Origin of the sequence: Providencia sp. CIM-Carb-044 (genome assembly GCF_033901115.1) — a bacterium.
Lineage (GTDB): Bacteria > Pseudomonadota > Gammaproteobacteria > Enterobacterales > Enterobacteriaceae > Providencia > Providencia hangzhouensis.
In genome coordinates this window covers 264626-322296 of record NZ_JAXADV010000004.1, presented here as the reverse complement: position 1 = coordinate 322296, position 57671 = coordinate 264626, and the positions used below count along the sequence as shown (strand labels likewise).

49 protein-coding genes and 1 other annotated feature (1 of these 50 cut by a window edge) are annotated in these 57671 nt (G+C 39.9%); of the genes, 32 read left to right on the top strand and 17 right to left on the bottom strand.

Annotated elements, in window-relative coordinates; translation table 11 throughout:
* Positions 1-1419, top strand: the 3' portion of a protein-coding gene (gene sltY, locus SJ312_RS10950; RefSeq protein WP_187710554.1) for a murein transglycosylase. It extends 495 nt beyond the left edge of the window; 1419 of the gene's 1914 nt are visible here — the last part of the coding sequence; the start codon falls outside the window, past its left edge; its stop codon occupies positions 1417-1419.
* Between the two features lie 375 nt (positions 1420-1794).
* Positions 1795-2112 carry a trp operon repressor gene (trpR, locus tag SJ312_RS10945; protein WP_094961916.1) on the top strand — a complete coding sequence of 106 codons (318 nt, stop codon included), beginning with the start codon at positions 1795-1797 and terminating at the stop codon, positions 2110-2112.
* Positions 2113-2475: 363 nt separating this feature from the next.
* Here the strand turns inward: trpR and yjjX are convergent, their stop codons facing one another.
* Entirely contained in the window at positions 2476-3012 is a 537-nt protein-coding gene (gene yjjX / locus SJ312_RS10940; RefSeq protein WP_004914743.1) for an inosine/xanthosine triphosphatase, read from the bottom strand.
* 52 nt (positions 3013-3064) lie between these two features.
* On the opposite strand from yjjX, the gene gpmB reads away from it, so the two are divergent.
* Positions 3065-3712 (top strand): 2,3-diphosphoglycerate-dependent phosphoglycerate mutase GpmB, encoded by a 648-nt coding sequence (gene gpmB / locus SJ312_RS10935; protein ID WP_004905690.1) that lies wholly within the window; start codon positions 3065-3067, stop codon positions 3710-3712.
* Positions 3713-3755: 43 nt separating this feature from the next.
* Here the strand turns inward: gpmB and robA are convergent, their stop codons facing one another.
* Positions 3756-4670 carry an MDR efflux pump AcrAB transcriptional activator RobA gene (robA, locus tag SJ312_RS10930; protein WP_004905689.1) on the bottom strand — a complete coding sequence of 305 codons (915 nt, stop codon included), beginning with the start codon at positions 4668-4670 and terminating at the stop codon, positions 3756-3758.
* Between the two features lie 185 nt (positions 4671-4855).
* On the opposite strand from robA, the gene creA reads away from it, so the two are divergent.
* Positions 4856-5332, top strand: coding sequence for a protein CreA (gene creA / locus SJ312_RS10925; RefSeq protein WP_004905686.1), 477 nt, complete (start codon positions 4856-4858; stop codon positions 5330-5332).
* A 62-nt stretch (positions 5333-5394) separates the two neighbouring features.
* On the opposite strand, the gene arcA is transcribed toward creA, so the two are convergent.
* Positions 5395-6111, bottom strand: a complete 717-nt coding sequence (gene arcA, locus SJ312_RS10920) for a two-component system response regulator ArcA (protein ID WP_004905684.1) — start codon at positions 6109-6111, stop codon at positions 5395-5397.
* Between the two features lie 1089 nt (positions 6112-7200).
* Between arcA and thrL the strand changes: the two genes are divergently transcribed.
* The 4 genes from thrL (at position 7201) to thrC (ending at position 12045) form a co-directional block, all read left to right on the top strand.
* Positions 7201-7269, top strand: a complete 69-nt coding sequence (thrL, locus tag SJ312_RS23500; RefSeq protein ID WP_071548816.1) for a thr operon leader peptide — start codon at positions 7201-7203, stop codon at positions 7267-7269.
* Positions 7208-7329, top strand: a sequence feature (Thr leader region). (Overlaps the previous gene by 62 nt.)
* A 24-nt stretch (positions 7330-7353) precedes the next feature.
* The gene (thrA, locus tag SJ312_RS10915; RefSeq protein ID WP_110592622.1) at positions 7354-9813 is read left to right on the top strand and encodes a bifunctional aspartate kinase/homoserine dehydrogenase I; all 2460 of its coding nucleotides are present in this window, start codon (positions 7354-7356) and stop codon (positions 9811-9813) included.
* A gap of 3 nt (positions 9814-9816) precedes the next feature.
* Positions 9817-10746, top strand: a complete 930-nt coding sequence (gene thrB / locus SJ312_RS10910; RefSeq protein ID WP_004905678.1) for a homoserine kinase — start codon at positions 9817-9819, stop codon at positions 10744-10746.
* A 3-nt stretch (positions 10747-10749) separates the two neighbouring features.
* Positions 10750-12045: a threonine synthase gene (thrC, locus tag SJ312_RS10905; protein WP_004905677.1), complete on the top strand. Its 1296-nt coding sequence runs from the start codon at positions 10750-10752 to the stop codon at positions 12043-12045.
* A 126-nt stretch (positions 12046-12171) separates the two neighbouring features.
* Here the strand turns inward: thrC and SJ312_RS10900 are convergent, their stop codons facing one another.
* The 6 genes from SJ312_RS10900 to SJ312_RS10875 form a co-directional block, all read right to left on the bottom strand.
* On the bottom strand, positions 12172-12831 hold the full coding sequence (locus SJ312_RS10900) for a hypothetical protein (protein ID WP_319867655.1): 660 nt from the start codon (positions 12829-12831) through the stop codon (positions 12172-12174).
* A 61-nt stretch (positions 12832-12892) separates the two neighbouring features.
* On the bottom strand, positions 12893-13123 hold the full coding sequence (locus SJ312_RS10895) for a hypothetical protein (RefSeq protein ID WP_036958562.1): 231 nt from the start codon (positions 13121-13123) through the stop codon (positions 12893-12895).
* A gap of 420 nt (positions 13124-13543) precedes the next feature.
* The gene (locus SJ312_RS10890) at positions 13544-13702 is read right to left on the bottom strand and encodes a hypothetical protein (RefSeq protein WP_164564571.1); all 159 of its coding nucleotides are present in this window, start codon (positions 13700-13702) and stop codon (positions 13544-13546) included.
* A gap of 208 nt (positions 13703-13910) precedes the next feature.
* Positions 13911-14375, bottom strand: coding sequence for a hypothetical protein (locus SJ312_RS10885; RefSeq protein WP_094961922.1), 465 nt, complete (start codon positions 14373-14375; stop codon positions 13911-13913).
* A gap of 107 nt (positions 14376-14482) precedes the next feature.
* Entirely contained in the window at positions 14483-15871 is a 1389-nt protein-coding gene (locus tag SJ312_RS10880) for a Cu(+)/Ag(+) sensor histidine kinase (protein ID WP_153673994.1), read from the bottom strand.
* Positions 15864-16547 carry a heavy metal response regulator transcription factor gene (locus SJ312_RS10875; protein ID WP_110592427.1) on the bottom strand — a complete coding sequence of 228 codons (684 nt, stop codon included), beginning with the start codon at positions 16545-16547 and terminating at the stop codon, positions 15864-15866. The genes SJ312_RS10880 and SJ312_RS10875 overlap by 8 nt, the downstream gene beginning before the upstream one ends.
* Before the next feature lie 154 nt (positions 16548-16701).
* Between SJ312_RS10875 and SJ312_RS10870 the strand changes: the two genes are divergently transcribed.
* From SJ312_RS10870 to SJ312_RS10850, 5 genes are read left to right on the top strand one after another with little or no spacing between them, the layout of a single operon-like run.
* Entirely contained in the window at positions 16702-18096 is a 1395-nt protein-coding gene (locus SJ312_RS10870; RefSeq protein ID WP_110592426.1) for an efflux transporter outer membrane subunit, read from the top strand.
* Between the two features lie 8 nt (positions 18097-18104).
* Positions 18105-18446 carry a copper-binding protein gene (locus tag SJ312_RS10865; RefSeq protein ID WP_243154736.1) on the top strand — a complete coding sequence of 114 codons (342 nt, stop codon included), beginning with the start codon at positions 18105-18107 and terminating at the stop codon, positions 18444-18446.
* Positions 18447-18463: 17 nt separating this feature from the next.
* On the top strand, positions 18464-19732 hold the full coding sequence (locus SJ312_RS10860; RefSeq protein ID WP_187710552.1) for an efflux RND transporter periplasmic adaptor subunit: 1269 nt from the start codon (positions 18464-18466) through the stop codon (positions 19730-19732).
* 3 nt (positions 19733-19735) lie between these two features.
* Entirely contained in the window at positions 19736-22873 is a 3138-nt protein-coding gene (locus SJ312_RS10855; protein WP_319867650.1) for a CusA/CzcA family heavy metal efflux RND transporter, read from the top strand.
* Positions 22874-22918: 45 nt separating this feature from the next.
* Positions 22919-23341, top strand: coding sequence for a DUF411 domain-containing protein (locus SJ312_RS10850; protein WP_004905661.1), 423 nt, complete (start codon positions 22919-22921; stop codon positions 23339-23341).
* Between the two features lie 48 nt (positions 23342-23389).
* Here SJ312_RS10850 and SJ312_RS10845 read toward each other — a convergent pair whose 3' ends face one another.
* Entirely contained in the window at positions 23390-24382 is a 993-nt protein-coding gene (locus SJ312_RS10845; protein WP_153673990.1) for an aldo/keto reductase, read from the bottom strand.
* Between the two features lie 191 nt (positions 24383-24573).
* Positions 24574-25350, bottom strand: coding sequence for a peroxide stress protein YaaA (gene yaaA, locus SJ312_RS10840; RefSeq protein WP_004905658.1), 777 nt, complete (start codon positions 25348-25350; stop codon positions 24574-24576).
* 386 nt (positions 25351-25736) lie between these two features.
* Between yaaA and tal the strand changes: the two genes are divergently transcribed.
* Positions 25737-26690 (top strand): transaldolase, encoded by a 954-nt coding sequence (gene tal / locus SJ312_RS10835; protein WP_036958561.1) that lies wholly within the window; start codon positions 25737-25739, stop codon positions 26688-26690.
* Positions 26691-26881: 191 nt separating this feature from the next.
* Positions 26882-27463, top strand: a complete 582-nt coding sequence (gene mog, locus SJ312_RS10830; protein ID WP_110592421.1) for a molybdopterin adenylyltransferase — start codon at positions 26882-26884, stop codon at positions 27461-27463.
* 78 nt (positions 27464-27541) lie between these two features.
* Here the strand turns inward: mog and satP are convergent, their stop codons facing one another.
* A complete protein-coding gene (gene satP, locus SJ312_RS10825; protein WP_004905651.1) occupies positions 27542-28108 on the bottom strand; it encodes an acetate uptake transporter in 567 nt (188 codons plus the stop codon).
* Between the two features lie 336 nt (positions 28109-28444).
* Here satP and dnaK point away from each other — a divergent pair, with 336 nt between their 5' ends.
* Both dnaK and dnaJ read left to right on the top strand, forming a co-directional pair.
* A complete protein-coding gene (dnaK, locus tag SJ312_RS10820; protein ID WP_004905650.1) occupies positions 28445-30361 on the top strand; it encodes a molecular chaperone DnaK in 1917 nt (638 codons plus the stop codon).
* A gap of 111 nt (positions 30362-30472) precedes the next feature.
* Positions 30473-31606 (top strand): molecular chaperone DnaJ, encoded by a 1134-nt coding sequence (gene dnaJ / locus SJ312_RS10815; RefSeq protein WP_110592420.1) that lies wholly within the window; start codon positions 30473-30475, stop codon positions 31604-31606.
* Between the two features lie 67 nt (positions 31607-31673).
* Here the strand turns inward: dnaJ and SJ312_RS10810 are convergent, their stop codons facing one another.
* Positions 31674-33074, bottom strand: coding sequence for an amidohydrolase (locus SJ312_RS10810; RefSeq protein WP_110592419.1), 1401 nt, complete (start codon positions 33072-33074; stop codon positions 31674-31676).
* A 121-nt stretch (positions 33075-33195) separates the two neighbouring features.
* Positions 33196-34044: an EamA family transporter gene (locus tag SJ312_RS10805; RefSeq protein ID WP_094961932.1), complete on the bottom strand. Its 849-nt coding sequence runs from the start codon at positions 34042-34044 to the stop codon at positions 33196-33198.
* A 389-nt stretch (positions 34045-34433) separates the two neighbouring features.
* On the opposite strand from SJ312_RS10805, the gene nhaA reads away from it, so the two are divergent.
* Both nhaA and nhaR read left to right on the top strand, forming a co-directional pair.
* On the top strand, positions 34434-35609 hold the full coding sequence (gene nhaA, locus SJ312_RS10800; protein WP_004905642.1) for a Na+/H+ antiporter NhaA: 1176 nt from the start codon (positions 34434-34436) through the stop codon (positions 35607-35609).
* A gap of 189 nt (positions 35610-35798) precedes the next feature.
* On the top strand, positions 35799-36719 hold the full coding sequence (nhaR, locus tag SJ312_RS10795) for a transcriptional activator NhaR (protein ID WP_004914690.1): 921 nt from the start codon (positions 35799-35801) through the stop codon (positions 36717-36719).
* A 55-nt stretch (positions 36720-36774) separates the two neighbouring features.
* Here nhaR and rpsT read toward each other — a convergent pair whose 3' ends face one another.
* Positions 36775-37035, bottom strand: coding sequence for a 30S ribosomal protein S20 (gene rpsT, locus SJ312_RS10790; protein ID WP_004914688.1), 261 nt, complete (start codon positions 37033-37035; stop codon positions 36775-36777).
* 588 nt (positions 37036-37623) lie between these two features.
* Here rpsT and ribF point away from each other — a divergent pair.
* From ribF to SJ312_RS10745, 9 genes are all read left to right on the top strand, one after another.
* Positions 37624-38562: a bifunctional riboflavin kinase/FAD synthetase gene (ribF, locus tag SJ312_RS10785; protein ID WP_096864532.1), complete on the top strand. Its 939-nt coding sequence runs from the start codon at positions 37624-37626 to the stop codon at positions 38560-38562.
* 28 nt (positions 38563-38590) lie between these two features.
* A complete protein-coding gene (ileS, locus tag SJ312_RS10780; RefSeq protein WP_319867646.1) occupies positions 38591-41401 on the top strand; it encodes an isoleucine--tRNA ligase in 2811 nt (936 codons plus the stop codon).
* Positions 41401-41904: a signal peptidase II gene (lspA, locus tag SJ312_RS10775; protein ID WP_110592417.1), complete on the top strand. Its 504-nt coding sequence runs from the start codon at positions 41401-41403 to the stop codon at positions 41902-41904. Before ileS ends, lspA begins: the two co-directional genes overlap by 1 nt.
* 82 nt (positions 41905-41986) lie before the next feature.
* Complete coding sequence (gene fkpB, locus SJ312_RS10770; RefSeq protein ID WP_004905629.1) at positions 41987-42457, top strand: FKBP-type peptidyl-prolyl cis-trans isomerase; 471 nt, start codon at positions 41987-41989, stop codon at positions 42455-42457.
* A complete protein-coding gene (gene ispH, locus SJ312_RS10765) occupies positions 42438-43391 on the top strand; it encodes a 4-hydroxy-3-methylbut-2-enyl diphosphate reductase (RefSeq protein ID WP_004905626.1) in 954 nt (317 codons plus the stop codon). The genes fkpB and ispH overlap by 20 nt, the downstream gene beginning before the upstream one ends.
* A 290-nt stretch (positions 43392-43681) precedes the next feature.
* On the top strand, positions 43682-44503 hold the full coding sequence (dapB, locus tag SJ312_RS10760) for a 4-hydroxy-tetrahydrodipicolinate reductase (RefSeq protein WP_110592416.1): 822 nt from the start codon (positions 43682-43684) through the stop codon (positions 44501-44503).
* Between the two features lie 445 nt (positions 44504-44948).
* Positions 44949-46112: a glutamine-hydrolyzing carbamoyl-phosphate synthase small subunit gene (gene carA, locus SJ312_RS10755; protein WP_153673989.1), complete on the top strand. Its 1164-nt coding sequence runs from the start codon at positions 44949-44951 to the stop codon at positions 46110-46112.
* Positions 46113-46126: 14 nt separating this feature from the next.
* The gene (gene carB / locus SJ312_RS10750) at positions 46127-49348 is read left to right on the top strand and encodes a carbamoyl-phosphate synthase large subunit (RefSeq protein ID WP_110592414.1); all 3222 of its coding nucleotides are present in this window, start codon (positions 46127-46129) and stop codon (positions 49346-49348) included.
* A gap of 203 nt (positions 49349-49551) precedes the next feature.
* Positions 49552-50577 carry a MerR family transcriptional regulator gene (locus SJ312_RS10745; RefSeq protein ID WP_004905612.1) on the top strand — a complete coding sequence of 342 codons (1026 nt, stop codon included), beginning with the start codon at positions 49552-49554 and terminating at the stop codon, positions 50575-50577.
* A 204-nt stretch (positions 50578-50781) separates the two neighbouring features.
* Here SJ312_RS10745 and SJ312_RS10740 read toward each other — a convergent pair whose 3' ends face one another.
* Together SJ312_RS10740 and metC are read right to left on the bottom strand one after the other, a co-directional pair.
* Positions 50782-51459, bottom strand: a complete 678-nt coding sequence (locus SJ312_RS10740; protein ID WP_004905610.1) for a DedA family protein — start codon at positions 51457-51459, stop codon at positions 50782-50784.
* 158 nt (positions 51460-51617) lie between these two features.
* Positions 51618-52802: a cystathionine beta-lyase gene (gene metC / locus SJ312_RS10735; protein ID WP_110592413.1), complete on the bottom strand. Its 1185-nt coding sequence runs from the start codon at positions 52800-52802 to the stop codon at positions 51618-51620.
* Positions 52803-53215: 413 nt separating this feature from the next.
* On the opposite strand from metC, the gene exbB reads away from it, so the two are divergent.
* The 4 genes from exbB (at position 53216) to yedF (ending at position 57575) form a co-directional block, all read left to right on the top strand.
* Positions 53216-54160, top strand: a complete 945-nt coding sequence (gene exbB, locus SJ312_RS10730; RefSeq protein WP_004905606.1) for a tonB-system energizer ExbB — start codon at positions 53216-53218, stop codon at positions 54158-54160.
* Positions 54161-54165: 5 nt separating this feature from the next.
* A complete protein-coding gene (gene exbD / locus SJ312_RS10725; protein WP_094961939.1) occupies positions 54166-54594 on the top strand; it encodes a TonB system transport protein ExbD in 429 nt (142 codons plus the stop codon).
* A 1530-nt stretch (positions 54595-56124) separates the two neighbouring features.
* The gene (gene yedE / locus SJ312_RS10720; protein WP_004905600.1) at positions 56125-57339 is read left to right on the top strand and encodes a selenium metabolism membrane protein YedE/FdhT; all 1215 of its coding nucleotides are present in this window, start codon (positions 56125-56127) and stop codon (positions 57337-57339) included.
* Positions 57336-57575, top strand: a complete 240-nt coding sequence (gene yedF, locus SJ312_RS10715; RefSeq protein ID WP_004905598.1) for a sulfurtransferase-like selenium metabolism protein YedF — start codon at positions 57336-57338, stop codon at positions 57573-57575. The genes yedE and yedF overlap by 4 nt, the downstream gene beginning before the upstream one ends.
* Positions 57576-57671: the final 96 nt, after the last annotated feature.

Genomic DNA, 57671 nt, shown 5'->3' with positions numbered 1-57671 from the left:
GAATGGGAAAAAGCGGGTTATTTAACCCCTGAGATGACCCTTGAACGTATTAATTTAGCCATAAAAGAGGGCAATACATCGATTGCTAGTTATTTAGCAAAACGCTTACCAACCAGTTATAAAACGATTGGTGATGCGCTAGTGAAATTACAAAATGACCCAGCCTCAGTCGTGACATTCGCTAAAACGATGACGCCAACGGATTTTACTCGCCAAGCCACCATCGCGGCCTTTAGCCGTTATGCGCGCCAATCTCCTGATGCGGCTCGTACAGTACTTAATAGCATAAGTTCTGCACAAAAAATGAATATGGCAGAAAAGCAGTTACTTAAAGACAGTATTGCTTGGCAATATATGGGTGATGTGACCCCTGAACAGGCCCAATGGCGTGATGAGACCATTCAAGAAAGCAATTCATCGTCATTGAAAGAGCGTCGTGTTCGTTTAGCGTTGGGAGCTGGTGATAAAACCGGTGTCGCGTCATGGTTAAAACGCTTGCCAGCGGAAGTGAAAAATAAAGAAGAGTGGCAATATTGGCAGGCCATCACGTTAATTGATGCAGGTAAAAAAGCAGAAGGTGAGACGTTACTTCGCCAATTAACTGAAAAACGCGGTTTCTACCCAATGGTTGCAGCACAAGTCTTAGAAGTAGATTACCCTGTATACGTTAAAACGGCCGTTAAGCCAGACTCAAACATTAATAAACTCCCAGAAGTTCAGCGGGTTAGAGAGTTAATGTATTGGGAGCTAGACAACCTCGCTCGTTCTGAATGGGTGAGTTTAGTGGCATCGCTGCCAGCAAACCAGCAAGAGCAATTGGCTCGTTATGCGTTTGATAATAAATGGGCGGACCTCAGTGTTCAAGCGACTATCACAGCTAAACTTTGGGATCACCTAGAAGAACGTTTCCCATTAGCATGGGATAAAGAATTCAATTTATATACCAAGTCGAAAGATATTCAAAAAAGCTATGCAATGGCCATTGCTCGCCAAGAAAGTGCATGGAACCCACAAGCTCGCTCGCCCGTTGGTGCGACAGGTTTGATGCAGTTGATGCCAGCGACAGCAAAACATACCGCACAAAAGCAAGGTATTAATTATGTGAATGCGAGCCAGTTGACCAATCCTACGACCAATATTGAACTAGGGACGGCGTATCTGGAAGATGTTTATCAGCAATTTGGTAATAACCGTATTTTAGCCAGTGCGGCTTATAATGCAGGCCCATCCCGTGTGACTCGTTGGTTAGGTAACAGTGGTGGGCGTATTGATGCAGTCGCATTTGTTGAAAGCATCCCGTTCTCAGAAACCCGCGGTTATGTGAAAAATGTTCTATCGTATGATTTATTTTATCGACATTTTATGGGGCAGAAGAATAGTAAGGTGTTGCTTTCGAATGAATGGAATATGAAATACTAAAAATACTCTTCATATTTCGAATTGTAGGGGTGTTGGCTACGTTTGCTAACCCTAGTCACATACTTGTGTATGCTCCTAGGGCTTAGCATCACTTGCCGCCTACCTACAATCCGAACTATTTTGAGTATTCATATTTTTATATTTCGATTTATAGGGGCTTCGTATGTTAGCTTTAGTTGCATACAGGTGTATGCTCCCCGAGCTATCCTCGCTGGTCGCCTAGTCACAACTCAAACTATTTAGCGTATTAACGCAGTAACTAAATGAAATTTGGTTATTTTTTGTATTGTTGAAGCTTGAAAAGCGTTTGGTTGATGATTTCTAATAAGAGTGTGTTATTATTTGTACTAGTTAAATAGTATGGGTGGATAAACGATGACAGCAAATCAACAACATGACCCGGCGCTGACTGCCGATGAGAACGCTGACTGGCTGCGCTTTGTGAATTTATTACAATTGGCATTTGAACAAGATATTCATCTGCCAGTTCTTCAGTTATTACTCACGCCAGATGAGCGTACAGCGTTAGCGACTCGCGTTAAAATTGTACAAGAACTGATGCGCGGTGAAATGAGCCAAAGAGAACTGAAAAATGAGCTAGGAGTGGGAATAGCAACTATTACTCGGGGTTCGAATAGCTTAAAGTCAGCTCCTATTCCTGTGAAGGAGTGGTTAGAGCAGCAACTTCTCTAAAATATGCGTCATATTTCAAATTGTAGGGGTGTTGGCTTCACTCATTTGCCCTAGTCACATACTTGTGTATGCTCCTAGGGTCTTATTCGCTTGCCGCCTACCTACAATCCGAACTATTTAGCATATAAATATGCGTCATATTTTGCGCTGTGGCGTTGTTGGCTGCATTCGGTTACCCGAATCACATACTTGTGTATGCTGCTGCTCTCTTGCCGCTTTTTTCCCACAATCCGAGCTATTTAGAATATAAAGGGTATTTATATTTTAGATAAATAGGCATAAAAAAAAGTATGGTTTCCCATACTTTAGTGTGAAAAGAGTGGTGTTTAATCGCACATGCAATTTTAATTATTTTAAGTATAATTAATCTTCTACTTGGTTTAGCTCTTTATAAATTTCATGCTTAATGGGAACTAAAGCCAATATCAAGGCTTGTTGGTAAACACTAGTGCGAGTTAATACCCCATCAGTGAAAAAACCAATGGCACCACCTTGTTGTTTGATATTATCGATGCCTGTTAAAAAGGCCATTTCATCACCGAGTTCGCGGCCTTCACGAATACCCGCCAGAATTTTTTCTGGGATCATAATACTGGCAGAGCGAGATTCGCCGCGTATTTGCTTATGCTCAATCACTATCCAAGCAAATGTCATATCGTCTTCGATACCTGCTTCAATACCAACCCAAAAATCCGCTTCGGGGCGAACTTGCCTAGAGGCCATAACGCGCTGTCTAGCCCCAGTACGGGTTTCATTATTACCGATAGGTTGCTGTGGAACACTGCTATCGACATTAATATCTTCAATTTGATAACTGCCAGCCCCAAAAACAGCATCGAAAGCAAGATGAATCGCTTTAATTTTGGCAGGATTAGTCGTTGCAGCTATAACTTGGTACATTAATTATTTTCCTTTGAACACATACTTCGAAAAGTAATAACGGAACACATCTATGTTACAGGTTTATCTTGTTCGCCATGGCGAAACTGAATGGAATTTAGCTCGTCGCATCCAGGGACAATCCGATAGCCCTCTGACCGCCACTGGACGACTGCAAGCAAGGCAGGTGGCTGAGAGGATAAAGTCAGAAGGCATTACCCATATTATCACTAGTGATATGGGACGCACACTGGAAACTGCACAAATAATTGCAAGTGTATGCGAATGTGAAATTACCACAGAACCGCGTCTACGTGAACTAAATATGGGCGTTCTTGAACAAAGAGCAATAGAGTCGTTAACGCCAGAGGAAGAACAGTGGCGCAAAAGCTTAATTGATGGGACTCGTGGAGGACGAATTCCAGAGGGTGAATCAATGGAGGAGCTGTATACACGTATGTTTGCAGCACTAAATAGCTGTTTAGATTTGCCTGAAGGTAGCCGCCCACTGATTGTTAGCCATGGTATTGCGCTAAGTACGTTAATTAGCCGTATTATGGGGGTTCCTGCCTATTCAGAACGCCGTCTACGTTTACGTAACTGTTCGTTATCTCGTGTTGATTACCAAAATAGCCCATGGCTTGCGAATGGTTGGATAGTTGAAACAGCCGGTGAGGTTACACACTTATCGCAGCCAGCTCTCGATGAGCAACAAGGTTAACTATTTAGAAAAAGGAGTTTCAACAAACTGAAACTCCTCTGCTTTAAGGGGTTATGGTCGAACCTGTTTTGATTGGTACATAATAATCAAAGGTATCGATGTGTGTCTTGGGGTCATCATTTTCTGGGGTGATATGACGTAAATCGATGTTTTTTAATCGATAATGTTCGATATCATAACCTGGTCGACGCGTTAAATTCAGCTTAGGCAAATATACGCCATAAATTTGGTACAAAAACTCTTGTAATGCATCTCGAGTTGGCGTCCCATTGAACGAAAATTTAACATAATGGCCACTTGGTAGCGTTAAACTCGTGTACTGGTCAGTGTTAAAACTCGCATCCTCAGGTTTTACCGCAGTGGTATAGAATACCGTTTGTTCATCTTCTTTTTCTGGATTATGAATGGCATGGTGCAAGCCAAAAACTTCAGACGCAATAGTCGTCGTATTATCCAAATAGTAGTGCCAAAATGTTTGGCGCATTTGGGAACAAGCGGTCGACCACTCTTCTAGCGCATAAGAGCAACTTTGTTCCAAGCCAACCAGCTCTTGTGCTGGCATTTGTAGGAATTCATGTTCAATATTGGTGTGATTATCTAAAATAATCGGTGGACAAATACCTGCAGCGCACCATTCTTCACTCCGACGATAAAACGCTGGAGTTAGGTTAAATTGCTTTTTAAAGGCTCGAGTAAAAGTTTGTTGCGAATCAAATCGATACTGCAGAGCAATATCAAGAATTGGTCGGCTTGTTAGCCGCAATGCAACCGCTGCACGAGAAAGCCTTCTAGCTCGAATATAAGCCCCAATCGCTTGGTCTGTCACCTCTTTGAACATTCTTTGTAAATGCCACTTAGAGTAGCCCGCTTTTGCGGCAACATTATCTAGCGAGAGTGGTTTATCCAGATTGTCATCTATCCAGCGAAGCAAGTCGCGAATAATATTAGTTTGATCCATGTATATCCCCAGCCAATGCGACTTATAGAACAGATATAATCTATCAATGAATTGCTATTCTATATCAAGTTATCTTTTTCGTTTATAGTAAATGAGTTGTATTTGATAATTAGTTAAGAAAGTGAATAATAAATCTTGTGCCACTACGAGGTTTTATCGATTTTTAGTTGAATAGGAAATTCAGTATGCGTCGTTCCAGATTAAAAAATATCGTACTTGCAGCATTATTATCAGCGTTGCCGAGCATCACATTTGCTGAAGAAATCGGTTCAGTCGATACTGTTTTTAAAATTTTCGGCCCTGATCATAAAATTGTTGTTGAAGCATTTGATGACCCTGATGTTGACAATGTGACTTGTTATTTAAGTCGTTCAAAAACAGGGGGGATCAAAGGGGGTTTAGGTTTAGCAGAAGACACCTCTGATGCTGCCATTTCATGTCAGCAAGTTGGGCCAATTGAGCTAAATGACCGTGTCAAACGCAAACCGACGAAAGGGCAAGTTGTCTTTCAAAAACGAACGTCTTTAGTCTTCAAAAAATTACAGGTTGTACGCTTTTACGATCCAAAACGTAATGCATTAATTTATTTGACTTATTCAGATAAGATGATCGACGGCTCACCAAAAAATGCGTTAAGTGCAGTACCGATTATGCCTTGGTGATTAATTAAGATGATAAAAAACCGGCTATTTAGCCGGTTTTTTGAATATCAATTCAAAATTGATTATTCGTCTAAATCACCGCAAAAGCGATAGCCTTCACCGTGGATGGTTGCAATGATTTCTGGCGTATCAGGTGTTGATTCAAAATGTTTACGAATACGACGGATCGTTACGTCAACAGTTCTATCATGTGGTTTCAATTCACGGCCTGTCATTTTCTTCAGCAGGTCTGCGCGAGTCTGAATTTTTCCTGGGTTTTCACAGAAATGTAGCATCGCACGGAATTCACTACGTGGTAATTTGTAGTGTTCACCAGCAGGGCTGACTAATGAACGGCTGTTGATGTCTAATTCCCAACCATTAAACTTATAGCTTTCCACTAAACGACGTTCTTCCGTACCACCCGCTAAATTCATAGTACGAGACAGTAGGTTGCGCGCACGAATAGTCAGTTCACGTGGGTTAAATGGTTTAGTGATATAGTCATCAGCACCAATTTCAAGGCCAAGGATTTTATCGACTTCGTTATCACGTCCTGTTAAGAACATTAACGCAATGCTTTCTTGTTCACGAAGTTCGCGAGCAAGTAGTAAACCGTTTTTACCTGGTAAATTAATATCCATGATGACTAAATTGATGTCATGCTCAGAGAGAACATTATTCATCTCTTCGCCATCAGTTGCCTCATGAACCACATAGCCTTCCGCTTCAAATATGCTTTTAAGCGTATTGCGTGTGACAATTTCATCTTCAACAATCAAAATGTGTGGGGTCTGCATAGTTGCTACCTAAAGTATTAAAATAAAAATACTGAACTCACAAGCCGTTTCCAGTTAGGTGGTTATTGATATTTTTCTCTGGAAAAACACGTTTATGAGTATAAATTTGTTTTGAAATTCAATAGTGCCATTATGTTGCCATCTTGGGCAAAAGACTTTAACAACAAGCCAAAATATAAGCACTTTCCCAATATTGTACTGTTAACAGCAATATAACAGCTAATACTGCATTTACCACCTAAAAAACTAACTTTTGTTGATACATATCAAAATCAATTGTAGCACGTTAACAAAAATTGTTAGGTAGATAATTATATAAATTAATGCAGTGTTTAGGAATCAGATAGCGTCTAAAAAAGGGGAATAGTTGATACCCAAGGGGGCTTCGGCTGGGTATTAATGAATATAGTCTTCAATGGGTTAAATATACCATCATAAATAATGTTTAATTTGTGACTTACCTCCAATTTTGAAATGTTATTTTGCTACAAAAAAAGGTGAAAAATTTATCTTGTTAGAGATAACGGGATGTAAATATTTAGTCTGTAATTTTTTGTTTCATTTAATTAGGAAAAATGCTTATTTTGTTTTGATGCGACTAATTTTTAACAACTCCATAACATTTGTTTGTAATTTAAACGAATGAAAAAATCATGAGGCTAAGTATCAATACGTACCTGTGTAATCTGTTGCTATTGGCGCTCATGTATTGATGAGCATGGGGGTAAATGATAAGAAATATAGCTGCTAAATGCATCAATTAACCTGGTCGTTGTTGCTCATCTTCTCATCTTGATTCTCTTCACAGGAAATTACTGAAGGCTATCTCTATTGCCTATTTAATAGTCATTTTGGTTTTTTATTGAGTAAAAAATTATTAATCTTTAAATATTTGTTATCTTGGTTTTTAACACTGCATTTGATGTAATGAGTGTCTTTTTGTGGATGAGTTTTTCGTGCTGGTAGATAATTTATCGAATAAAAAAAGGGAGATAAAAGGGATGTTTTGCAAATAAATTTGACAAAATATACCAATTGCTTTAACCGTATAGAGAGAAACTTAAAGAATCTAAGAGACAGACAGAATCTATGCGTAATATCAGCCTGACTATTATTATTACCACCACCACCGTAACCACAGGAAACGGGGCGGGCTGACGCATCCAAAAAATAAAAATGAAAAAGCCCGCATACTTAACCGATGCGGGCTTTTTTTTGGTGTTAATTCAGGAGAGAAATACCATGCGTGTGCTTAAATTTGGCGGTACTTCGGTTGCAAATGACGAACGAGTACTGAATGTTGCTGACATCGCTGAAAGTAAACTAGCAGATGGACAAGTGGCTTTGGTGCTATCTGCACCAGCAAAAATCACAAACCATCTGGTTGCTATGATTGAAAAAACGGTTGCAGGACAAGATGTCATCACGCATGTTAATGATGCTGAAATGATTTTTGCTAACCTTTTAAAAGGATTAAAAGAAAAACAACCTGGTTTTGAATATGATCGGTTAAAAAAACTGACAGAACAAGAATTCGCACAAATCAAACAAGTACTGCATGGTATTACTCTTCTCGGGCAATGTCCGGACAGCATTAACGCATCAATTATCTGCCGTGGTGAAAAGCTCTCTATCGCCATGATGGAATCAGTGCTAAAAGCACGCGGCCATAATGTGACGGTTATTAACCCAGTTGAGAGCTTACTCGCGAAAGGTCATTATCTTGAATCTACGGTTGATATAAATGAGTCAACTAAACGTATTGCCGATTTAAATATACCGAAAGATCATTTTGTCTTAATGGCAGGTTTCACAGCGGGTAATGAAAAAGGTGAATTAGTAGTATTAGGCCGTAATGGGTCTGATTATTCTGCTGCGGTTTTAGCGGCCTGCTTACGTGCTGATTGTTGTGAAATTTGGACTGATGTTGATGGGGTCTATACTTGTGACCCGCGTTTGGTGCCTGATGCGCGTTTGTTAAAAGGCATGTCATACCAAGAGGCCATGGAGTTATCCTACTTCGGAGCCAAAGTTCTTCACCCTCGTACCATCGCCCCAATTGCTCAATTCCAAATCCCTTGCCTGATAAAAAACACCACTAATTTAAGCGCTCCAGGTACTTTAATTGGTGATGGCCAAACCGATGAAAGCACGCCAGTGAAAGGGATCACCAATCTGAATAACATGGCGATGATCAACGTATCCGGCCCCGGAATGAAGGGGATGGTGGGGATGGCAGCTCGCATTTTCTCCGTCATGTCTCGCAAAGGGATCTCTGTCGTTCTGATCACACAGTCTTCATCGGAATACAGTATTAGTTTTTGTGTTCCGCAAAATGAGTTAGTGAGAGCTCGCGCTGCACTGGAAGAAGAATTTTACTTAGAGCTGAAAGATGGCGTACTTGATCCACTGGATGTGATGGAGCAGTTAGCGATTATTTCAGTTGTGGGGGATGGAATGCGCACTTTGAAGGGCATTTCGGCGCGTTTCTTCTCGGCTTTAACTCGCGGTAACATCAACATTGTCGCTATCGCACAGGGGTCTTCTGAACGTTCTATTTCTGCCGTTATTGCCAATGAGTCTGCCACAACAGCGGTACGCTTATGTCACCAAATGCTATTTAATGCAGAGCAAGTTATCGAAGCCTTTATCATCGGTGTGGGTGGTGTTGGTAATGCATTAATTGAACAAATTCACCGCCAGCAACAATGGTTAAAACAAAAGCATATTGATCTGCGTGTATGTGGTATTGCAAATTCACGTGCAATGTTAACGGATATGCAAGGGATTGATTTAGATAACTGGAAAGCGGAGCTAGCGGAAGCGAAAGAGCCATTTAGTTTAAGCCGTTTAATTCGCTTAGAACGTGAATACCATTTCTTGAACCCTGTCATTATTGATTGCACATCAAATCAGGAAATCGCAGAGCAGTATGTCAATTTCTTGAAAGACGGCTTTAATGTGGTTACACCGAATAAAAAAGCCAATACATTATCGATGGATTACTACCATCAATTACGTGCGGCAAGTGAAACCTCGAAACGTAAATTCCTCTATGACACTAACGTAGGTGCAGGGTTACCAGTTATTGAAAACCTACAAAACTTACTGAATGCAGGGGATGAATTGGTTCACTTTAGCGGAATTTTATCAGGCTCTTTATCATTCATTTTTGGTAAATTAGACGAAGGTATGTCTTTATCAGAAGCCACAACACTTGCGAAAGAAAAAGGTTTCACAGAACCAGATCCTCGTGATGATTTATCAGGTATGGATGTTGCGCGTAAATTATTAATTTTAGCGCGTGAAGCGGGTTATCATTTAGAACTGCAAGATATTGAAATTGAACCTGTTTTACCTTCTGACTTTGATAGCAGTGGCCCTGTTTCTGAGTTTATGGCACGTTTGCCACAACTCGACGAGCAATTTGCACAGCGTATAAAAGCCGCAGAAGCGGAAGAAAAAGTGTTACGCTATGTTGGGCTGATTGAAGAAGGGCGCTGCCAAGTGAAAATCGTCGCTGTTGATGGCAATGACCCACTCTTCAAGGTTAAAAATGGTGAAAATGCACTGGCTTTCTATACACGCTATTACCAACCAATTCCTTTAGTATTAAGAGGTTATGGCGCAGGTAATGATGTTACTGCTGCTGGTGTATTTGCGGATATGCTGCGTACCCTTTCATGGAAATTGGGAGTTTAATAAGTGATTAAAGTTTATGCACCGGCTTCAATTGGTAATGTGAGCGTCGGGTTTGATGTCCTTGGGGCAGCTGTTTCGCCTGCTGACGGTTCACTATTAGGTGATTGTGTAACAATTGAAGCTGCGGATACTTTTTCCCTGACGAATCAAGGAAAATTCGTTGCTAAGCTGCCGAAAAAAAATGAACACAATATTGTTTACCAGTGCTGGCAGTTGTTTTGTGAGCGCCTTGGTAGGCCATTAAATGTCGCGATGACGCTTGAAAAAAATATGCCAATTGGTTCAGGGCTCGGTTCTAGCGCCTGTTCTGTTGTCGCTGCACTGATGGCGCTTAACGAATTTGCAGAGAAACCATTCGATGATACTCAACTGCTTGGCATGATGGGGGAGCTCGAAGGGCGTATTTCAGGAAGTGTGCACTATGATAACGTCGCACCGTGTTTTTTAGGTGGTTTGCAGCTGATTATCGAACAAAATGGCATTATTTCTCAGCCTGTACCTGCATTTGAAAATTGGTATTGGGTTATGGCTTACCCTGGAATTAAGGTATCGACAGCAGAAGCGCGTGCGATCCTGCCTGATAGCTATCCACGCCACGATATAGTAAACCATGGCCGATACTTATCAGGGTTTATTCATGCATGCCATACAAACCAGCCGTTACTTGCCGCAACGATGATCCAAGATGTTGTCGCAGAACCTTATCGTACACAATTATTACCCGGTTTTGCGGCAGCACGTCAAAATGCAAAAGAAATCGGTGCATTGGCTTGTGGTATCTCTGGCTCAGGGCCAACATTGTTTGCTATTTGCGATGAGAAACATATCGCTGAAAAAATGGCGAGCTACTTGCAACAACATTATATTCAGAATGATGAAGGCTTTGTGCATATCTGCCGTTTGGATCTGGCCGGGGCAAGGACAATAGGGTAAATAATGAAACTGTATAATTTAAAAGATAACAATGAACAAGTAAGTTTTGCACAAGCGGTTAAGCAGGGGTTAGGTAAGCAACAAGGTTTATTTTTTCCTCAAGACTTACCTGAGTTTACAGCGGCTGAAATCGACGAATTATTAAAATTAGATTTCGTCACACGTAGCAGCCGAATTTTAAGTGCCTTTATTGGTGATGAAATTCCACAAGAAGAATTAGCTGCACGTGTTAAAACCGCGTTTGCTTTTCCTGCGCCAGTTTCTAAGGTTGAAGATGATGTAGCAACGTTGGAGTTATATCATGGGCCAACACTCGCATTTAAAGACTTCGGTGGCAGATTTATGGCTCAGGCATTGGGCCAAGTAGCTGGTGAGCAGCCGGTGACCATTTTGACTGCCACTTCTGGGGATACAGGAGCCGCGGTTGCACACGCATTCTATCGTCTTAAGAACGTGCAAGTTGTTATTCTCTATCCAGAAGGAAAAATTAGCCCGCTGCAAGAGAAACTCTTCTGCACGCTGGGTGAAAATATTCATACGGTTGCGATTAAAGATGACTTCGATGCATGCCAGGCATTAGTAAAACAATCATTTGATGATGAAGAGCTGAAAAAGGCGTTGTATTTAAACTCGGCGAACTCGATCAATATCAGTCGTTTGTTAGCTCAAATTTGTTATTACTTCGAAGCCGTCGCGCAGATCCCAGCAGAAAAACGTGATCAATTAGTGATCTCGGTTCCGAGTGGTAATTTTGGTGACCTTACGGCAGGTTTATTAGCTAAATCAATGGGCCTACCGGTTAAACGCTTTATTGCAGCAACTAACGTAAATGACACTGTGCCGCGTTACCTTGTTGATGGGCAATGGAAACCAAAGCAAACTGTGGCAACATTATCGAACGCCATGGATGTCAGCCAGCCAAACAACTGGCCTCGTATTGAAGAGTTATTCCGCCGTAAAGGTTGGTCCCTTGATGAATTAGGCCATGGAGCGGTGAGTGACGACGTGACTAAAGAGACAGTACGTGAATTAGATAAAAAAGGGTATTTATCTGAGCCACATGCTGCGGTTGCTTATCGTGTGCTTCGTGACCAGTTGCAAGAAGGTGAATACGGGCTGTTTTTAGGCACGGCACACCCAGCTAAGTTTAAAGAAAGTGTTGAAGAAATTCTTAATAAGGCAATACCTTTACCGAAAGAGTTAGCAGAGCGTGCGGAACTACCACTACTCTCACACTTTTTACCATCTGACTTTGCACAATTACGCGCATTTTTAATGAAATTAGCACCTAAGCAATAAAAATTGCAAGTGTACGAAAAACGGAAGCGAAAGCTTCCGTTTTTATTGGTAATACCATCTTTTATAAAAATAATTATATGGTTTCATATTGCCACATCACTTATTCACTTCTAACGGATTTATTTATCACATTGAGCTAATGCTAATACCATCGTGCCCATCTCTACCGCCATCAGGTCCACCGCGTCCTCCTTTTCCTCCTTGGCTACCATTGCCCCCATTGCCACCATTACCACTACCAGAGCCGTTGCCCCCATTACCTCCGTTACCGCCATTAGTTCCCCCGTGTCCTCCATTTCCCCCATTGCCATTTACAGTTCCATTCCCGCCGTTCCCACCACTACCACCACCATCTCCATCACCGCCATTTCCGCCATCACCTCCAGTTACACTGCCATTACCGCCATTTCCTCCATTGCCATTACTGCCTTTTTCTGCGTTTCCGCCATTGCTACCATTACCGTTATTTGATCCTGTTCCGCCATTCCCTCCATTTTGGCCATCACCACCGTGTCCACCATGACCACCGTGTCCACCATGACCACCTTGACCATCATTTCCAGCTTGACCCGAATTTCCGTTTTGTCCATAACTTACAAAGCTAAACATTTTAGAATAGTAATATTGGCCATGGAGTATCGAACATACTTTATTATTAATTTCATTTATATTGAGTTCATTTTTTAATAAACAATTAGATGGGGTATTAAATAAGGAGTGAGAGTATGCTGAAAATGAAATAGAACTAATTAATAAGACGCCAAGTGAAATGTAATTTTTATACATGATAAATTCCTCTGTTCCCCCCTCATCGAGTGAGGAGGGAAATATTTAGTGACGAGATATATTATCTACCGTTGCCGCCATTACCGCCGTTACCACCATGGCCGCCATTCCCTCCATTACCGCCATTTCCTCCATTACCACCGTGACCGCCATTCCCTCCATTTCCTCCATGGTTTTGTTCATAAATAGTAGAATAAGTCGAAGTATTGTCAGAATGTTTTTCTTGGAAAGAAGTTGCAGATGCTAGAATTGGGAATAATAAAGATACTATGACAATAGATGCTTTATACATATAAAATCCTCGATTAAAAGTTTAAATTGAAGTGAACTGCAAGGAAATTGTAATTCATGATTTTGAATAAGTAATTAATATTTTCATCTAAGAGTGAAATTAAATTTATTCCACTGTTAATATAAAATAACATTATTTATTTTTTTTGTGCATATTTTAAATGATTTATTAATAATGAATTATTTGAGATAATTAATTAATAATTTGCTAGGCAATGTTTTGTTTTAAAATTAATTGTCATAAGATTAGGGTTTTATGGGGTAGGATAGTAAAGTGGAATATATTAAAATACAATTCCACTTTACCATTGATTTTAACAGCATATAGGCCTGTGTTTCCTAATGTAGTATATTAAAAGGATATAAGGCTATATATTATGAAGGGAATTTACCTTAAGCTTTGTTTGATGTCTTCTGAATTTTATTTGATGTTCAGCCAAACATCATCATCATCTCCGTTATAGGCTACGTTTACGTCTATATCTAGGATAGGTGGCTCTGGTGGGAAAGGAAGAATAGGAGTAGCGAAAGAGAGAGTTGGAAATAATAAAAATGCAAATATGATTGATTTTTTAAACATATAATCACCTTTTAAAGTTAGTATTGAAATGAACTGCTTAGAAATAATAACTTATTTTTCTTGATGTTCAATAAATATTCAATCAATTTAGTAATAAAAAATGAAATTGGTCAAATAAAATCTATTCGTTGTGTCTATAACTAAATTTTATTTTTTTAATTTAAAACCATATTAATATTTATTTAATAATATGGTTTTAAAGTTATAATTAATTATTTTTTGAATATCCTATTATTTTACTTTGTATAGAAGCAGATGAACTATTTTTATGAAAGTTTAACATGGTGACGGCTTTTTCATTTTCATTCATATCGGAAAATGGTTTTGCAACTTTTACCATCGATTTTTTATAGTTAGGTGATTGGTTTTGGTGGCTACTGATCATATTCTGCATTGCTGGGGAGGTACTATTTTGAGTAAAATTCAATGCGGTAGCAGCTTGAGTATGTCTATCTAATTGAAGAAATGATTGGGTTGAGTTGATATTATCGTTGACTGAAATACCCGCCTTACTCAAGTGGTCATTAATCGATTTTTGATTAGAATACGATGTATTATTCTCAGTGAAATTTAATGCATTCGCTGCATTATAATGTATTTCTTTTTCTGTTTGAGCGGTTGCTACATGTGTTGTTACAGTTACAAGTGTTAAAGCAAAAATAATTTTTTTCATTACAAATCCTTATTAAGTTAGATAATTTATCTTGTAACTATAATAAGGCTTTATTTCTGTCTGAATACTGACAACAAGATGACAAAATTGCCATTTATGGTAGATATTTAATTTGGTTCCTTAGGTAAAAATACAGTAAAACGTGTTGAAAAATCATCTGATGTTACAGTGATTCTTCCCTTATGCGCTAATATGATTGATTTGACGATAGCCAACCCAATTCCGCTCCCTTCATTTTTTCTTTGTCTTGATTTATCTACTCGATAAAATCTGTCAAAGAGTTTTGCTAAATGTTCTTCTGGTATTTTCATGCCGGGATTGCTGATAATTAATTCAATACCATTTTTTACATTCGAAATATTAATACTGACAGAATCCCCCTTTGGGGTATAGCGGATAGCATTTGATATTAAGTTAGTAATTGCTCTTCTTAACATATCTTTATCGGCCATAATAGGGTCTGTATCACCAATTAGCTTAAGCTTTATTTCATTCTCTTCCGCGAGATATTCAAAATAATCAAATATGAGCTCTATTTCAGTTTTAATATTAATAACTTTTTTCTCAGGGATAAGCCTATTATCATCTGCTTGAGCAAGAAAAAGCATATCAGAGATCATTCGTGATAGACGGTTATATTCTTCTAAATTAGAATATAACACTTCAACGAGTTCTTCTTTACTGCGATTTTTACTCAAAGATATTTGGGTTTCAGTCATTAAATTAGTGATAGGTGTACGCATTTCATGAGCTATATCTGCTGAGAAATTCGTTTGTCTTACGAAAACATCTTCAATTTTGACTAACATCTGATTAAATGATTTTGTTAATTGTTTTAATTCATTAGGTACAGAATCAGGGTCTAAACGCACACTTAAGTTTTCGGAAGTGACATTTTTGATTTCATCGCTCACATCTTTAAGGGGTTTTAATCCTTTAATTACAAGGAAATAAACGACAAGAATAGTAAATAAGCACAATATAATAGCGCTGACAATTAAATTATTTATTAATGAACTCAGATAATCATGATGAAAATTTAATGATAATGCAGTAACCAACCGATATTGTTTAGACTCTGAAGGGGAATCTACCTGAATAATAATTTCAGATAGGCGATAATTTTTAAGCTCTTCTTGGTTATTTTTATGAGGATCATAATTTTTTAAGTACGTAATGAGCTTATCTGTTGCATTGGGAGATATTAATTCATTTCCTTTTTTATCAATGAGATAAATAGTAATGTCTTGGTGCTCATTAATAATGGTTTTAATACGTGCATATTGTTCACTTTGTGAGTCTGTATTGTTATTTAACAAGCTACGGATCGTTAGGTTCAACTGGTTAAGTGTGTATTCATCTTGCTGTTTAAAATGCAACATAACCGAATTGATCATGATCGAGCTAAATAGTAACAAGGAGAGGGAGAGAGTAATACTGATCAAAACAATAAGACGAATTGAAATAGAGACAGGAGATCGAAAAAATTTAATCATTTTCAGGGATCTCAAGTAAATAGCCCATTCCCCTAATAGTATGGATCAATTTAGGTTCATAGCCTTGATCTATCTTAGCTCTTAATCTTTTCACTGCCACATCAATCACATTGGTATCACTATCAAAATTCATATCCCACACTTTTGAAGCGATAAGAGAACGAGAAAGCACTTCACCTTGATGAAGAATAAAAAATTCCAATAAAGAAAACTCTTTACTGGTGAGTATAATTTTATCATTTTCACGGGTAACGCGTCGCTTAATCAGGTCAACATGCAAGTTAGCAATGGTAAACTGTGTTTTTTGGATGCTGCTGTTGCCTCTGCGTAATAAAGTTCTTACTCGAGCGAGTAACTCCGAAAAATCAAATGGTTTAACGAGATAATCATCAGCACCTAACTCTAGTCCTTTGACTCGATGCTCAACATTACCTAATGCAGTGAGCATCAGTATTGGTGTATTTTTTCCTGAATTGCGTAAGTTCTTTGCAATTTCCCAGCCGTTAATATCAGGTAACATCACATCAAGAATAATTAAATCATAGTCTTCAGTTGTGGCCATATGCAGGCCAGTAATACCATTTTCGATTGCATCAACAATAAACCCGGACTCACTTAAGCCTTTAGACAAGTATTCTCTCGTTTTATGTTCATCTTCAACAATAAGTAATTTCATCTCAGACCTATCAGCCAGGTAAATAATGCAGCCATTCTAAGCACTACAGCAACGAAATGTAAAATGACAAATTTGTCATTTTCATGTCATCAATCTAACAGGAGGTCTTTTTTACTATAGCTCCAATTTTAATTACTAGAGGCATGGCTATACCATGTATTCCCCAAAAATATTAATAATAGCTTATGCCTTAACTTTGACGGGCTGTGTTTCGCTCGCTCCTGAATATCAACGCCCTAACCTTAATTTACCTCATCAATTCAATAGTCATGTTTCTGATGCAGCAAAGCAGGCTCAAACTGAATTATTGTTCCCTAGTTGGGAACAATTTATTCAAGACCCTCAAATGAAAAACGTGATAGAAATTGCACTAGAGAAAAACAGCGATTTATACCTTGCTGCGTTAGATGTAGAGGAAGCTCGTGTACGTTTTGGGCTCGCGGGGGCAGAAAAATATCCTCAAGTTAATTCATCGATGAGTGGTGATTATAGTCAGTCGTTAGAGAGCGGGTCATCCTTTAATAAGAAATACAGCGTAGGCATTGATATCAGCTATGAGCTGGATTTTTTTGGGCGTATCAAAAATTTATCTGATGCAGACAAAGCAAAGTTTATTGCTTCTCAAGAGATGAGCCGTGCGACACAAATCATCACGATTAAAACAGTAGCAGAAGCGTACTTAGATGTGGTGTATAACCAAAAGCTATTATTAATTGCACAAGAGACGAAACAAAGTTATCTCAATAGTCAATCAATTGTAATGCAAAAAGTGGCGGCAGGAAAAGCCGCGCTATCAGACCTAGAACAAGCTAAAGGGCAAGTACAGTCTATTTCTATTAATATCGAAAAAATTGAAAGTGAAATTGCAAAAAATGAAAATTTACTGAATTTTTTGACAAATGACTATGCAACAAAAATAAACTTAGATCTAGGACGCTACGAGCCAAACTATCCTTTAATTACGACACCTCCAGATATTCCTTCTGAAATATTGCTAAAGCGCCCGGATATTATGGCTGCGGAGCAAAACATTATTTCTGAGAATGCCAACATCGGTGTAGCGAGAGCGGCTTTCTTTCCTTCTATTTCCTTTAATACGGGAGTTGCAAACAGTAATGATTCTTTAACGGGGTTATTTGACTCTTCAAATGGTATTTGGAATTTTATTCCTAAAATTACGTTACCTATCTTTACTGGGGGGACTAATAGCCGAAATTTAGAGTTGGCAAATATTAGAAAAAATAAAGCGATTGCTAATTACGAAAAAAGTATTCAAGTAGCGTTTCGAGAAGTGAAAGATGCCTTAGTGATCAAATTGAGTTTAGAAAAACAACTTATCTCCCAAGAGCAATATGTCAACACGCTGCAAAACGTCTTAACACAGAAACAAGCAAGTTATCGATATGGTGGTTTAAGTTATCTCGATGTTCTCGAAGCGCAGCGTAGCTTATTTACAGAACAGCAAAACTTATTGATGTTGAAAATAGAACAGCAGAAGAATGAAATAAATTTATTCTCTGCATTAGGTGGCGGATTAATCAAATCATGAGGGTAAAAATGAAAAAACTAAATACGGTATTTTTTGTAATTTCAATGGCGATATTAACAGCAACCAGCTATGCAAATACAGCTGAACATAATCACTCTATTTATCCAGAAAAAGCGGCGGAACCAACAATTAACACTGAAGGAAAGCTAATCTCGATTGACAAAGATAATAAAAAATTAACGATAAATCATAAAGAAATAGAAAGCATTGGTTGGCCACCAATGACGATGCGTTTTACATATGAAGATGAAAATATGATCAACGGTTTACAAGAAAATGATGAATTGAAATTTTCATTTGTACAACAAGGTAATCTTTCAATGTTGAAATCCGTCGAAAAAATAAACTAAATAGGTAGAGAGATGTTATGTCATTAGTTAACCTGACCAAATTGCTATTGGTAATTATTTTATCGAGCGTTATTTCAATTTTATTTTACCGTTATTTTTTCGTTGTAGAAAATAATAGCCAATCAGTTGAAAAACAAGAACGCACCGTATTGTATTGGTATGATCCCATGTATCCCAATACCAAGTTTGATCAACCAGGGAAATCCCCTTTTATGGACATGGATCTTGTTCCTAAATATGCGGATGAAAACTTGGCTTCAGCGAATAGCAAAGGGGTAACAATTAACCCAACACAGACACAAAATTTAGGGCTTAAAACGGTGGATGTGAAGTGGGGGAAATTAAACTATGACTTAACATTTCCAGCCGAAATTGCGTTTAATGACCATCAATTTGCTATTGTACAAGCACGCGAAAATGGTTTTGTTGAAAAAGTTTATCCATTCACAGTAGGTGAGAGGATCCAAAAAGGCGTTCCTATTGCTGAGCTAACGATCCCTGCATGGGTTGAAGCACAAAGCGAATATCTTGCGCTTAAGCAAATGAATGCGAGCCAACAAGATCTTAATAGTGTCATTGAGCGTTTACGTTTAAATGGCATGCCAGAAGGCGCACTTTCTCAGTTTATTAAAACAGGAAAAGTGCAAACACGTTTTACTATTCAAGCTCCTATTTCTGGGGTAATTACTGCACTTAATCTACGTTTAGGGATGAACGTATCCAAAGAAGTCGTTATCGCACAAATACAAGGAACAGATCCATTATGGATTAATGCATCTGTTCCTCAATCAGTTGCTGAATTACTTAATCAACAAACACAATTTACAGTTTCTATTCCTGCCTATCCTTCGCAGTTATTTGCTGTAAAAAACTGGTTGATATTACCCAGTGCAGATCAAGCAAGTCGTACAATTAACATTCGTACAGAAATTGCTGATCCTAACCATTTATTAAAACCGGGTATGACAGCATATTTAAATTTAGTTGCAGAAGGTAATGAAAGTTTATTGATCCCTTCACAAGCCATTGTGGACTCAGGGAAAGAACAGCACGTTATTGCTGTTGGTGAGAATGGTGAATTTATTCCCAAAAGGGTGCGAGTGCTGAGCGAATCTCAACAAATGACAGCAATATCTGAAGGCTTACAAGTGGGTGAGCATATAGTGACTCAGGGTATTTTCCTGATTGATTCTGAAGCGAATATTGCCGGGGCATTAGCCAAGATGGAAGCGCTTCCTGAAGCATCAGCGTCATCTAATCATTCATCACATAAATCTCAGGAGTAGAGTATGTTGGAATGGATTATAAGACGCTCGGTTGCTAACCGATTTCTAGTGTTAATGGGAGTCGTGTTTTTAGTCATTGCGGGTATTTGGAGCATTCGCAGTACACCAGTTGATGCATTACCTGACTTATCTGATGTACAAGTGATCATCAAAACCACTTATCCAGGGCAAGCGCCGCAACTGGTCGAAAACCAAGTTACCTACCCGATAACGACGACGATGCTATCTGTGCCGGGAGCAAAAACGGTGCGGGGGTTTTCTGCATTTGGTGACTCATATGTTTATGTTATTTTTGAAGATAATACAGATTTATACTGGGCTCGTTCACGAGTTTTAGAATATTTAAATCAAGTCCAAAACCAATTACCCAAAGGTGCAGCAGCCTCCATTGGCCCTGATGCGACAGGTGTTGGTTGGATTTTTGAATATGCTTTAGTGGATAAAACTGGAAAACATAATCTAGCAGAACTACGTTCATTACAAGATTGGTTTTTGAAATATGAATTGAAGGCTTTGCCTAATGTTTCAGAAGTGGCAACCGTTGGCGGTGTGGTTAAATCTTACCAAATCTTAGTTGACCCACTCAAGCTCAGCCAATTTTCAGTGACATTACCTGAAATAAAACAGGCCGTTGAAATGGCTAACCAAGAAGCTGGTGGTTCATCGATTGAAATTGCTGAAGCTGAATATATGGTTAGAGCAAGTGGTTATCTTCAATCTATTGATGACTTCAATAAAATCTACCTAAAAACGCCAGAAAATGGTGTACCTATTTACTTACAAGATGTTGCTCGAATACAGGAAGGCCCCGAAATGCGTCGTGGGGTTGCTGAGCTAAATGGAGAAGGTGAGGTCGTTGGGGGAATTATTCTGCTTCGCTCTGGTGAAAATGCACGTAATGTGATTCAGGATGTAAAACAGAAACTTGAAGATTTAAGTGCTAGCTTGCCGGAAGGCATCGAAATTATCACGACTTATGATAGAAGCATTCTTATTGATAACGCGATTGATAATTTAAGTTATAAGTTACTAGAAGAATTTATTGTTGTCGCATTAGTGTGTGCCGTTTTTTTATGGCATTTCCGTTCTGCTCTCGTGGCAATTATTTCTTTGCCCCTTGGATTATTTATTGCCTTTATCGTCATGCGCTACCAAGGAATAAATGCAAATATTATGTCGTTAGGGGGCATTGCAATTGCGATCGGAGCAATGGTGGATGCCGCCATTGTTATGATCGAAAATGCACATAAAAAATTAGAAAAATGGCAACATGAAAATGAAGATAAAGTCATTGATAATGCCCAGCGTTGGAAAGTTATTACGGATTCCGCTGTTGAAGTTGGGCCTGCATTATTTATCAGTTTATTAATTATCACATTGTCTTTTATTCCTATCTTTATGTTGGAAGGGCAAGAAGGCCGTTTATTTGGTCCACTTGCATTCACAAAAACCTATGCCATGGCGGGTGCTGCGGCTTTAGCGCTGATTGTTATTCCAATTCTAATGGGATATTGGATCCGCGGTAATATTCCAAATGAAAATAAAAACCCACTGAATCGTTGGTTGATCTCACTCTATAGCCCTATTTTAATTAAGGTATTAGCGTGGCCGAAAACTACCTTATTAATTGGTTTCTTATCTTTATTTACGGTGATATGGCCATTAAAACATTTAGGTGGTGAATTTCTTCCTGCAATTAATGAAGGTGACTTACTTTATATGCCTTCAACATTACCGGGTGTTTCGCCTGCACAAGCGGCATTTTTACTACAAAATACGGATAAATTAATCAAAACTATTCCAGAGGTGGATACGGTATTTGGAAAAGTTGGTAAAGCTGAAACAGCAACGGATTCAGCACCTATGGAAATGATTGAAACAACGATACGTTTGAAGCCGCAAGCACAGTGGCGAGAAGGAATGACACTCGAAAAAATTATTGATGAGCTCGATGAAACGGTGCGTTTGCCAGGGGTTGCAAACTTATGGGTTCCACCTATTCGTAACCGTATTGATATGCTATCTATGGGAGTCAAAAGCCCTATAGGTATTAAAGTATCAGGCAGAGATCTTGAAGAAATCGATGCATTAGCCCAACAAATTGAAAAAGTCACAAAATCGGTACCGGGGGTGGTTTCAGTTTTGGCTGAGAGGTTGGTAGGCGGACGCTATATTGATGTCAAAATTGATAGAGAAAAAGCAGCCCGTTTTGGTATGAGTATTAGCGACGTACAAGTGTATATCTCAATGGCCACTGGTGGGGAAATGATTGGAGAAACAGTTGAAGGGATTGAGCGTTACCCAATTAGCATAAGATATCCTCAAGATTACCGAAATAGTGTATCTGCGATGAAGTTATTACCAATTTTAACGCCAAGCAAACAGCAAATTGTGCTTAGTGATGTTGCTGATGTCTCCGTGAATATGGGCGCTCCCATGTTGAAAACAGAGAACGCCAGACCGACTAGTTGGATTTATATTGATGCACGTGATCGTGATATGGTTTCTGTTATTAAAGATATTGATGCAGCAATAAAAGATAATATTCAAATGAAACCGGGTCTTAGCTATTCCTTTACGGGGCAATTTGAATTACTCGAAAGGGCTAACCAAAAATTAATGTTAATGGTCCCCGCGACTATCATGATTATTTTTGTACTACTTTATTTAGCCTTTAGACGATTTAGTGAAGCTTTACTGATTTTATTAAGTTTACCTTTTGCTTTAGTGGGCGCTATTTGGTTCCTTTATTGGATGAACTTTAATTTATCAGTTGCAACAGGAACTGGATTTATTGCATTGGCAGGTGTCGCGGCTGAATTTGGTGTAGTTATGTTGATTTATTTACGCCATGCAATCGAAGATAAAGAAAAACAGAAAGGAATAAGCAAGCTATCAAACCAAGATTTAGACCGTGCATTATATGAAGGCGCAGTTTTACGTGTTCGCCCTAAAGCCATGACGGTTGCCGTAATTTTAGCTGGTTTATTGCCAATATTACTTGGAACAGGAGTCGGTTCAGAAGTGATGAGCCGTATTGCTGCGCCGATGATTGGTGGAATGATAACTGCACCATTATTATCCCTATTTATCATTCCTGCGGCTTATAAATTAATCTGTCAGTTACGCCATAAAAAATAGACACTTTTTAAGTACTAGTCATTATTATTGATAAGGTAAATAGCAATGAAGAAGATAATTTTAGGTGGAATGTTTTTACTGTCATTTTCTGCATTTTCTCAAAACCAGAGCGTGCAATTGTATAAAGATGCAAACTGTGGTTGCTGCCAATTATGGGGAGAAGGAGTTAAAAAAGCAGGGTATGACGTTGTGGTCAATGAAATCAGTTATGATGAGTTGAACAAACTGAATGATGAGCTGAATGTGCCTTATAACTTACGCAGCTGTCATATCGCTAAATACAAAGGTAAAGTGATTGTTGGCCATGTTCCTGTCAGCAGTCTTGATGCGATTGATGCCTTACCAGCGGATGTGGTAGGGATTTCTGTTCCGGGTATGCCAATTGGTAGCCTAGGGATGGAGCAGCCAGATGGCCGTACTCAGCCTTATTCTGTGGTGCAGTTTAAAGCAAATGGTGAATATCGTTAATTGAGATAAAATTTATTAAGTTGCAGGATATCCTGCAACTTGTGTGTTTTATTCGCCTTCTAATATTAATTCGATGGCTTTGAGCTCTTTTTGCGTAAAATTACGATTTTTTAGTATCCCCATTGCATCATCAATTTGGCTGATACGGCTTGCGCCAATGAGAACGGAAGTGATCCTGTCGTGTCTCAGTAGCCATGCTAATGCCATTTGGTTTAGCTTTTGTCCTCTTTTTGTTGCCAGTTCATTCAGTTGTTTAACCTTTGATAAAATGTTTGACGTGAGTCTTTCTGGGGGCAAAGAAGGATTACCTGCAGCACGTGAATCAGCAGGGATGCCATTAAGGTAGCGATCGGTTAATATCCCACCAGCCAATGGAGAGTATGCGATAGAGCCAACGCCTTCTTCTTCCAGTAAATCGAGTAAATCTTCTTCGGGAGTACGTTCTAGCATGGAATATCTAGGTTGGTGAATCAGGCAAGGGGTTCCTAATTCATTGAGAATATTAATGGCTTCTTTGGCTAAATTGGTTGGGTAATTAGAAATCCCCACATACAGGGCTTTTCCTTGGCGAACAATGAGATCTAGCGCTCCCATGGTTTCTTCTAGTGGGGTATTGGGATCAGGTCGATGATGATAAAATATATCTACATAATCTAATCCCATTCGCTTCAAACTTTGGTTTAGGCTTGCAACTAAGTATTTTTTACTTCCCCAGTCACCATAAGGGCCGTCCCACATAGTGAAACCCGCTTTTGATGAAATAACCATTTCATCGCGATAAGGCAGAAAATCCCGCTGCATAATTTTGCCAAATGTACTTTCGGCAGAGCCTGGTGGTGGCCCATAATTATTAGCAAGATCAAAATGGGTGATCCCAAGGTTAAAAGCATGGCGAAGCATGGCTTGGCAATTATCAAAGGGTTTGTTATCGCCAAAGTTGTGCCATAATCCTAATGAAATCAGTGGCAAGCGTAATCCGCTACGGCCACATAAACGATATTCCATTTCAGTATAGCGCTTTGATGATGCAACATAAGGCATACTTCACCTCCAAAATAGTGGGTAAAACTCAATTTATACTGTCATAAAGCTAAAAAGTAGGCTGAGGAATCAATGCTAATTTGTTCTTGACTAGAAGGTTTATGAGTAAATTGTGATAGAGCCCGAAAAAAGCGTGAAGTATTTTGGCATTCGTGGGTATCGGCTGCGTGCCAATCCCCACGTTTTATATATTAGGCTTGCTCTGAGCGGGTAAATACCAGCTCGTTACCTTTAGATTGGCTTTCATCAAATTGATAGCCTTCTAAATTAAAATCAGCCAGTTGGTCTGTTTTCGTTAATTTATTTTGGATGATAAAGCGGCTCATTAAACCCCGCGCTTTTTTTGCATAAAAACTGATAACTTTATATTTACCATTTTTTTCATCAAGGAAAATAGGCTTGATAATTTGCCCGTCCAGTTTTTTTGTATTCACTGATTTAAAATATTCATCTGAGGCAAGGTTGACTAATATTTGATCTTTTTGCTCCGCTAATGCGTGATTTAATTGCTTGGTAATGATGTCTCCCCAAAACTCATATAAATCTTTTCCACGGGTATTTTTTAATCGAATTCCCATTTCTAAGCGATAAGGTTGCATTAAATCTAGCGGTCTTAAGATACCGTAAAGACCTGATAATATGCGTAAATGAGATTGAGCAAACGCAAAATCGTCTTGAGAAAAGGTTTCTGCTTGCATACCCGTATACACATCCCCTTTGAAGGCAAGGATCGCTTGGCGTGCATTTTCTGGGGTAAAGTCCGCATGCCATTCTGCAAAACGGGCAGCATTGAGCCCCGCAAGCTTGTCACTAATTTTCATTAAACTGGCAATATCTGCAGGGGTTAATTTACGACAGACATTAATTAATTTTTGTGACTCAGTAAGTAATTCAGGCTGAGTAAACTGCTGTGTCGCAAGTGGGCTTTCGTAGTCTAATGTTTTTGCAGGTGAAATTGTAATAAGCATGACTTGACCCTTTATAAAGAATGATACTGCTTACTTTAGCAAAAATTCTTCCTAATTGGCTAATTGATACGATAAGCCAAACCAATATTATTCTTTAATTACAATGATAGCACAATATAACTAGCTAAAAGGATTCAGTTTCTAATTGGCTAGCGAAATCGATTGCCAATCAAATAGTTGCTTTTGACTAGATTTACTTGCTTGCAGCAATATGGATGCATGATATTATCTGTAGACGGTGCGGCGATAGCCACAATTCCTTTATAATACGCAAAGTAATTCAAGTTGCAGTTTGTTAGCCTACACCACAAGAGTCGCAAGAATTGTAGGTAGCTAACCACCGCTACAACTTGGAATATGACGGGTATAACAACGAGATTAAAGAAATGACCGATAAACTAACCTCATTACGTAGTCTGACAACTGTTGTTGCTGATACTGGCGACATCGAAGCGATGAAGCTTTACAAACCACAAGACGCGACCACAAATCCCTCGCTGATCTTAAATGCTGCACAAATTCCTGAGTACCGTAAATTAATTGATGAAGCGGTAGAATGGGCTCGTAAGCAAAGCAATAATCGCGAGCAACAAATTGTTGATGCTTGTGACAAGCTGGCTGTTAATATCGGTCTGGAAATTCTGAAATTAGTTCCGGGTCGTATTTCTACTGAAGTTGATGCGCGCCTGTCTTATGATGAAGAAGCTTGTATTGCTAAAGCGCGTCACTTAATCAAAATGTATAACGATGCAGGTATTAGCAATGACCGTATTCTGATCAAACTGGCTTCAACTTGGCAGGGTATCCGTGCTGCAGAGAAACTGGAAAAAGAAGGCATTAACTGTAACCTGACTTTATTATTCTCTTTTGCTCAAGCTCGTGCTTGTGCGGAAGCGGGTGTATACCTGATTTCTCCATTTGTGGGCCGTATTCTTGACTGGTACAAAGCGAATACAGATAAGAAAGAATTCGCACCACATGAAGACCCAGGTGTGGTTTCTGTTACTGAAATCTACAACTACTACAAAGCTCACGGTTATAAAACTGTGGTTATGGGCGCAAGCTTCCGTAACGTGGGTGAAATCATTGAACTAGCAGGTTGTGACCGTTTAACTATCTCTCCAGGCTTATTAAAAGAGCTGTCTGAATCACAAGGTGAATTAGTACGTAAACTGACTGATACAGGTAAAACTAAAGAGCCAGGCGCTAAGTTGACTGAAGCAGAGTTCTATTGGCAGCACAACCAAGACCCAATGGCGGTTGATAAACTGTCTGACGGTATCCGTAAGTTTGCAGTAGACCAAGAAAAACTGGAAAAAATGATTGCAGATTTACTGTAATTTGTTTCGTTTTTTCTTTCAAACCCAGCCAGTTGGTTGGGTTTTTTTATACCTATTTTTCATTGAGTTAGTTCTCAATTTCAAGATATAAAATCAAGGGCGCTTTATGCAATCGTTCATCATGGTATGATATTGCCCCTGTTTATTATTAAGTGAACAGTTTTTGATTGAATAATTTCTTTGAGGTTTGTATGGATGAATTGCGCATAGGTCTGGTTTCCGTTTCTGATCGTGCTTCGAGTGGTATTTATGAAGACAAAGGCATTCCCGCATTAGAAGAGTGGTTAGCGAAAACGTTGACAACCCCTTTTCGTATCGAAACTCGCCTGATCCCTGATGAGCAAATCATGATAGAGCAAACATTATGTGAGCTGGTGGATGAGTTTGCTTGCCATTTAGTCCTAACCACAGGCGGCACAGGACCTGCTCGCCGTGATGTCACGCCTGATGCAACCCTTGCGATTGCAGACCGTGAAATGCCAGGTTTTGGCGAACAAATGCGCCAAATTAGCCTAAAGTTCGTCCCTACTGCGATACTGTCACGCCAAGTAGGGGTAATACGCAACCAGGCTTTGATTTTAAATTTACCTGGGCAGCCTAAAGCGATCGCGGAAACTCTGGAAGGTTTAAAAGACAAAGAAGGGAATGTGGTAGTTTCTGGTATTTTTGCCAGTGTTCCTTATTGTATTCAATTGCTTGATGGCCCATATGTAGAAACAGACCCTTCGGTTGTGAAGGCATTTAGGCCTAAATCCGCAATTCGTCCTGAATAGTTTGCGATGTAATCAGGTGAGGCTTAGCTCACCTGATTAATAATATTTAATGCATAAAATCACATACGTTAGTTAAATTTAACCACGTTGGCCAATCGGTAATACCGTTTTGCCATATTGCTCATTTAATATTTCTGCGACCGCTAAATAAAATGCGCTAGCGCCACAGATAATTCCTTCAAAACCAGCAAATTTTAGTAATGCTGCATTTCCCGTAATATTGCCAATCGCTAATAAAGCGAATAATACAGTTAAGCTACCAAAGACAAATTGCAAAACAAAATTAGCTTTGAAGGTTCCTAAAAACATGAAAAAGGTAAAAATTCCCCAAATAGCGAGGAAAACACCTAAAAACTCAGGTGAAGTTGCTTCGGCTAATCCCATTGAAGGCAAAAATAATAACCCCACTAATGCAATCCAAAACATACCGTAAGAGGTAAATGCAGTTGCACCGAATGTATTGCCTTTTTTGTATTCAATCAGACCTGCAATAAATTGAGCAATACCACCATAAAAAATGCCCATACTTAAAATAACGGATGAAAGAGGGAAAAAACCTGCATTATGAATATTCAGCAGGATGGTTGTCATACCAAAGCCTAGTAAACCAAGTGGGCCTGGATTTGCAAGAGAGCTAGACTGCATATAACCTCTGGTAAAATATAAAAAATTCAAATAGATAAAAAACAAAAAGGTTTTGCCAAAGTGACAGCGGCGGCGCATCATACGCAGTTTTAATTGTTTAAACCATGATCACAAGACAGGTTTTTTTGCAATAAATGCAAATTTTTTTGATTCTCCCCCTTGATGAATGAATTTGTGACCCCATCTTAAAAGCATCAACTGATATCAATCCAAATTATTGCGTATTGAAAAATAATTTAGGCTCAGAGTGAAAACTCCCTTGAAAATGAAATATTGAGCCTCATATAGATTGATATCGAAATCATAGTGAAAAGAATTCCTTTGGAGGCGTTTTAGATGGGTAAAATCATTGGTATCGACTTGGGTACAACTAACTCATGCGTTGCAATTATGGATGGTACTACAGCTCGTGTTCTGGAGAACAGCGAAGGTGATAGAACTACTCCTTCCATCATTGCGTACACTCAAGATGGTGAAATTTTAGTTGGTCAGCCAGCGAAACGTCAGGCTGTGACTAACCCAGAAAATACTTTATTTGCAATTAAACGTTTGATTGGTCGTCGTTTCCAAGACGAAGAAGTTCAGCGCGACGTTTCTATCATGCCATATAAAATCATTGCGGCTGATAACGGCGATGCTTGGTTAGATGTGAAAGGCCAAAAAATGGCTCCACCACAAGTTTCAGCTGAAGTTCTGAAAAAAATGAAGAAAACAGCAGAAGACTATTTAGGTGAGCCAGTAACAGAAGCAGTTATTACTGTGCCTGCTTACTTTAACGATGCTCAGCGTCAAGCGACTAAAGATGCTGGCCGTATTGCTGGTTTAGAAGTAAAACGTATCATTAACGAACCAACAGCAGCTGCATTAGCATACGGCTTAGACAGAGAAGTTGGTAACCGTACTATCGCGGTTTATGACTTAGGTGGCGGTACATTCGACTTATCAATCATCGAAATCGATGAAGTTGATGGCGAAAAAACGTATGAAGTTCTGGCTACCAATGGTGACACACACTTAGGTGGTGAAGACTTTGATACACGTTTAATCAACTACTTAGTTGAAGAATTTAAGAAAGAACAAGGTGTTGACCTGCGTAACGACCCGTTAGCAATGCAACGTCTGAAAGAAGCTGCAGAAAAAGCGAAAATTGAGCTGTCTTCTGCACAACAAACAGATGTTAACCTGCCGTATATTACAGCAGATGCAACAGGTCCTAAACACATGAATATCAAAGTGACTCGTGCGAAATTAGAGTCACTGGTAGAAGATTTAGTTAAGCGTTCTATGGAGCCAGTTAAAGTTGCTCTGCAAGACGCAGGCTTAAGCGTGAGCGAAATCAACGATGTTATCTTAGTTGGTGGTCAAACACGTATGCCAATGGTTCAAAAAGTTGTTGCTGATTTCTTTGGTAAAGAACCACGTAAAGACGTTAACCCAGATGAAGCAGTTGCAATGGGTGCGGCAGTTCAAGGTGGTGTTTTAGCGGGTGATGTTAAAGACGTTCTGTTACTTGACGTAACTCCTCTGTCTTTAGGTATCGAAACCATGGGTGGCGTGATGACTTCGTTAATTGCGAAGAATACCACTATCCCAACTAAACATAGCCAAGTGTTCTCAACAGCTGAAGATAACCAAGCAGCGGTAACTATTCATGTTCTGCAAGGTGAGCGTAAACGCGCAAGTGACAACAAATCACTGGGGCAGTTTAACTTAGATGGTATTCAACCTGCACCACGTGGTATGCCACAAATCGAAGTGACTTTTGATATCGATGCGGATGGTATCTTGCATGTTTCTGCTAAAGATAAAAATAGTGGACGTGAGCAAAACATCACCATTAAGGCTTCTTCAGGTCTGAATGATGAGGAAATCGAAAAAATGGTACGTGATGCAGAAGCAAACGCTGAAGCTGACCGTAAATTTGAAGAGCTAGTTCAGGTTCGTAACCAAGCTGACCAATTAGTTCACGGTACTCGTAAACAAATCGAAGAAGCCGGTGATAAATTACCAGCTGAAGATAAAGCGAATATCGAAAAAGCAACTTCTGAATTAGAAGCTGCAGCAAAAGGTGAAGACAAAGCGGATATTGAAGCGAAAATCCAAGCTTTAGTCACGGCATCTGCAAAACTTCTGGAAATCGCACAGCAACAAGCTCAAGCGGGCGGTGCAGCTGGCGCAGGCGCAGAAGCGAAAAAAGATGATGATGTTGTTGATGCTGAATTCGAAGAAGTTAACGACAAAGACAAAAAATAATGCCCTTAGCGGGCGCAGTAGCTATAGCAAATGATAGTTAATGGTTACTGATACCGGATACGGGCGTCGAGGCAACTCTACGCCCGTTCCGCATGTTAAGGGTAAAATTAAATGGCAAAAAGAGATTTTTATGAGGTATTAGGCCTCGAAAGAAATGCATCGGATAAAGATATTAAGCGTGCTTATAAGCGCTTAGCGATGAAGCATCACCCTGACCGTAATCAGGGTGATAAAGATTCAGAAGATAAATTTAAAGAGATCAAAGAAGCTTACGAAGTTCTTTCTGACGAGCAAAAACGTGCGGCTTATGACCAGTATGGTCATGCTGCGTTTGAGCAAGGTGGAATGGGCGGAGGCGGTGGCTTCGGTGGTGCGGACTTTAGTGATATCTTTGGTGACGTCTTCGGTGATATTTTTGGAGGCGGCCGCAGACAGCAGCGCCCAAGCCGTGGTTCTGATCTACAGTACAACATGGAACTGACTCTCGAAGAGGCTGTCCGTGGAGTGACCAAAGAAATCCGTATTCCAACCTTGGAAACCTGTGACGTTTGTCATGGTAATGGTGCGAAACCAGGAACTAGTGCGGATACGTGCTCAACCTGTCACGGTATGGGCCAAGTCCATATGCGCCAAGGCTTTTTCTCTGTACAACAGCCTTGTCCAACGTGTCATGGTCGCGGTAAAGTTATCAAAGATCCATGCAACAAATGTCATGGCCATGGCCGTGTTGAAAGATATAAAACACTGTCAGTTAAAATTCCAGCAGGTGTAGATACAGGTGACCGTGTTCGCTTGTCAGGAGAAGGTGAGGCCGGAGAAAACGGGGCACCAGCAGGAGATTTATTCGTTCAGGTTCATGTATTGCCTCATAATATTTTTGAGCGTGATGGTAATAACCTGCACTGTGAGGTTCCAATTAACTTTGCTGATGCAGCACTGGGGGGCGAAATTGAAGTACCAACCCTTGATGGCCGTGTAAAACTGAAAATCCCAGCAGAAACCCAAACCGGTAAAATTTTCCGTATGAAAGGAAAAGGTGTGAAATCGGTACGTGGTGGTCTGCAAGGTGATTTAATGTGCCACATTGTTGTTGAAACCCCCGTTAAACTCAATGAGAAACAAAAAGAGTTGCTCAAAGAGTTTGGTGAATCACTAGGTGGAAAGAGTGGTGAGAAGAACAGCCCGCGCTCTAAAAGCTTTTTAGATGGCGTTAAGAAATTCTTTGATGATTTAACTAATAAATAATTAGTTAATAATTGGAAAAGTTAGAATGGCTGACTGAGCATATTGCCAAGTCAGCCATTTTTTTATCTTATTTTACGACTTCACCACTAGCAACCACAGTTTCGCGGACTTTACTGGCAAAATCTTGAGCTTCTTTGATAATTGTATTTTCATCAGCAGTCAGTATTTTACGGTCTTGCATTAATACTTTGCCATCAACAATAGTATGGCGAACATTGGCTCCATTTGCGCCATAGACTAATGCGGCATAGGGGCTATACATAGGAACCATATTTGGTGATTTGGTATCAATAACAATGATATCAGCTAATTTCCCTGCTTCGAGAGAGCCGAGTTTGTCTTCCATATGTAATACCTGCGCAGAGCCCATGGTCGCCATCTCAACAACAGTGATTGGTGGCATCGCTGCTCTATCTTTATTGGCTAGTTTGTGAATTTTACCGACTAAATTTAGCTCATTTAACGTCGTTAGCGTATTACTCGACATTGGTCCATCCGTTCCCAAACCAACGCGGATCCCTTTTTCCAGCATGGTTGTCACAGGGGCAACACCTTTAGCAGACTTAGTATTCGCACTGATATTATGCGCAACGCCGACATCATACTGCTTGAGTAGATCCATATCCTTTTCATCAACCATAATGGCGTGTGCTGCAATAACTTTATTATTCAGTGCACCAATGTCAGCCATATATTGTACAGGGCTTTTCCCTCCTGTACGTTTGGCTATCTCTTCTTGTTCACGGTCAGTTTCCGCCAGATGGATCATTACTGGAACATTAAGTTCTTGAGATAATTTTGCTATTTTCTGTAAATGCTCTGTTGTATTGGTATAAGGCGCATGAGGCGCAAAAGCAGGGGTGATACGTGGGTGATCTTTGTATTGATTGATAAAGTTGACTGCATAATCGATACCTTCATCTGCATTTTTTGCATCAGCGACGGGAAATTGAATCACTGATTCCCCAAGAATCGCTCTTAGTCCAATTTTATCAACGGTTTTAGCCACTTCATCTTCAAAGTAATACATATCAACGTAAGTTGTGACTCCACCTTTAATCATTTCAATATTCGCAAGGTTGGCCCCAACTCGTACCATTTCACGGGAAACCATTTTATTTTCTAATGGGAAAATATAACGGTGTAAACGGTCTGGCACATCATCAGCTAAGGAACGAAACACGGTCATAGATGCATGTGTGTGAGTGTTAATTAGCCCTGGCATGACAATATCGCCATTAACATTCAGGACATTAGGTGCTTGATAATTTTGAGCAAGTTCAGGGCCACCAACCGCAATAATTTTATTGCCTTTGATGACAACCGTGCCATGGTCAATAACCTGTTTTTTAGCATCCATTGTTAAGATGGTTCCATCTACGATTATGGTGTCCGCGGGGATAGCTGAAAAACTAGGAAAAGAAGCACTAATAATGGAAATAGCCAGTAAAGATTTTAAAAGCGACATTTTGGCCTCATATCTGGTGAGAAAATATAACAATTATGGGTAAATAAAAAGCAATAATACGATTTTGAATAAAGCTAAATTAGTTGCTTGATAACCAAACATTCAAATAATAACAATTTTATTAATGACTTAATTTTGCTAATAAAACACCAAAAACAATAACAACACAGGCAATGACTCGCATGACGTTGAATTTTTCTTTAAGAAAAGCAATGGATAAAAACATGGCAAAGAGTACGCTAGTTTCTCTAACTGCGGCGACCATGACAATCGGTGCTTGGCTCATCGCCCATATGGCAATGCCATAGCTAATGAGTTGCATTAACCCACCTAGCAACCCTGAACGCCAGTATTGTTGAATTCCAACAAGTAGGGTACCACGATATTTGATAAGGCCAGGTACAGCTAACACAATTCCATTTAAAAGAAACAGCCAAAGCGTGTACACGACAGGGTCTTCACTTGCTCTGGCGCCATAGCCATCGGATAGGGTATAGCAAGCCGTAAAGAAGGCGGTTGATAAGGCAAAAACTAGTGCTTTTCCCTTAATATTCAATGTGAATTTTTTACCTGCAAAAGCAATGAGCACTACGCCACTAATAATGCACAAAACACCAATAAGACCCATTAGTGGAATTAGCTCATTAAATAGCAAAGCACCTAGTACTGCTGTCATTAATGGCGCAGAACCACGTGATATTGGGTAAATTTGGCTTAAATCGCCATGTGTATAAGCCTGACTTAAAAAATAGGTATAGCCAATATGAAACAGTACCGATAACGCTAACCAATGGATAGCTTCTGGTGATGGTAGGCCTAACCAAAGTATTGCTGGTATCGCTAAGGCACCAGAAAAAACAGAAATCATGACTAGGCCGAAAAAACGGTCATTACCAAATTTAACTATAGCGTTCCAGCTTGCATGGCAAAAAGCTGCAAACAGCACAGAAAGTAATACGTAAGTTGTCATCGTTAAATTGTAATCATTAGTATTTTATTAGCAATCTAAACACATTGTTTTGCGAAACGTTTGGCAAATATTTTGTAAATAGTCTTCCATATTTATCGTTTTTACAAAAGGTATCGAAAAAAGAAACAGGCAAGTTTTTCTTGTGTAAATAAAAGGGATAAATTTTGATGTACTAGAAAAGTTGAATTTATAAAGTCTGTTTATCACAAAATTTATTATTTGTTTTTATAAAAGTTGTCTATAGTAAAATTAACGTTTTTTTCTCATTTGCCGTGATCTCTAACCCAAATAAATCGGTAATTCCGAGTGTTAAGCGATAAATAAACGATTTTTTACGAATTAATAATTAGCATAGTATTAACATTCAAAAAAACATTGGGGTTAACTATATGACAGCAATTATTCGTAAATTTTTAAGGTTAGAAGCAGCAGGGGGCTTACTTCTGATTATTGCTGCCATAGTCGCTTTAATAATGGCTAACTCACCATTACAAGGGGCTTATCAGCAATTTTTAGATATTCCTGTATCCATTAAAATATCAGAGTTTGGTTTAGATAAACCGCTGATATTATGGATTAATGACTTTCTAATGGCGATTTTCTTTTTGGTGGTCGGCCTTGAAGTAAAGCGCGAATTATTAGAAGGATCCCTTGCAGGACGTGATAAAGCGATATTTCCAGCAATCGCAGCCTTAGGAGGGATGATTGCTCCAGCATTAATTTACCTATTATTTAATGGTGGAGATGCAGTTACCCAGCAAGGTTGGGCAATACCTGCCGCTACAGACATTGCTTTCGCGCTAGGTGTGATGGCCTTATTAGGTAAGCGAGTACCAACAGAACTTAAGGTGTTCTTATTAGCATTAGCTATTATTGATGACCTTGGTGTTATTGTGATTATTGCCTTTTTCTATACAAGTTCTGTTTCCTTGGTTGCATTGGGGCTGTCAGCACTGTGTATTGCCATTCTCTGTATGATGAATTGGCGTAGAGTAGAGAATACAGCGGCTTACTTAGTTATTGGGTTAATATTATGGGTGTGCATTTTGAAATCTGGAGTGCATGCCACATTAGCAGGGGTCATTGTTGGCTTCTTGATCCCTTTACATGGAACTAACCAGACCAAGCCTTCAGAAGAATTGGAACACGTTTTACATCCATGGGTTGTTTACTTAATTCTACCTATTTTTGCGTTTGCTAATTCGGGTGTGCAACTTCAAGGTGTGACTTTTGAAGGTTTGTTGAGCCCACTGCCATTAGGAGTCGCTGCGGGGCTAATTTTGGGTAAGCCAATTGGGATTTTTCTGTTTAGTTGGATTTCGGTAAAACTTGGGTTTGCAAAATTGCCAGAGTCGATTAACTTAAAACAAGTTTTTGCCGTTTCTGTACTGTGTGGGATCGGTTTTACTATGTCTATTTTTATAACCGGCCTCGCATTTGATGGGTTGGATGAGGTGTATAGTACCTATTCACGCCTAGGAATCTTGATTGGTTCTACGTTAGCTGCATTTTTAGGTTACTTTATGTTAAGAGTAGTGTTACCGAAACAAAAAGAACTAACCTAGTACAAGCTTATTGTGTAATTTTGCAAATTATTAGTAAGAATTTCCGAACTAATAATCTATGATATACCGTAGTGTGTTTTTTAATACACTACGGTATTCATTTTAAAGGCTCTGAAAAGTATGAGCTGCGGGTAAATGTGTATGGTCAATAGCGGTTACATAGCTAGTGACGGTACCGAAGGAATCGATATGCGGGTTTCACATCTTAATTTTAACCATCTTTACTACTTCTGGCATGTATGTAAAGAAGGCTCTGTCGTCGGAGCAGCAGAAGCGCTTTACCTGACTCCTCAGACAATTACAGGGCAAATAAAAGCATTGGAAGAGCGATTAGGTGGAAAGTTATTCAAAAGGCAGGGGCGAGGTTTGGTGCCATCTGAGCTTGGGCAATTAATTTTTCGCTATGCAGATAAAATGTTCATGCTTAGCCAAGAAATGCTAGATATCGTCAATTACAGCCGTGAATCTAATTTATTGTTTGATGTTGGGGTCGCAGACACGCTCTCAAAACAGCTAGTTAGTAAAATATTAGAGACTACGGTTGTTGAGCATGAACAAATTCATTTACGTTGTTTTGAATCAACGCATGAATTGCTATTAGAACAGCTTAGCCAACATAAATTAGATATGATTTTGTCTGACTGCCCTGTGGACTCATCACAGCAAGAAGGTTTGTTCTCGGTGAAGTTGGGCGAGTGTAATATGAGTTTCTTTTGTCGTCAGCCGATCCCTAAAAAGCCATTTCCTGAATGTTTAGAGGAACGTCGCTTATTGATTCCAGGGCGGCGATATTTGTTAGGTAGGCATATCTTAGCTTGGATACGAAATAAAAACCTGCAAGTAGAAGTGTTAGGTGAGTTTGATGATGCAGCGCTTATGAAAGCATTTGGCATGCATTATAACGCGATTTTTGTTGCTCCATCGCAGTATACACCTGACCTTTTAGGTGGCGAAGATATTGTAGAGTTAGGCCGTTTAGAAAGCGTAAAAGAAGAGTACTACGTTATTTTTGCAGAAAGAATGATCCAGCACCCAGCCGTGCAGCGAGTGTGTAATAAAGATTTCTCAGATTTATTTTCAGTTCCGCTTGATAGCTTAGATAAAAAATAGTAACAAATAAAAAACCGGCATAAGCCGGTTTTTTTAAGCTAATCAAGAAGCAAAATTACATTGCTTTGATTTGAGCAACTAAGTTAGCTTTATGACGTGCTGCTTTATTTTTGTGGATCAGGCCTTTAGTAGCATGGCGATCAACAATAGGTTGCATGTCATTGAATGCTTTCTGAGCAGCTTCTTTATCGCCTGCAGCGATAGCAAGGTAAACTTTCTTGATAAAAGTACGTACCATAGAGCGACGGCTAGCGTTATGCTGGCGACGTTTCTCTGACTGAACGGCACGTTTCTTAGCTGATTTGATATTAGCCAAGGTCCAACTCCCAAATGTATTCTATTGAGGACAATTCAAAGGTCGAGGAATATGCCCTTTCGCCCTTCATTTGTCAATGGATTTGTGCAAATAAACATCGTGTACTTCGATGCTCATGCGTTGTGAATGGTGCAAGATTCTATCAGCAAATATAAGAAGAATACAGATCTTAGCGTGAAAAAATGCATAATTGATGGCAGAAATTTAAAAAGAACTAAGGGTAAAAATACTTTTTAGTCTGTCAATCAGTGGGTAGTATGAAAATTAAACATGTTGTGGTTGCTTTTTGTTCTTTTTAATCGTTTGGTTATAACCATTGAAGTGTAAAACATAAAAATATAATATTTTTAGAGACCTTGGAACAAATTTGTTGTATTGATAATCCATTGGTTACCCCAAAGTTTTTGATATTCGAATCCAATAGCTCTGCTTGGGAGCGTAATAACCCACTAATTGCATAAAAATAGTGCGGAAAAAATCGTGTAGAGATCAAAAAAATAGGGTTTAATGAAACCTTTTGCGAACTAAGGTTAACCTTATGCGTCGTACAAGGTATAATCCTGCAATTTCCTCGGTATTGAGCCTGTTATGGAGCTAATTCGCGGTATACAGAATATCCGGGCGTGCCACCATGGTTGCGTGCTGACTATCGGTAATTTTGATGGTGTTCATCGTGGGCATCAGGTTTTACTTCAAAATTTGAAACTTAAGGGTGCGCAGTTAGGGTTGCCAACTGTCGTGATGATATTTGAGCCACAGCCCCTTGAATTTTTTATTGGTGACAAAGCGCCAGCGCGTTTGACGCGTTTGCGAGACAAAGTTAAATACCTTGCAGATAGTGGTATTGATTACCTCTTATGTGTTGAATTTAACCAGCACTTTGCGTCATTAACACCTGCTGAGTTTGTTTCTGACTTACTTGTCAGTAAGCTTGGTGTAAAGTACCTCGCTATAGGTGATGATTTCCGCTTTGGGAAAAATCGCATGGGGGACTTTGCTTTTTTACAACAAGCGGGTAGTGAATTTGGTTTTGAAGTTGCAGATACAGAAAGCTTTTGTGATTCAGGGCTCCGTATCAGCAGTACAGCGATACGAAAAGCTATTCAAGAAAATAATCTCGAATTAGCAGAAAGCCTGTTAGGGCACTCTTATCGTATTAGCGGGCGAGTGGTTCATGGTAACCAACTTGGTAGAACAATAGGTTTTCCAACGGCAAACCTACCGTTAAAACGTTTAGTCACACCAGTAACTGGTGTATATGCTGTAGAAGTTTACGGTTTAGGTGATAAGCCTTTACCGGGTGTGGCAAATATTGGCACACGTCCGACTGTATCTGGAAAAGGAACACAGTTAGAAGTTCATCTGATTGATGCAAATATGGATTTATATGGGCGTCATATCGATGTAGTGTTACGTAAGAAATTACGTGATGAGCAGCGGTTTGCTTCGTTGGAAGCGCTTAAGGAGCAAATTGCTAATGATGTAATTGCAGCGAGAGAGTATCTTACTGCAATAGGAATCAGATAATTTAGCGGAAAATTGGAACTGAGAATCGATGAGTGACTATAAAAATACCCTGAATCTACCGGAAACAGGGTTCCCAATGCGTGGCGATCTCGCTAAACGCGAACCACAGATGTTAGAGCGCTGGTACAAAGAAGGTTTGTATCAGGCAATCCGTAAAGCAAAATCGGGCAAGAAAACCTTTATTCTGCACGATGGTCCTCCGTATGCTAACGGCAGTATTCATATTGGTCACTCAGTTAACAAAATTCTCAAAGATATTATTATTAAGTCCAAAGGGTTGGCGGGCTATGATTCTCCATACATCCCAGGTTGGGACTGCCATGGATTACCGATTGAACATAAAGTTGAACAAATCGTCGGTAAGCCAGGGGAAAAAGTTTCCGCTGCTGAATTTCGTGCACAATGCCGTCAATACGCTAAAGAGCAAATTGAAGGCCAAAAAGCTGATTTCATGCGTCTTGGTGTTTTAGGTGAGTGGGATAAACCTTATCTAACAATGGATTTTAAAACCGAAGCTCATATTATCCGAGCATTGGCTAAAACCATTGCAAATGGCCATTTAGTGAAGGGGGCAAAACCTGTTCACTGGTGTACTGCTTGCGGTTCTTCATTAGCGGAAGCTGAAGTTGAATATTATGATAAAACCTCGCCATCTATCTACGTTCGCTTCCCAGCCGTAGATGGCAAAGCGGTGTGCGAAAAATTTGGCATTGTTAGCGAAAAAACACCTTCGTTAGTCATCTGGACAACAACGCCTTGGACTTTGCCAGCTAACCGTGCGATTTCTTTAAACCCTGAGTTTAAATATGATTTAATCGAAGCAAATGGTGAGTTACTCATTTTAGCTGCTGACCTTGTCGAAGAGGTAATGAAAACGATAGGGGTTGAAGCGTGGGCAGTTCTAGGGGAGTGTGAGGGTTCTGCACTTGAACTTTTACGTTTCAATCATCCATTTATGGGCTTTGATGTGCCTGCAATTTTGGGTGACCATGTGACATTAGACGCGGGTACTGGTGCTGTTCATACTGCACCAGGCCACGGTCCCGAAGACTATGTGGTTGGTCAGAAATATGGCTTAGAAACAGCGAACCCTGTAGGGCCAGATGGTTGCTTCTTACCAAATACTTACCCAACATTAGATGGCGTGTTTATTTTTAAAGCTAATGACCTTATCGTTGAATTATTGAACGAAAAAGGCGCATTACTATACAAACAAGCGATTCAACACAGCTATCCATGCTGCTGGCGCCATAAGACTCCAGTTATCTTCCGTGCTACGCCACAGTGGTTTATCGGTATGGATAAAAACGGTTTACGTGAACAATCGCTGAAAGAAATTGATATTGTTCAATGGATCCCGGGTTGGGGGCGCGCACGTATTGAATCAATGGTTGAAAACCGCCCAGACTGGTGTATTTCTCGTCAACGTACTTGGGGTACCCCAATGTCGTTGTTTGTTCATAAAGACACTGAAGAGTTACACCCTCGTACATTAGAATTAATGGAAGAAGTGGCTAAGCGTGTTGAAGTGGATGGCATCCAAGCATGGTGGGATCTTGACCCAGCAGAGCTGTTGGGTGATGAAGCCGAAACATATCGTAAAGTACCTGATACCTTAGACGTATGGTTTGACTCAGGTTCAACGCACTTTGCGGTTGTGGACGCACGTCCTGAATTCCATGGTAATTCAGCGGATATGTACCTTGAAGGGTCAGATCAACACCGCGGCTGGTTTATGTCATCATTGATGTTATCAACTGCAATGAAAGGCAAAGCACCTTATCGCCAAGTATTGACACATGGCTTCACTGTTGATGGCCAAGGCCGCAAAATGTCTAAATCTTTAGGCAACACAGTGAGCCCTCAAGATGTCATGAATAAACTGGGTGCAGATATCTTACGTTTATGGGTTGCATCAACGGATTACACTGGCGAAATCGCGGTTTCAGATGAAATTTTAAAACGCGCGGCTGACTCATACCGCCGTATTCGTAATACTGCACGTTTCTTACTGGCTAACTTAAATGGTTTTAATCCTGAAACCGACATGGTGAAACCAGAAGATATGGTGGTTTTAGACCGCTGGGCGGTGAGCCGTGCTTTAGAAGCTCAGCAAGAGATAGCCAAAGCTTATGATGAGTACGATTTCTTATCTGTTATCCAAAGATTAATGCATTTCTGCTCCATTGAAATGGGGTCATTCTATCTGGATATCATCAAAGACCGTCAATACACCGCGAAAAGTGATAGCTTAGCGCGCCGTAGCTGCCAGACTGCGTTATTCCACATTGTTGAAGCATTAGTGCGTTGGATGGCTCCGGTTCTGTCGTTTACTTCTGATGAAATTTGGAATGAGTTACCAGGAAAACGCGCTCAATTTGTTCTTACCGAAGAGTGGTATGACGGCTTATTTGGTTTAGATGAATCAAATGAAATGAACAACAGCTTCTGGGCTGAGTTGTTAGCGGTTCGTGGTGAAGTGAATAAGGTGTTAGAACAAGCGCGTACTGATAAGCTTATCGGGGGCTCATTAGAAGCCGCTGTGACTTTGTATGCCGATAAAGCTCTGGCTGAAAAACTACAAAGCCTTGGTGATGAATTACGCTTTGTTTTACTGACATCACAAGCCCATGTCGCTGATATTGCAACGGCTCCAGCAGATGCGCAAGAAAGCGAATTGAAAGGCCTAAAAATTGCTTTCAGTAAAGCGGCGGGTGAAAAATGCCCTCGTTGCTGGCATTATGCAAGTGATATCGGTTCTTCGAGCGAGCAATCAGAAATTTGTGGTCGCTGTGTCACTAACGTAGCCGGTAACGGCGAAACGCGTAAGTTTGCTTAATGAAGACGCCAATTTGTTCTACCGGTTTGCGTTGGTTATGGTTGACCATTGTGATCATCGTTGCGGATTTAGGCATTAAGCAATTAGTGCTTAGTGATCTAAATCTGTACGAGCCACACCCGATAATGCCATTTTTCAACATAATGTACGCACAAAATTTCGGAGCGGCATTTAGTTTCTTGGCTGATGAAGGTGGTTGGCAACGTTGGTTCTTTGCAGGTATTGCAATTGGGATATCTGTAATCTTGATGGTTATGATGTATCGCCAAAGTGCACAAAAACGCCTATCAAATATTGCTTATGCATTGATTATTGGCGGTGCTATCGGTAATTTAAGTGACCGTTTAGTCCATGGCTTCGTTATCGATTACCTTGATTTTTACGTTGGTAATTGGCATTGGCCGACATTTAACCTAGCGGATATGGCGATATGTATTGGTGCGGCACTTGTCATTTTTGAAGGTTTTTTACCTGATAAATCAAAGCAAGAAAAAGCCAAATAAGATGGCAGCGTACTAGGTTAGAATGTAATAACTCACAGCCCAGATTTTCTGGGCTGAATTTTATGATAAATAGGTTTGGTTTATGTCTACTCAAATACAGGCACAGAGCTCTGTTTTACTGCATTTCACATTGAAATTGGAAGATGGCTCTACGGCTGACTCCTCGCACGCACAAGGAAAGCCTGCGTTATTTGTTTTAGGGAATGACTCCTTATCGCCAGAACTTGAAGCCCAACTGATTGGCCTTAATGAAGGTGAAAAGAAAAGTTTTTCACTGCCCGGAGATACTGTTTTCGGGAAACATAACCCTGACTTAGTTCAATATTTTTCATTGCGTGATTTTATAGAAACAGGCATTCCTGAAATTGGTACGATAATGCTATTTACGGCGATGAATGGCAGTGAAATGCCAGGTGTAGTAAAATCAATTGAAGGTGAGTCGATTACTATTGATTTTAATCACCCTCTCGCAGAGCAGCAGATTAGTTTTGATATCGAAGTGCTTGAAGTAGACCCGCAATTGGAGAATCACAATGCAAATATTAATGGCTAACCCTCGTGGGTTTTGTGCAGGCGTAGACCGCGCAATTAGCATCGTAGAAAGGGCGTTAGAAATATATGGTGCTCCGATTTACGTTCGTCACGAAGTGGTTCATAACCGTTATGTTGTTGATGATTTACGTCAACGTGGTGCTATCTTTATTGAGGAAATCTCAGAAGTACCAGATGGGTCTATTTTGATTTTTTCTGCGCATGGCGTTTCCCAAGCTATTCGTCAAGAAGCTCGCTCTCGCGATCTCACCATGTTATTTGATGCGACTTGTCCTTTGGTTACGAAAGTTCATATGGAAGTTGCACGAGCTAGCCGTAAAGGCAAAGAGGCTATTTTAATTGGCCACGCTGGGCACCCAGAAGTCGAAGGTACGATGGGGCAATATAGCAACCCTGAAGGTGGGATGTATCTTGTTGAAAGCCCAGAAGATGTTTGGAAACTGAAAGTGAAAGATGAAAATAATCTCTCTTTCATGACACAAACAACGCTTTCTGTTGATGATACTTCTGATGTCATTGATGCGCTGACATCTCGCTTTCCAAGTATCGTTGGACCCCGTAAAGACGATATTTGTTATGCAACGACTAACCGCCAAGAAGCAGCGAGAGAGCTTGCAGAACGCGCTGACGTTGTTTTAGTCGTCGGTTCTAAAAACTCATCAAACTCAAATCGTCTTGCAGAGTTAGCTTCGCGTATGCAAAAACCTGCCTATTTAATTGATGGTGCGGAAGATATTAAAACGGAATGGTTAGCGGATAAAAATATTATCGGCTTAACCGCAGGGGCATCTGCTCCAGATATTCTAGTTAGGCAAGTTATTGATAGACTTAAAGAATTAGGGGCTGACTCTGTTGTTGAATTGCAAGGGCGTGAAGAAAATATCGTCTTTGAGGTCCCTAAAGAATTAAGAGTTGAGGTTAAAGAGATTAATTAATCATTTGATTTCAATTATAGGAACAGCCGCTTTATGATCCCGATTTCGCGGCTGTTTTAACCTTTCCATTCAAATAGTTCCTTTCGAATATCCTCTGAATTAAAACTTTTACTGATAATCCTTTCTCTCTCTACGCTTTTGTTAATAACGATACATTTTTGCTAGCGGAATATGGTCAGGATAGTTAATCTGTATCACAATCATTTCTAAACTATGGGTAAAAATAGTTTTTTTATCCTAAACAACAGTTCAAATTTATCGATTTGCATTAATTAAAAAAAGGATAAGCCATGGCAAATTCAATGGTACGAGTCGCAATAGTTGGTGCCGGTGGGCGTATGGGGCGCCAGCTAATTCAAGCCGCGCAACAACAAGATGGAATTCAATTAGGTGCCGCGATTGAGCGCGAGGGCTCATCACTTATCGGGACTGATGCAGGGGAGCTCGCAGGTATCGGTAAGCTAGGTATTGCCATTGTTGATTCACTTAATCAGGTTGTTAATGATTTTGATGTTGTCATTGATTTCACGCGCCCTGAAGGGACTTTACACTATCTTGCATTTTGTAAAGCAAACCAAAAAGCCATGGTAATTGGAACGACAGGGTTTGATGAGCAAGGTAAGCAAGCCATTGCCGAAGCGGCGAAATCTATTCCTATTGTCTTTGCGGCAAATTTCAGTGTTGGTGTCAATGTGGTGCTGAAATTACTGGAAAAAGCAGCAAAAGTGATGGGAAATTACACTGATATTGAAATTGTTGAAGCACATCACCGCCATAAAGTGGATGCGCCATCAGGTACGGCTTTGGCTATGGGAGAGTCTATTGCTAGTGCACTTGGGAAAGACTTAAAAGAGTGTGCGGTATATACCCGTGAAGGTTACACCGGGGAACGAGAACCTGGAACTATTGGCTTTGCAACTATCCGTGCTGGGGATATTGTGGGTGAACATACCGCAATGTTTGCAGATATTGGGGAGCGAGTTGAAATTAGCCATAAAGCCTCTAGCCGTATGACCTTTGCAAATGGCGCAATAAAAGCTTCAGGGTGGGTTTGTGCTAAAAATAATGGGTTATATGATATGAAAGATGTGCTTAGTTTGGATGATTTGTAGTTTTTTATTTTTTATTTTGTCTTTTAAATTATGGCCTTGTAATCTATATTTATTATTATAATATCGATTTGAATTATTTTTATTCAAATCGATATTAATTGGTGTTTTCATGGTTTTTATCTTCAATTTTGCTCGTTAATTATCCTTTCTTCCTTCTTTTAGCTGGGTTATTATCAATAAACTAGTTATCTTGCTTTGCAACCGTTTACTTATTCATATTTACTGCTATTTATACTACTCATCCAACTAAAAGTGAGGTAGTTAAGTAAAAAAGTAAGATAAAAGTGAAAAAAATGCATTTTTTTCTAGACAAGACCCTATCTCATCATTAGAATGCGCGCAATTTGCCAAAAATTTGCTTAAAAACTCATTTTGGCATTGATTTAGATCGCAAAATCTGAATTAATATGCAAAAAACGTGATTTATTATTCTCCGGAGGGTGTTTTGATTAAGTCAGCTATATTGGTTCTGGAAGACGGAACCCAATTCCACGGGCGTGCTATCGGTGCAGAAGGCGCTGCAGTTGGAGAAGTCGTTTTCAACACGTCGATGACCGGATATCAAGAAATAATTACAGACCCTTCCTATTCCCGCCAAATTGTTACTCTCACTTATCCCCATATTGGTAATGTCGGCACTAATGCTGATGACGAAGAATCCCCAAATGTTCATGCACAAGGCTTAATCATTCGTGACTTACCATTGGTTTACAGTAACTTCCGCGGGCAAGAAGGGTTATCCGAATATCTAAAACGCCATAATGTCGTGGCGATTGCGGATATCGATACACGTAAATTGACACGTTTACTGAGAGAAAAAGGCGCTCAAAACGGTTGTATCATTGCGGGTGATAACCCTGATGTTGCACTCGCATTGGAAAAAGCGCGTAGTTTTTCAGGTTTGAATGGGTTGGACTTGGCAAAAGAAGTCTGCACTAAAGAGATTTATAACTGGTCCCAAGGTTCATGGACGCTGGAAAATGGCCAGCAAGGCGCGAAAACTGCGGAAGAACTCCCTCTACATGTTGTTGCTTATGACTTCGGTGCAAAGCGTAATATCTTACGTATGTTAGTTGACCGTGGTTGCCGTTTAACGGTGGTGCCAGCAACTACACCAGCAGAAACCGTATTGGCGATGAACCCCGATGGTATTTTCTTATCGAATGGCCCTGGTGACCCGGCTCCTTGTGATTATGCAATCAAGGCAATTGAAACATTCTTAACCACAGAAATCCCAGTATTTGGTATTTGTTTAGGGCACCAATTACTCGCTTTGGCCAGCGGTGCTAATACCATGAAAATGAAGTTTGGCCATCATGGTGCTAACCATCCAGTTAAAGATTTAGACAAAGATGTGGTGATGATCACGGCGCAAAACCATGGTTTTGCGGTTGATGAATCGACACTTCCCGACACACTGCGCGTGACTCACAAGTCACTGTTTGATGGAACATTGCAAGGTATTCACCGTACGGATAAACCAGCATTTAGTTTTCAAGGCCATCCAGAAGCAAGCTCAGGGCCACATGATGCGGCAAATTTGTTCGACCATTTCATTGAATTAATTAATGAATACCGTCAAAACACACCTCGTCAAAACGCACAATAATCGGGAGCAAAAAAATGGCAAAACGTACTGATATAAAAAGCATTCTGATTTTAGGTGCCGGCCCAATTGTAATTGGCCAAGCATGTGAATTTGACTATTCAGGTGCCCAAGCGTGTAAAGCACTGCGTGAAGAAGGTTACCGCGTAATCTTAGTTAACTCGAACCCAGCGACTATTATGACAGACCCAGAAATGGCGGATGCAACTTACATCGAGCCGATTCACTGGGAAGTTGTGCGTAAAATTATTGAAAAAGAGCGCCCAGATGCAGTATTACCGACCATGGGAGGCCAAACCGCATTGAACTGTGCGCTTGAATTAGAGCGTAAAGGCGTTTTAGCCGAGTTCGGTGTCACCATGATTGGGGCGACTGCTGATGCAATAGATAAAGCAGAAGATCGTCAACGCTTTGATAAAGCAATGAAAAAAATCGGCTTGGGCACTGCACGCTCAGGTATCGCACATAATATGGAAGAAGCATTTGCTGTTGCCGATGCGGTAGGCTTTCCCTGTATTATTCGCCCATCATTTACGATGGGAGGTACCGGTGGCGGTATCGCCTATAATCGCGAAGAGTTTGAAGAAATTTGTACTCGCGGTTTAGATTTATCCCCGACTAACGAATTATTGATAGATGAATCGCTGATTGGTTGGAAAGAATACGAAATGGAAGTTGTCCGCGATAAAAAAGACAACTGTATTATCGTTTGTTCCATTGAAAACTTCGATGCCATGGGGATCCACACAGGTGACTCTATCACCGTAGCACCAGCTCAAACACTGACTGATAAAGAATACCAAATCATGCGTGACGCATCGATGGCAGTATTGCGTGAAATCGGCGTTGAAACAGGTGGCTCTAACGTTCAATTTGCGGTAAACCCTAAAGATGGGCGCTTAATTGTTATTGAAATGAACCCGCGGGTTTCGCGTTCATCAGCGCTTGCCTCTAAAGCAACAGGCTTCCCAATTGCAAAGATTGCTGCAAAATTAGCCGTGGGCTATACCCTTGATGAGTTAATGAATGATATCACTGGTGGCCGTACCCCTGCATCATTTGAACCTTCCATTGACTACGTTGTGACAAAAATTCCGCGCTTTAACTTTGAAAAATTTGCGGGCACGAATGACCGACTCACAACGCAAATGAAATCGGTTGGCGAAGTGATGGCTATCGGTCGCACATTCCAAGAATCAATGCAAAAAGCGTTACGTGGGTTAGAAGTGGGCGCAACAGGCTTTGACCCGAAAGTGGCTCAAGAGGACCCTGAAGCTCTGACTCGTATCCGTCGTGAATTAAAAGATGCTGGTGGAGAGCGTATTTGGTTTATTGCGGATGCATTCCGTGCGGGGCTTTCTGTTGATGGTGTTTTCAATTTAACCAATATTGACCGCTGGTTCTTAGTGCAAATCGAAGAACTGGTACGTTTAGAAGAAGAAGTGGCTGAATTAGGTATCAATGGCCTGACCAAAGACTTCTTACGTGTACTCAAACGAAAAGGTTTTGCAGATGCCCGTTTAGCTTGTCTAGTCGGGGTTTCTGAAGCAGAACTGCGTAAATTACGTCAAGGCTATGATTTACATCCTGTATATAAACGTGTTGATACCTGTGCGGCAGAATTTGCAACAGATACGGCTTATATGTATTCCACTTATGAAGATGAGTGCGAGTCAAACCCAAATAATGCTAAACCGAAGGTGATGGTATTAGGCGGTGGGCCAAACCGGATTGGGCAAGGGATTGAATTTGACTATTGCTGCGTGCATGCATCTTTAGCGTTACGTGAAGACGGCTATGAAACCATTATGGTCAACTGTAATCCTGAAACCGTTTCAACTGACTATGACACGTCAGATCGTCTCTATTTCGAACCTGTCACCCTTGAAGATGTGCTGGAAATTGTGCGTATCGAGCAGCCAAAAGGCGTGATTGTGCAATATGGTGGTCAAACACCATTGAAATTAGCGAGAGCGTTGGAAGCTGCCGGTGTTCCTGTTATTGGTACGAGCCCAGATGCCATCGACCGCGCAGAAGATCGTGAACGTTTCCAGCAGGCCGTTAATCGCTTGAACTTGAAGCAACCACAGAACGCAACTGTCACAGCGATTGAGCAAGCCGTTGAAAAAGCAGCTGTTATTGGCTACCCACTGGTTGTTCGTCCATCCTATGTACTAGGTGGCCGAGCAATGGAAATTGTATATGACGAAATCGATTTACGTCGCTATTTCCAAACCGCGGTAAGTGTCTCTAACGATGCGCCAGTGCTACTTGACCGTTTCCTAGACGATGCGGTTGAAGTTGACGTAGATGCGATTTGTGACGGTGAGATGGTACTGATCGGCGGTATCATGGAACACATTGAGCAAGCAGGTGTGCACTCTGGTGACTCCGCATGTTCTCTACCTGCTTATACGCTTAGCCAAGAAATCCAAGATGTAATGCGTGAACAAGTTCGTAACCTTGCCTTTGAGTTACGTGTGCGTGGCTTGATGAACGTGCAGTTTGCAGTCAAAAATAATGAAGTTTACTTAATTGAAGTCAATCCACGTGCGGCAAGGACTGTGCCTTTTGTCTCTAAAGCAACGGGTGTGCCATTAGCGAAAGTTGCAGCGCGTGTGATGGTAGGGCAAACCTTGGCACAGCAAGGGGTGACGGAAGAGGTTATTCCACCATATTACTCTGTGAAAGAGGTGGTATTGCCATTCAATAAATTCCCTGGTGTTGACCCAATTCTTGGGCCTGAAATGCGTTCAACAGGCGAAGTAATGGGCGTCGGCCGGACATTTGCTGAAGCCTTTGCTAAAGCGATGTTAGGCAGTAGCTCGACGATGAAAAAATCAGGCCGTGCACTGTTATCTGTTCGTGAGGGAGATAAAACTCGCGTGGTTGATTTAGCTGCTAAGCTGTTAAAACACGGCTTTGAGCTGGATGCTACTCACGGCACTGCGATTGTGTTAGGAGAGGCTGGTATTAACCCACGCCTCGTCAATAAAGTTCATGAAGGTCGTCCACACATTCAAGATAGAATTAAGAATGGTGAATATGATTACATTGTGAATACCACCGCAGGGCGTCAAGCCATTGAAGACTCAAAATTAATTCGTCGCAGTGCATTGCGTTATAAAGTCCACTATGACACGACGTTGAATGGTGGGTTTGCCACTACGATGTCGCTCAGTGCAGACCCAACCGATACGGTAATCTCTGTACAAGAAATGCATGCATTAATTAAGTAATAATTTAACGTTATCTATATAAGCCTCAGTATTCAATCTACTGGGGCTTTTTTATTGCTATTCTATAAAGCCATCTCCTGACGAGAGGGAAATTGTCTGCTGATATAATGGATAAGATGGAATTTTAATAAAAAGTGCAAAGTGGTGATTGACTCTCACGTAACGTGAGGCACTAACCTTAGTCGCAATTACAGGAGGAACATATGCTATTTCAAGTTGGTGAGATCGCGGAAAAAACAGGATTAACCATCCGTACACTTCATCATTATGAAGAAATTGGCTTATTGGTACCAACTGCAAGAACCGATGCAGGTTATCGGCTTTACAACATGCAATGCATAGAGCGTTTAACGCAAATTCAATTGTTACGGCAAGTTGGAGTCAAACTGAAAAACATCGGTGAATTACTGGATGGCCAGAGTGGAGATATGACGAGTTTGCTGCAAGAGCGAATTGCATTATTAACGGAACAAATGGAGCAAATGGCGACATTACGTAATCGATTAGAGCAATTACACAGGCAAATGCAAACGGGAAATACTTTAACTCAGGCTGATTGGTTTTCTGTATTGGAGATGATGTCGATGTTTGATAAATATTTTACCCCTCAAGAATTGGAACAATTGCCATTATATACGGCGCATACGCTGAAAAACCAAGAGTGGCAACAGCGAGTAGCAACGGTAAGCAAGCTGATGGAACAAGGTGCAACACCTCAATCTACAGAGGTGCAACAAATTGCACATGAATGGATGACAGCGTTAGAAAGAGATACCGGAGGAAACCCTGATTTCTTTGCACGACTGAATCAAATTCATTTATCGGATAACACGTTAGCTTATTCATCAGGCATTTCTGTCGCAATGATCCAATTTGTTGCAGAGGGTTTTAGTGAATACCAATTATCACTGTTTAAACCCCATTTAACCGCGGAGCAATTTGCTTTTGTTCAGCAACATTATTTTGCTTCAGGGCAGGTGTGGCCTGAGTTAATTGCGGGTCTCTATAATGCATTAAAAGCCCAAAAATCCCCAGATTCACCTGAAGTACAACAATTAGCACAAACATGGTTAACGATGTTCAACCAGTTTACGGGGGGAGATCCTGAGCTACAAGAGAGAATTCGGGCTATTTATCGTGAAGATCCCAAAATTTCTCAAGGGACATGGATGACAGCAGAAATTGGTCAGTATTTATTTTCTGCTATTAGCAGTTTGATGACTGAATAAACCAAATGGCCGCTGACTAGCGGCCATTGAGGTTGTTGACAAAGCGGGATAAAAGCGTGGTTTTTCCCGCTTTGTGTTATCAGCCGAAAATCAATAAATTGATTTTTCTAGTTTATTTTCAAAACCTATTCGACTTGCCGCCAAACATAATATGTTTGTCAGCAGTCTGAATGGCTGCTGACTAGCGGCCATTGTTCAGTCATATTATGATTTCTCTTTGCTACTCGAGAGTGCTTTGCGGTGTTTCCAGTACATTACAATTGAGCCAATTAGGCCACTAATCAGTAGGATAACTGGGATAATCATCAACGCACTAATCACAATTTGCTCGTGTTCTTTCACAAAAGGAATTTGGTTTAGGGCATACCCTAAGGTGACAATCAAGCCAACCCATAACAAACCACTTAACCAGTTAAAAAACTGGAAACGGCGGTGGCTTAATTCAGATAACCCAGCAAGCAAAGGTAATATCGTTCTGACAAATGCAAGAAAGCGCCCTATAAGTAGCGCGTATAAACCTTGCTTATTAAACATATTGTTTGCTTTGGTGTGATATTCCTCAGGGATTTGTGCTAACCAGCGCTTCACAACCTTAGTTTCACTTAACCATCGGCCTTGCAGAAAGCCCAGCCAGCAACCTAAACTGGCTGCGGTTGTTAGCAATAATATCGTGGGTATAAAGTGCAAAACCCCTTTGGCAATTAATGCACCAGAAAGGATCAACAAGGTATCACCGGGTAAGAAAGCGGCGGGAAGGACGCCATTTTCTAAAACAATGACAACAAAAAGTACGGTATAAATAACCCAAAGCACTTCAGGGTTGGAGAGTTTAAGGAAATCGTGGTGCCAAAGTGCCAGTACGATTTCGCGTAGGACTTCCATAATTATTCCTGTATCTGCGTAAAAGCGAATTTCTTTATCATCTATATTACAGGAAAAAAAGGGCTCAAGTTTGATTTGTTTGAAGAATTAATCATTTAGTGAAAAAATTGCAGGAAACATTTAACGCAGCTCCTGCAATTAATATATTGATTTTTAATTTAAATTCTTTCGAAAGCTAATTGTAAGTCGTGAATTAAATCATCGGTGTGCTCTAGGCCTATATGCACTCGGAAGAAGGTTCCTTCTTTTGGTGAAAAATCATACTGCCGCATATTGAGTAAATCTTCTTTTTGGTATCCCAAAATTAGCGACTCAAAACCACCCCATGAATAACCCATTTTAAAATGATTAAAATTATCAAGAAAAGCGGTAAATTGCTCAGTGGTTAAGCGTGATTTTAGTTGGAAAGAGAAAAGGCCATTAGCACCTGTAAAATCACGGATAAAGAATTCATGGCCCGGTGAATTCTCAAGTGCAGGGTGAAATACCTGTTCAACTTCAGGACGTTGTTGTAACCAGTTAGCGACTTGTAAGCTATTAATTTGATGCTGTTTTAAGCGAGTCGGTAATGTATGCAGTCCTCGATTAGCCATATAAACGGTGTCTGGATCAGCCGTTTGGCCTAAGAGATATGAATTTTCGCGCAATGTTTCAATACAGCGTTGGTTTGCCACAGCAAGGCCGAGCATACCGTCGGAATGGCCATTGATATATTTAGTTGCTGATTGGATTGATACGTCAACATCAAATAATAAAGGTTTAAGTAAAACACCAGCAGCCCAAGTGTTATCAATCATAATCACAATTTCAGGGGATTTCGCACGTATTGTCTTTACGATTGTCGGTAAATCATGAACTTCCATGGTGATAGAACCGGGGGATTCTAAGAATACAATACGCGTATTAGGCTGAATTAAATCAGCGATACCCGTTCCGATGAGTGGATCAAAATACGTGGTTTGGATATTTAACTTAGTGAGAATATTGTCGCAAAAATTTTGAGTTGGGTCATAAGCTGAGCCTGTAACAAGGATATGTTCACCAGCAGAAATAAACGACAAAATGGCATTTGTGATAGCTGCTGCGCCTGATGGGTAAAGGACGCATCCAGCACCTGATTCTAATTCTGTCATGGCCTCTTGAAAAGCGAAATGAGTTTGCGTACCACGACGCCCATAAAATAATACGCTATTTGCACGATGGCGAGTTGCATGACGTTTCTCTTCGAGCGTATCAAAAATAATAGATGATGCTCTCTGAATTACGGGATTTACCCCTTTTTGCGTGTACTTAGGGTTCCGACCAATATGGACTAATTGTGTTTCAGGTTTTATTTCTGCCATGATTTTTCCCTACACAGAGTGTGAACTTGCTAAATTCAAAGGTGATTTATACTAAGACGTTAAATGATCCTGATAGAAATGTAACTTGAGTATTCTTCAACTTTCAAATCGTAGGTAAGTTTTATTTTGTAAAGTTAAATACGAACACTTAATTGAGCTGTGAATTATTAAGGAAAATAACCGCATAATAGAAAAGGGCATGTTTGTCTAAACGCAAAAAAACACAAAAAAATCGCGAATACTAATGATAATTACTATCAATTCGCGCTGTGTTTGATATCATCAGCACCGTCTTTTTGAAAAGAGACGGACAGCGCGAGTCAAATTTCGCTTTTAAAGGTTAGTCGATGAATGGCACAATCATCGATATGAATTTTATTATACAACACTAAAAAGAGAGTAAAGGCCAACTGATGCGTAAACTAACAGCTTCTATTCTATTGGCGTTCGGCTTGATGGGTACGGCAGTCGCTGAAACCACACCTGCAACAACACCAGCTGCGTCTCAAAACACACCATCAACACAACCGGCAGTAAATTCAGCCGCACCAACAACAACGACACCAAGTGCTGAAGTTGCATCAGTACCTGCTGAGCCTGCGCAAGGCGAAGCCGTGAACACAACAGTTGTTAATGAAAACATTGAAATTGCAACAGAAGCACCAACAGGGGGTTTTGATCAAGACTTATCTGTTTGGGGAATGTACCAAAATGCAGATAACGTGGTTAAAACCGTTATGATTGGTTTGGTGATTGCTTCTGTCATTACATGGGCTCTATTTTTCTCAAAAGGTTTGGAAATATTAGTCGCTCGTCGCCGCTTAAAAGCAGAAGCAAAAGCGATTGCTGAGGTGAAGTCACTTGATGAGGCGGTCAGTATCGCAGAAGGCTTCAAAGCAAATAGCATTACACGTATGTTATTAAATGAAGCTGTTACTGAGCGGGCTTTATCCGCCAATAGCTCTGATTTATCAGGCACAAAAGAGCGCACATCATTCCGTTTAGAAAGAGCTGTTGCTGCGATTAGCCGTTATATGGGGCGTGGTAATGGCTATTTGGCGACTATTGGTGCGATTTCTCCATTTGTCGGTCTATTTGGGACTGTCTGGGGGATCATGAACAGCTTTATCGGGATTGCCCACTCGCAAACGACTAACCTCGCTGTTGTTGCCCCTGGTATTGCAGAAGCATTATTAGCGACAGCAATTGGTCTTATTGCCGCTATCCCTGCGGTTGTGATTTATAATATTTTTGCCCGTATGATCAACAACTATCGTGGTCAAGTAGGGGATGTCGCTGCTCAGTCCGCATTGTTACTGGGGCGTGATCTTGATCTGGCAAATAGCAAAGCAAGGTAATTATTATGGCAATGCGTTTAGGTGACGAACAAGACGATAGCGGTGAAATGCATGAAATTAACGTAACACCTTTTATTGATGTTATGTTGGTTTTATTGATTATCTTTATGGTTGCGGCACCATTGGCAACAGTTGATATTAAAGTCGACTTACCCGCCTCGACAGCGAAGCCGCAGCCGCGTCCTGAAAAACCTGTTTTTCTAACGGTTAAATCGGATAGCCAGCTTTTTATTGGTGACCAAGCTGTGACAAAGGAACAGCTTGCTTCTACACTTGACCAAGCAACGAGTTCCAATAAGGAAACAACAATCTTTTTCCAAGCGGACAAGAGTGTTGATTATGAAACTATGATGGATGTAATGAATGCATTGCGTCAATCAGGGTACTTGAAGATTGGTTTAGTGGGAATGGAAGCGACATCATCCTCAAAATAAGCTGATTAAGCCATATAAACGCGTTTTATCATTAAGGGTAAAACGCGTTTTTTTATGATCTAACCATACCATTAAGATAAGTTCGTGTCTTACTAACCTCCCTTAGGTACTATTTGTGAAAATCCAAGCGCATTTATTTATCTAATTAATTTTTTTTTAAAGAATTTTATTCTTATTTGACGCTTTTTATTCGCAATTTGATAAGGTAGCTTGACCATTGTGCCCATTTTTTTACTCTATTTTGGATGTTTTCGCTTGTATTCCCGATAAGTAATAAATATTTTCATTAATTTTTATAATGAATTATTGTGTGTTTTTCCTTTCTTATCATAGTAATTTCTATTGATATTACCTTTTTTTCTACCTACTCATTAGTCATATTGATTCATTTTCTTAGTTTTTTAATTTATAAATACGAGTTAAATAACCTATTAATTCTGGTTATTTTATCAATGACAATGCAATAATGATGTAAAACTTTATTAAAAATAAACCATGTTACCAATAAGGATTTATATAAGTATTATTTTTAATCTATTTTTGTATATTCCCTTATTAATAGGGCGGTTATTTAATAAAAGAGAGATTGGTCAAAAAATGATTGTTTATCATAGGTCTGGTTGTTTTTATTTTTAATTTTTAGGTTGATAAATCTTAATTACGTAAATACTACTAATAAATTATAATGAAAAATATGTTAATTTTATTAATGTCCAAAAAGTTTTATTATTCCAGGGAATATATTTTTAAAGCTAATTTATATATTTAATTAATATTAAATTTATTTTTAAATTTGAAATGAATTCTTTTTTATAAAAAATGTAAATTGTTTGTAATATCTTAACTATAGGTTAAATATTTTGCCTCATTCTTATGTTTTTTCTGTATCTTTTTGATTTGAATTGATTTTATGTTTTATTCTGTATCTTGTCATGAAAATGAAAAAACACTTGCGCAACAAAAGTGTTGCGCTATAATGCAATCAATAACATTTAGAAACACTTTTAAATACTTTATTATACTGAGTTATCTATTTTTATAATTTACTTATGCTAGGGAATTAATAAGGCCAACACTAATTTGGGAATCATACAAAGTTAGTGAATATTTAGGTCTTAACATTAAAAATAGATATAATTACTTAACAGTTAGCTCAGCTAAGTAAATGTATTTAGACCGTGATATAAGTGTTATTACTGGAGTCAAATGGGCTGACTACAGACTACGCATAGCAAGCGTCGCCGTAATACGGCAATTTCATATTATACTCTTCTATAGATAAAATAAGACTACACTTCCAGCGTTATCATTGAGATAGCGCTTTTTTTTTATTCCTAACTATCTCTTTAAATCTGGCTGTGCTCGAGATCAATTTGCCTCTCGTTTTATGATGAAATAACTTCACGAAAAAATTTATCGGAGTATGATGTTGCCACTTCGCTGTGGGGATCGATATAAATACTTATAACGATAATTATACAACGGCGAGTTTCTCTGCCAAGGTCTGGCGTGAATGAATTGGAAGTAACAATGACTTGGTCTGATTTTAAATCTCGCTATCTCATCGGTTTTTGGAAACCATTACCTGCAGTTATTGCCGCAGGTATCTTATCAACCTATTATTTTGGCTTGACTGGCACGTTTTGGGCAGTTACGGGTGAGTTTACGCGTTGGGGCGGGCACATCATGCAATTATTTGGCGCTGAACCAGAGACATGGGGCTATTTCAAAGTTATTGGTTTTGAAGGTACACCATTGGATCGCATTGATGGTGTGATGATTATTGGTATGTTTGCTGGGTGTTTTGCCGCTGCGTTATGGGCAAATAATATTAAATTACGAATGCCTCAGCACCGTATCCGTATTTTTCAAGCTATTTTGGGTGGTATTATCGCTGGATTTGGTGCTCGTTTGGCAATGGGGTGTAATTTAGCCGCATTCTTTACTGGGATCCCTCAATTCTCATTACACGCGTGGTACTTTGCTGTTGCTACTGCGGCAGGGTCATACTTTGGTGCGAAATTCACACTAATGCCAATGTTTCGCATTCCTGTGAAACTGAAAAAAGTCAGCACCGCATCGCCGTTAACACAAAATCATAATGTGGCGAAAAGACGCTTTAAACTAGGAATGGTGATTTTCACATTAGCACTAGCTTGGGGTTTTTATACTTTATTAGACTCCCCTGTGATGGGTTTTGCTATCTTATGTGGTATTGGCTTCGGGCTACTGATTGAAAGAGCGCAAATTTGTTTTACCTCTGCATTTCGTGACCTGTGGATCACCGGACGCACACATATGGCTAAAGCTATCATTATTGGTATGGCAGTCAGTGCAATTGGTATCTTCAGCTATGTACAGTTAGGCGCAACGCCAAAAATTTTATGGGCTGGGCCGAATGCAGTGATTGGTGGATTACTGTTTGGCTTCGGTATTGTGCTTGCTGGTGGTTGTGAAACGGGCTGGATGTACCGCGCGGTCGAGGGCCAAGTCCATTATTGGTGGGTAGGTTTTGGTAATATCATTGGTGCTACGGTGCTGGCTTATTACTGGGATGATTTAGGTCCTTGGTTGGCGACTGATTTTGACAAAGTTAATTTACTTGAAACCTTTGGACCAGAAGGTGGATTGCTAGTCACTTATGGATTATTAGCGGTAGCATTTGTGTTGATGTTGGTCTGGGAAAAACATTTTTTCCGTAAACGTTCTCAAAAAGCATCTAATGTATCCGTGGAGGTAATATGAGTAATAAAGACATTATCCCTGATTATCGTTTAGATATGGTCGGAGAACCTTGCCCATATCCAGCAGTAGCAACACTAGAAGCAATGCCATCGTTGAAAAAAGGCGAAATATTAGAAGTGGTAAGTGATTGCCCGCAGTCGATTAATAATATTCCTCTAGATGCGAAAAACTACGGTTATACGGTGTTGGATATTCAGCAAGATGGGCCGACTATTCGTTATCTTATCCAAAAATAACGAATACGCGTCATATTTTGCACTGTCGCGGTGTTGGCTTCATGCGTTAGCCCTAGTCACATACTTGTGTATGCTCCTAGGTTCTAACGCATTTGC

What these genes read in the sequence shown, in the direction of transcription:
- carB (WP_110592414.1), top strand. Translation starts at nt 46,127, where the DNA reads ATGGCAAAACGTACTGATATAAAAAGCATTCTGATTTTAGGTGCCGGC.
- SJ312_RS10870 (WP_110592426.1), top strand. Translation starts at nt 16,702, where the DNA reads ATGTATTCCCCAAAAATATTAATAATAGCTTATGCCTTAACTTTGACG.
- robA (WP_004905689.1), bottom strand. Translation starts at nt 4,670, where the DNA reads ATGGATCAAACTAATATTATTCGCGACTTGCTTCGCTGGATAGATGAC.
- yaaA (WP_004905658.1), bottom strand. Translation starts at nt 25,350, where the DNA reads ATGCTTATTACAATTTCACCTGCAAAAACATTAGACTACGAAAGCCCA.
- ribF (WP_096864532.1), top strand. Translation starts at nt 37,624, where the DNA reads ATGGAGCTAATTCGCGGTATACAGAATATCCGGGCGTGCCACCATGGT.
- gpmB (WP_004905690.1), top strand. Translation starts at nt 3,065, where the DNA reads ATGTTACAGGTTTATCTTGTTCGCCATGGCGAAACTGAATGGAATTTA.
- ileS (WP_319867646.1), top strand. Translation starts at nt 38,591, where the DNA reads ATGAGTGACTATAAAAATACCCTGAATCTACCGGAAACAGGGTTCCCA.
- SJ312_RS10855 (WP_319867650.1), top strand. Translation starts at nt 19,736, where the DNA reads ATGTTGGAATGGATTATAAGACGCTCGGTTGCTAACCGATTTCTAGTG.
- SJ312_RS10740 (WP_004905610.1), bottom strand. Translation starts at nt 51,459, where the DNA reads ATGGAAGTCCTACGCGAAATCGTACTGGCACTTTGGCACCACGATTTC.
- SJ312_RS10860 (WP_187710552.1), top strand. Translation starts at nt 18,464, where the DNA reads ATGTCATTAGTTAACCTGACCAAATTGCTATTGGTAATTATTTTATCG.
- SJ312_RS10845 (WP_153673990.1), bottom strand. Translation starts at nt 24,382, where the DNA reads ATGCCTTATGTTGCATCATCAAAGCGCTATACTGAAATGGAATATCGT.
- SJ312_RS10865 (WP_243154736.1), top strand. Translation starts at nt 18,105, where the DNA reads ATGAAAAAACTAAATACGGTATTTTTTGTAATTTCAATGGCGATATTA.
- yjjX (WP_004914743.1), bottom strand. Translation starts at nt 3,012, where the DNA reads ATGTACCAAGTTATAGCTGCAACGACTAATCCTGCCAAAATTAAAGCG.
- SJ312_RS10890 (WP_164564571.1), bottom strand. Translation starts at nt 13,702, where the DNA reads ATGTTTAAAAAATCAATCATATTTGCATTTTTATTATTTCCAACTCTC.
- exbB (WP_004905606.1), top strand. Translation starts at nt 53,216, where the DNA reads ATGCGTAAACTAACAGCTTCTATTCTATTGGCGTTCGGCTTGATGGGT.
- mog (WP_110592421.1), top strand. Translation starts at nt 26,882, where the DNA reads ATGGATGAATTGCGCATAGGTCTGGTTTCCGTTTCTGATCGTGCTTCG.
- SJ312_RS10875 (WP_110592427.1), bottom strand. Translation starts at nt 16,547, where the DNA reads ATGAAATTACTTATTGTTGAAGATGAACATAAAACGAGAGAATACTTG.
- SJ312_RS10880 (WP_153673994.1), bottom strand. Translation starts at nt 15,871, where the DNA reads ATGATTAAATTTTTTCGATCTCCTGTCTCTATTTCAATTCGTCTTATT.
- yedE (WP_004905600.1), top strand. Translation starts at nt 56,125, where the DNA reads ATGACTTGGTCTGATTTTAAATCTCGCTATCTCATCGGTTTTTGGAAA.
- satP (WP_004905651.1), bottom strand. Translation starts at nt 28,108, where the DNA reads ATGCAGTCTAGCTCTCTTGCAAATCCAGGCCCACTTGGTTTACTAGGC.
- SJ312_RS10895 (WP_036958562.1), bottom strand. Translation starts at nt 13,123, where the DNA reads ATGTATAAAGCATCTATTGTCATAGTATCTTTATTATTCCCAATTCTA.
- metC (WP_110592413.1), bottom strand. Translation starts at nt 52,802, where the DNA reads ATGGCAGAAATAAAACCTGAAACACAATTAGTCCATATTGGTCGGAAC.
- lspA (WP_110592417.1), top strand. Translation starts at nt 41,401, where the DNA reads ATGAAGACGCCAATTTGTTCTACCGGTTTGCGTTGGTTATGGTTGACC.
- dnaK (WP_004905650.1), top strand. Translation starts at nt 28,445, where the DNA reads ATGGGTAAAATCATTGGTATCGACTTGGGTACAACTAACTCATGCGTT.
- exbD (WP_094961939.1), top strand. Translation starts at nt 54,166, where the DNA reads ATGGCAATGCGTTTAGGTGACGAACAAGACGATAGCGGTGAAATGCAT.
- nhaA (WP_004905642.1), top strand. Translation starts at nt 34,434, where the DNA reads ATGACAGCAATTATTCGTAAATTTTTAAGGTTAGAAGCAGCAGGGGGC.
- SJ312_RS10850 (WP_004905661.1), top strand. Translation starts at nt 22,919, where the DNA reads ATGAAGAAGATAATTTTAGGTGGAATGTTTTTACTGTCATTTTCTGCA.
- SJ312_RS10805 (WP_094961932.1), bottom strand. Translation starts at nt 34,044, where the DNA reads ATGACAACTTACGTATTACTTTCTGTGCTGTTTGCAGCTTTTTGCCAT.
- dapB (WP_110592416.1), top strand. Translation starts at nt 43,682, where the DNA reads ATGGCAAATTCAATGGTACGAGTCGCAATAGTTGGTGCCGGTGGGCGT.
- SJ312_RS10810 (WP_110592419.1), bottom strand. Translation starts at nt 33,074, where the DNA reads ATGTCGCTTTTAAAATCTTTACTGGCTATTTCCATTATTAGTGCTTCT.
- thrC (WP_004905677.1), top strand. Translation starts at nt 10,750, where the DNA reads ATGAAACTGTATAATTTAAAAGATAACAATGAACAAGTAAGTTTTGCA.
- tal (WP_036958561.1), top strand. Translation starts at nt 25,737, where the DNA reads ATGACCGATAAACTAACCTCATTACGTAGTCTGACAACTGTTGTTGCT.
- creA (WP_004905686.1), top strand. Translation starts at nt 4,856, where the DNA reads ATGCGTCGTTCCAGATTAAAAAATATCGTACTTGCAGCATTATTATCA.
- ispH (WP_004905626.1), top strand. Translation starts at nt 42,438, where the DNA reads ATGCAAATATTAATGGCTAACCCTCGTGGGTTTTGTGCAGGCGTAGAC.
- arcA (WP_004905684.1), bottom strand. Translation starts at nt 6,111, where the DNA reads ATGCAGACCCCACACATTTTGATTGTTGAAGATGAAATTGTCACACGC.
- SJ312_RS10745 (WP_004905612.1), top strand. Translation starts at nt 49,552, where the DNA reads ATGCTATTTCAAGTTGGTGAGATCGCGGAAAAAACAGGATTAACCATC.
- nhaR (WP_004914690.1), top strand. Translation starts at nt 35,799, where the DNA reads ATGCGGGTTTCACATCTTAATTTTAACCATCTTTACTACTTCTGGCAT.
- fkpB (WP_004905629.1), top strand. Translation starts at nt 41,987, where the DNA reads ATGTCTACTCAAATACAGGCACAGAGCTCTGTTTTACTGCATTTCACA.
- SJ312_RS10885 (WP_094961922.1), bottom strand. Translation starts at nt 14,375, where the DNA reads ATGAAAAAAATTATTTTTGCTTTAACACTTGTAACTGTAACAACACAT.
- dnaJ (WP_110592420.1), top strand. Translation starts at nt 30,473, where the DNA reads ATGGCAAAAAGAGATTTTTATGAGGTATTAGGCCTCGAAAGAAATGCA.
- yedF (WP_004905598.1), top strand. Translation starts at nt 57,336, where the DNA reads ATGAGTAATAAAGACATTATCCCTGATTATCGTTTAGATATGGTCGGA.
- trpR (WP_094961916.1), top strand. Translation starts at nt 1,795, where the DNA reads ATGACAGCAAATCAACAACATGACCCGGCGCTGACTGCCGATGAGAAC.
- SJ312_RS10900 (WP_319867655.1), bottom strand. Translation starts at nt 12,831, where the DNA reads ATGTATAAAAATTACATTTCACTTGGCGTCTTATTAATTAGTTCTATT.
- thrA (WP_110592622.1), top strand. Translation starts at nt 7,354, where the DNA reads ATGCGTGTGCTTAAATTTGGCGGTACTTCGGTTGCAAATGACGAACGA.